Origin of the sequence: Pseudomonas schmalbachii (assembly GCF_017589465.1) — a bacterium.
Classification (GTDB): Bacteria; Pseudomonadota; Gammaproteobacteria; order Pseudomonadales; family Pseudomonadaceae; genus Pseudomonas; species Pseudomonas schmalbachii.
Genome location: NZ_JAELYA010000008.1, coordinates 229148 through 286818, shown reverse-complemented (window position 1 = coordinate 286818; position 57671 = coordinate 229148). Strand labels below are relative to the sequence as shown.

At 65.8% G+C, this 57671-nt stretch carries 48 protein-coding genes and 1 tRNA gene (2 of these 49 running past the window's edge); 26 read left to right on the top strand and 23 right to left on the bottom strand.

Going from position 1 to position 57671, the window contains the following annotated elements; genetic code table 11:
* Window positions 1-437, top strand: the 3' portion of a protein-coding gene (gene plsY, locus JFY56_RS20215; RefSeq protein WP_208315835.1) for a glycerol-3-phosphate 1-O-acyltransferase PlsY. It extends 133 nt beyond the left edge of the window; only the last 437 of its 570 coding nucleotides appear in the window; the start codon falls outside the window, past its left edge; its stop codon occupies window positions 435-437.
* A gap of 20 nt (window positions 438-457) precedes the next feature.
* Here the strand turns inward: plsY and tsaD are convergent, their stop codons facing one another.
* Window positions 458-1492, bottom strand: coding sequence for a tRNA (adenosine(37)-N6)-threonylcarbamoyltransferase complex transferase subunit TsaD (gene tsaD, locus JFY56_RS20210; protein WP_208315834.1), 1035 nt, complete (start codon window positions 1490-1492; stop codon window positions 458-460).
* Between the two features lie 202 nt (window positions 1493-1694).
* Here tsaD and rpsU point away from each other — a divergent pair, with 202 nt between their 5' ends.
* The 5 genes from rpsU (at window position 1695) to JFY56_RS20185 (ending at window position 7017) form a co-directional block, all read left to right on the top strand.
* Window positions 1695-1910: a 30S ribosomal protein S21 gene (gene rpsU, locus JFY56_RS20205; protein ID WP_003085057.1), complete on the top strand. Its 216-nt coding sequence runs from the start codon at window positions 1695-1697 to the stop codon at window positions 1908-1910.
* A gap of 190 nt (window positions 1911-2100) precedes the next feature.
* The gene (gene dnaG / locus JFY56_RS20200; protein WP_208315833.1) at window positions 2101-4086 is read left to right on the top strand and encodes a DNA primase; all 1986 of its coding nucleotides are present in this window, start codon (window positions 2101-2103) and stop codon (window positions 4084-4086) included.
* A 66-nt stretch (window positions 4087-4152) separates the two neighbouring features.
* On the top strand, window positions 4153-6000 hold the full coding sequence (gene rpoD, locus JFY56_RS20195; protein WP_208315832.1) for an RNA polymerase sigma factor RpoD: 1848 nt from the start codon (window positions 4153-4155) through the stop codon (window positions 5998-6000).
* Window positions 6001-6118: 118 nt separating this feature from the next.
* Window positions 6119-6195, top strand: a tRNA-Ile gene (locus JFY56_RS20190).
* A 294-nt stretch (window positions 6196-6489) separates the two neighbouring features.
* Window positions 6490-7017, top strand: coding sequence for a DUF3016 domain-containing protein (locus JFY56_RS20185; RefSeq protein ID WP_208315831.1), 528 nt, complete (start codon window positions 6490-6492; stop codon window positions 7015-7017).
* Between the two features lie 51 nt (window positions 7018-7068).
* On the opposite strand, the gene JFY56_RS20180 is transcribed toward JFY56_RS20185, so the two are convergent.
* The gene (locus JFY56_RS20180) at window positions 7069-7452 is read right to left on the bottom strand and encodes a hypothetical protein (protein ID WP_328824941.1); all 384 of its coding nucleotides are present in this window, start codon (window positions 7450-7452) and stop codon (window positions 7069-7071) included.
* A 103-nt stretch (window positions 7453-7555) separates the two neighbouring features.
* On the opposite strand from JFY56_RS20180, the gene JFY56_RS20175 reads away from it, so the two are divergent.
* Window positions 7556-8989, top strand: coding sequence for an amidase (locus tag JFY56_RS20175; protein WP_208315829.1), 1434 nt, complete (start codon window positions 7556-7558; stop codon window positions 8987-8989).
* 121 nt (window positions 8990-9110) lie between these two features.
* On the top strand, window positions 9111-9443 hold the full coding sequence (locus tag JFY56_RS20170; protein WP_208315828.1) for a DUF2388 domain-containing protein: 333 nt from the start codon (window positions 9111-9113) through the stop codon (window positions 9441-9443).
* Window positions 9444-9770: 327 nt separating this feature from the next.
* On the opposite strand, the gene gcvP is transcribed toward JFY56_RS20170, so the two are convergent.
* The 5 genes from gcvP to JFY56_RS20145 all read right to left on the bottom strand — a co-directional run bounded on the left by gcvP (window position 9771) and on the right by JFY56_RS20145 (window position 17259).
* Complete coding sequence (gcvP, locus tag JFY56_RS20165; protein WP_208315827.1) at window positions 9771-12647, bottom strand: aminomethyl-transferring glycine dehydrogenase; 2877 nt, start codon at window positions 12645-12647, stop codon at window positions 9771-9773.
* Window positions 12648-12755: 108 nt separating this feature from the next.
* Window positions 12756-13145, bottom strand: a complete 390-nt coding sequence (gene gcvH / locus JFY56_RS20160; protein WP_208315826.1) for a glycine cleavage system protein GcvH — start codon at window positions 13143-13145, stop codon at window positions 12756-12758.
* A gap of 50 nt (window positions 13146-13195) precedes the next feature.
* Window positions 13196-14278, bottom strand: coding sequence for a glycine cleavage system aminomethyltransferase GcvT (gene gcvT / locus JFY56_RS20155; protein ID WP_208315825.1), 1083 nt, complete (start codon window positions 14276-14278; stop codon window positions 13196-13198).
* 188 nt (window positions 14279-14466) lie between these two features.
* Window positions 14467-16086: an ABC transporter permease gene (locus tag JFY56_RS20150; RefSeq protein WP_208315824.1), complete on the bottom strand. Its 1620-nt coding sequence runs from the start codon at window positions 16084-16086 to the stop codon at window positions 14467-14469.
* Window positions 16087-16290: 204 nt separating this feature from the next.
* Window positions 16291-17259 (bottom strand): extracellular solute-binding protein, encoded by a 969-nt coding sequence (locus JFY56_RS20145; protein WP_208315941.1) that lies wholly within the window; start codon window positions 17257-17259, stop codon window positions 16291-16293.
* Window positions 17260-17677: 418 nt separating this feature from the next.
* Here JFY56_RS20145 and JFY56_RS20140 point away from each other — a divergent pair, with 418 nt between their 5' ends.
* The 5 genes from JFY56_RS20140 (at window position 17678) to JFY56_RS20120 (ending at window position 22645) form a co-directional block, all read left to right on the top strand.
* Window positions 17678-18727: an ABC transporter ATP-binding protein gene (locus JFY56_RS20140; protein WP_208315823.1), complete on the top strand. Its 1050-nt coding sequence runs from the start codon at window positions 17678-17680 to the stop codon at window positions 18725-18727.
* Complete coding sequence (locus JFY56_RS20135) at window positions 18724-19644, top strand: ABC transporter permease (RefSeq protein WP_208315822.1); 921 nt, start codon at window positions 18724-18726, stop codon at window positions 19642-19644. The genes JFY56_RS20140 and JFY56_RS20135 overlap by 4 nt, the downstream gene beginning before the upstream one ends.
* Complete coding sequence (locus JFY56_RS20130) at window positions 19641-20429, top strand: ABC transporter permease (RefSeq protein WP_208315821.1); 789 nt, start codon at window positions 19641-19643, stop codon at window positions 20427-20429. Before JFY56_RS20135 ends, JFY56_RS20130 begins: the two co-directional genes overlap by 4 nt.
* Window positions 20430-20465: 36 nt before the next feature.
* On the top strand, window positions 20466-21512 hold the full coding sequence (locus JFY56_RS20125; RefSeq protein WP_208315820.1) for an ABC transporter substrate-binding protein: 1047 nt from the start codon (window positions 20466-20468) through the stop codon (window positions 21510-21512).
* A 101-nt stretch (window positions 21513-21613) separates the two neighbouring features.
* Window positions 21614-22645 (top strand): histone deacetylase family protein, encoded by a 1032-nt coding sequence (locus JFY56_RS20120; protein ID WP_208315819.1) that lies wholly within the window; start codon window positions 21614-21616, stop codon window positions 22643-22645.
* Between the two features lie 233 nt (window positions 22646-22878).
* Here the strand turns inward: JFY56_RS20120 and JFY56_RS20115 are convergent, their stop codons facing one another.
* The 5 genes from JFY56_RS20115 to JFY56_RS20095 all read right to left on the bottom strand — a co-directional run bounded on the left by JFY56_RS20115 (window position 22879) and on the right by JFY56_RS20095 (window position 27147).
* Complete coding sequence (locus tag JFY56_RS20115; RefSeq protein ID WP_208315818.1) at window positions 22879-23226, bottom strand: NirD/YgiW/YdeI family stress tolerance protein; 348 nt, start codon at window positions 23224-23226, stop codon at window positions 22879-22881.
* A 163-nt stretch (window positions 23227-23389) separates the two neighbouring features.
* Window positions 23390-23767 carry a NirD/YgiW/YdeI family stress tolerance protein gene (locus JFY56_RS20110; RefSeq protein ID WP_208315817.1) on the bottom strand — a complete coding sequence of 126 codons (378 nt, stop codon included), beginning with the start codon at window positions 23765-23767 and terminating at the stop codon, window positions 23390-23392.
* A 3-nt stretch (window positions 23768-23770) separates the two neighbouring features.
* A complete protein-coding gene (locus JFY56_RS20105; protein WP_408004443.1) occupies window positions 23771-24775 on the bottom strand; it encodes an SdiA-regulated domain-containing protein in 1005 nt (334 codons plus the stop codon).
* A gap of 142 nt (window positions 24776-24917) precedes the next feature.
* Window positions 24918-25583, bottom strand: coding sequence for a fumarylacetoacetate hydrolase family protein (locus JFY56_RS20100; protein WP_208315815.1), 666 nt, complete (start codon window positions 25581-25583; stop codon window positions 24918-24920).
* A 169-nt stretch (window positions 25584-25752) separates the two neighbouring features.
* On the bottom strand, window positions 25753-27147 hold the full coding sequence (locus JFY56_RS20095) for an FAD-binding oxidoreductase (RefSeq protein WP_208315814.1): 1395 nt from the start codon (window positions 27145-27147) through the stop codon (window positions 25753-25755).
* A 193-nt stretch (window positions 27148-27340) separates the two neighbouring features.
* Between JFY56_RS20095 and serA the strand changes: the two genes are divergently transcribed.
* Both serA and JFY56_RS20085 read left to right on the top strand, forming a co-directional pair.
* A complete protein-coding gene (gene serA / locus JFY56_RS20090; protein ID WP_208315813.1) occupies window positions 27341-28570 on the top strand; it encodes a phosphoglycerate dehydrogenase in 1230 nt (409 codons plus the stop codon).
* A gap of 61 nt (window positions 28571-28631) precedes the next feature.
* Complete coding sequence (locus JFY56_RS20085) at window positions 28632-29099, top strand: metallophosphoesterase family protein (RefSeq protein WP_208315812.1); 468 nt, start codon at window positions 28632-28634, stop codon at window positions 29097-29099.
* Between the two features lie 189 nt (window positions 29100-29288).
* Here the strand turns inward: JFY56_RS20085 and JFY56_RS20080 are convergent, their stop codons facing one another.
* Window positions 29289-30662 carry a GTPase/DUF3482 domain-containing protein gene (locus tag JFY56_RS20080; RefSeq protein WP_208315811.1) on the bottom strand — a complete coding sequence of 458 codons (1374 nt, stop codon included), beginning with the start codon at window positions 30660-30662 and terminating at the stop codon, window positions 29289-29291.
* On the bottom strand, window positions 30655-32052 hold the full coding sequence (locus tag JFY56_RS20075; RefSeq protein ID WP_408004438.1) for a DUF2868 domain-containing protein: 1398 nt from the start codon (window positions 32050-32052) through the stop codon (window positions 30655-30657). Before JFY56_RS20075 ends, JFY56_RS20080 begins: the two co-directional genes overlap by 8 nt.
* 89 nt (window positions 32053-32141) lie before the next feature.
* Between JFY56_RS20075 and JFY56_RS20070 the strand changes: the two genes are divergently transcribed.
* Complete coding sequence (locus JFY56_RS20070) at window positions 32142-32651, top strand: dihydrofolate reductase (protein WP_208315810.1); 510 nt, start codon at window positions 32142-32144, stop codon at window positions 32649-32651.
* A 75-nt stretch (window positions 32652-32726) separates the two neighbouring features.
* Here JFY56_RS20070 and JFY56_RS20065 read toward each other — a convergent pair whose 3' ends face one another.
* The 4 genes from JFY56_RS20065 to hslO form a co-directional block, all read right to left on the bottom strand.
* Window positions 32727-34655, bottom strand: a complete 1929-nt coding sequence (locus JFY56_RS20065; RefSeq protein ID WP_208315809.1) for a RecQ family ATP-dependent DNA helicase — start codon at window positions 34653-34655, stop codon at window positions 32727-32729.
* Between the two features lie 454 nt (window positions 34656-35109).
* Window positions 35110-35712, bottom strand: a complete 603-nt coding sequence (locus JFY56_RS20060) for a nitroreductase family protein (protein WP_208315808.1) — start codon at window positions 35710-35712, stop codon at window positions 35110-35112.
* 148 nt (window positions 35713-35860) lie between these two features.
* Window positions 35861-37402, bottom strand: a complete 1542-nt coding sequence (locus tag JFY56_RS20055; RefSeq protein WP_208315807.1) for a phosphoenolpyruvate carboxykinase — start codon at window positions 37400-37402, stop codon at window positions 35861-35863.
* A gap of 169 nt (window positions 37403-37571) precedes the next feature.
* A complete protein-coding gene (gene hslO, locus JFY56_RS20050) occupies window positions 37572-38465 on the bottom strand; it encodes an Hsp33 family molecular chaperone HslO (RefSeq protein ID WP_208315806.1) in 894 nt (297 codons plus the stop codon).
* A 106-nt stretch (window positions 38466-38571) separates the two neighbouring features.
* On the opposite strand from hslO, the gene JFY56_RS20045 reads away from it, so the two are divergent.
* Window positions 38572-39384 carry a phosphatase PAP2 family protein gene (locus tag JFY56_RS20045; protein ID WP_208315805.1) on the top strand — a complete coding sequence of 271 codons (813 nt, stop codon included), beginning with the start codon at window positions 38572-38574 and terminating at the stop codon, window positions 39382-39384.
* A 75-nt stretch (window positions 39385-39459) separates the two neighbouring features.
* Here JFY56_RS20045 and hslR read toward each other — a convergent pair whose 3' ends face one another.
* Window positions 39460-39852, bottom strand: coding sequence for a ribosome-associated heat shock protein Hsp15 (gene hslR, locus JFY56_RS20040; RefSeq protein WP_208315804.1), 393 nt, complete (start codon window positions 39850-39852; stop codon window positions 39460-39462).
* 115 nt (window positions 39853-39967) lie between these two features.
* Here hslR and rimB point away from each other — a divergent pair, with 115 nt between their 5' ends.
* The 3 genes from rimB (at window position 39968) to JFY56_RS20025 (ending at window position 42515) form a co-directional block, all read left to right on the top strand.
* Entirely contained in the window at window positions 39968-40444 is a 477-nt protein-coding gene (rimB, locus tag JFY56_RS20035) for a retropepsin-like aspartic endopeptidase RimB (protein WP_268968884.1), read from the top strand.
* Window positions 40441-41346, top strand: a complete 906-nt coding sequence (gene rimK, locus JFY56_RS20030; protein WP_208315802.1) for a 30S ribosomal protein S6--L-glutamate ligase — start codon at window positions 40441-40443, stop codon at window positions 41344-41346. The genes rimB and rimK overlap by 4 nt, the downstream gene beginning before the upstream one ends.
* 248 nt (window positions 41347-41594) lie before the next feature.
* The gene (locus tag JFY56_RS20025) at window positions 41595-42515 is read left to right on the top strand and encodes a S66 peptidase family protein (protein WP_208315801.1); all 921 of its coding nucleotides are present in this window, start codon (window positions 41595-41597) and stop codon (window positions 42513-42515) included.
* 120 nt (window positions 42516-42635) lie between these two features.
* On the opposite strand, the gene JFY56_RS20020 is transcribed toward JFY56_RS20025, so the two are convergent.
* Window positions 42636-43955 carry an ATP-binding protein gene (locus tag JFY56_RS20020; RefSeq protein ID WP_208315800.1) on the bottom strand — a complete coding sequence of 440 codons (1320 nt, stop codon included), beginning with the start codon at window positions 43953-43955 and terminating at the stop codon, window positions 42636-42638.
* A 99-nt stretch (window positions 43956-44054) separates the two neighbouring features.
* Window positions 44055-44795: an osmolarity response regulator transcription factor OmpR gene (gene ompR, locus JFY56_RS20015; RefSeq protein ID WP_208315799.1), complete on the bottom strand. Its 741-nt coding sequence runs from the start codon at window positions 44793-44795 to the stop codon at window positions 44055-44057.
* Window positions 44796-44982: 187 nt separating this feature from the next.
* Here ompR and JFY56_RS20010 point away from each other — a divergent pair, with 187 nt between their 5' ends.
* The 3 genes from JFY56_RS20010 to gshA all read left to right on the top strand — a co-directional run bounded on the left by JFY56_RS20010 (window position 44983) and on the right by gshA (window position 49503).
* On the top strand, window positions 44983-47310 hold the full coding sequence (locus JFY56_RS20010) for a Tex family protein (protein WP_208315798.1): 2328 nt from the start codon (window positions 44983-44985) through the stop codon (window positions 47308-47310).
* 3 nt (window positions 47311-47313) lie between these two features.
* Complete coding sequence (locus JFY56_RS20005) at window positions 47314-47700, top strand: PaaI family thioesterase (RefSeq protein WP_208315797.1); 387 nt, start codon at window positions 47314-47316, stop codon at window positions 47698-47700.
* A 216-nt stretch (window positions 47701-47916) separates the two neighbouring features.
* Window positions 47917-49503, top strand: coding sequence for a glutamate--cysteine ligase (gene gshA / locus JFY56_RS20000; RefSeq protein WP_208315796.1), 1587 nt, complete (start codon window positions 47917-47919; stop codon window positions 49501-49503).
* A gap of 229 nt (window positions 49504-49732) precedes the next feature.
* Here gshA and argA read toward each other — a convergent pair whose 3' ends face one another.
* Both argA and argE read right to left on the bottom strand, forming a co-directional pair.
* Window positions 49733-51031: an amino-acid N-acetyltransferase gene (argA, locus tag JFY56_RS19995; RefSeq protein WP_208315795.1), complete on the bottom strand. Its 1299-nt coding sequence runs from the start codon at window positions 51029-51031 to the stop codon at window positions 49733-49735.
* Between the two features lie 116 nt (window positions 51032-51147).
* Entirely contained in the window at window positions 51148-52287 is a 1140-nt protein-coding gene (argE, locus tag JFY56_RS19990) for an acetylornithine deacetylase (RefSeq protein WP_208315794.1), read from the bottom strand.
* Between the two features lie 675 nt (window positions 52288-52962).
* On the opposite strand from argE, the gene JFY56_RS19985 reads away from it, so the two are divergent.
* From JFY56_RS19985 to JFY56_RS19975, 3 genes are all read left to right on the top strand, one after another.
* Window positions 52963-55779 carry a multicopper oxidase domain-containing protein gene (locus JFY56_RS19985; protein WP_408004442.1) on the top strand — a complete coding sequence of 939 codons (2817 nt, stop codon included), beginning with the start codon at window positions 52963-52965 and terminating at the stop codon, window positions 55777-55779.
* Between the two features lie 78 nt (window positions 55780-55857).
* Window positions 55858-56889: an SCO family protein gene (locus tag JFY56_RS19980; RefSeq protein WP_236032899.1), complete on the top strand. Its 1032-nt coding sequence runs from the start codon at window positions 55858-55860 to the stop codon at window positions 56887-56889.
* 714 nt (window positions 56890-57603) lie between these two features.
* Window positions 57604-57671: the beginning of a multicopper oxidase domain-containing protein gene (locus JFY56_RS19975; RefSeq protein ID WP_408004441.1), read on the top strand. It continues 2776 nt past the right edge of the window; only the first 68 of its 2844 coding nucleotides appear in the window; it begins with the start codon at window positions 57604-57606; its stop codon lies off the right edge, out of view.

Genomic DNA, 57671 nt, shown 5'->3' with positions numbered 1-57671 from the left:
GCCTGGCGGGCAAGAAGCTCGCCATCCTCACCCTTGCCGGCGATCTTGCCAAGGGCCTGCTGCCGGTCCTCATTGCCCGCCTGCTCGGTCTCGATACGATGCAGGCCGCCTGGGTCGGGCTGGCGGCGGTGCTCGGCCATCTCTACCCGCTGTACTTCAATTTCCGCGGCGGCAAGGGCGTGGCCACTTCCGCCGGCATGCTGCTCGCCCTGTATCCTCCGGCAGCGCTACTGGCGGTGGCAGCCTGGGCGGTTACCTTCCGGCTCTCGCGCACCAGCTCGCTCGCCTCGCTGGTCGCCACGCCGCTGACTCTGCCGCTGCTCGCCTGGCAGCAACCGGCAGCCCTGCTGCCGATGACCATCCTCACCGGCCTGATCGTCTGGCGCCACCGCGGCAACCTGCGCGACCTGCTCGCCGGCCGCGAACGGCACTTCTAGAAGCGCCGCAACAGGCCGTTTCAGCCGCCGGCAACCGGCGTCAGCTTCTCCATCGGCCAACGCGCCTGCACGGTGATCGCCGGGCCGTCCTGTTGCCCCGCCAGCAGGCGCTGGCAACCAGCGTAGGCGATCATCGCGCCGTTGTCGGTGCAGAAACGCGGGCGGGCATAGAACACCTGGCCTTTCATGTCGCCCAGCATCTTTTCCAGGTGCTCGCGCAGCGACTGGTTGGCGCTGACACCGCCGGCGATCACCAGGCTCTTCAGATGCGTCTGCTTGAGGGCGCGGCGGCACTTGATGGTGAGAGTCTCGACTACCGCCTGCTGGAAGGCCAGAGCGATGTCGCAACGGGTTTGCTCACTGTCGTCCCCAGCCTCGCGGCAGCGTTGCCAGGTGTTCAGGGCGAAGGTCTTGAGGCCGCTGAAGCTGAAGTCCAGCCCCGGGCGATCGGTCATCGGCCGCGGGAAGACGAAACGCCCCGGCGTGCCTCGCAGGGCCATGCGGGCGATCTCCGGGCCGCCCGGATAGCCGAGGCCGAGCAGCTTGGCAGTCTTGTCGAAAGCCTCGCCGGCCGCGTCGTCCAGCGACTCGCCGAGCAACTGGTACTGGCCGATGCCATCCACCCGCACCAGTTGGGTATGCCCCCCGGAAACCAGCAAGGCGACGAACGGAAACTGCGGCGGCTGCTCTTCCAGCATCGGCGCCAGCAGGTGGCCTTCCATATGGTGCACGCCGACGGCCGGCACGCCCCAGGCGAACGCCATGGCCTGGGCGCAGGAGGCGCCGACCAGCAGCGCTCCGACCAGGCCGGGACCGGCGGTGTAGGCGATCGCATCGATATCGCTCGGCGCGCAGCCGGCCTCATCCAGCACCTGGCGGATCAGCGGCAGCATGCGCTTGACGTGGTCGCGCGAGGCAAGCTCGGGCACGACGCCGCCGTAGACGCGATGCAGGTCGATCTGGCTGAACAGCGCGTCGGCCAGCAGGCCGCGTTCGCTGTCGTAGAGGGCGACGCCGGTTTCGTCGCAGGAGGTTTCCAACCCCAGAACACGCATGGGTTCGAGCCTTCAGTCTGGGCAAATTCGAAGCCGCGCATCATAATCGCCACCCCGGGTGCCGACCAGTGTTTTTCGATCGGAGGCTTTGCATTCCTCCGCCCAAAACGTTAATATCCGCAACCCTTAAAAACCGCCGTCTCCAGAGGCACCTGCCAGGAGCGCGACAAAGCCACCGGTAATCATTGAAGGTACGACCTGGATGCCCGCCGTCAAAGTTAAAGAGAACGAACCCTTCGACGTAGCCCTGCGTCGTTTCAAGCGCTCCTGCGAAAAAGCTGGTGTACTGGCTGAAGTCCGTAGCCGCGAGTTCTACGAAAAGCCCACCGCTGAGCGCAAGCGCAAGGCTGCTGCCGCTGTCAAGCGTCACGCCAAGAAAGTGCAGCGCGAGCAGCGCCGTCGCGAGCGCCTGTACTGAGTTCGAAGACTCAGCTACGCGCTCCCGCATCGCCCGGCCCACTCGCCGGGCGAGTGCTTGAAAAAGCACACCCAACTCCGATTCGCCAGCGCGAAGGTCGGAGTTTTTCTTTTCATGCCCCCATGCAAGGCAGCACTCGCCGGCACCGCCGGAGAGTATGCTTGGGTCCATTCTGCGCCCCGAACAGTCTATGGCCGGCCTGATACCGCAATCCTTCATCGATGACCTGCTGAACCGCACCGATATCCTCGATGTGGTGAGTTCGCGCATCCAGCTGAAGAAGACCGGCAAGAACTACAGCGCCTGCTGCCCGTTCCACAAGGAAAAGACCCCCTCCTTCACCGTCAGCCCGGACAAGCAGTTCTACTACTGCTTCGGCTGCGGCGCCGGCGGCAACGCCCTTGGCTTCATCATGGACCACGACAACCTGGAGTTTCCCCAGGCGGTCGAGGAACTGGCCAAGCGCGCCGGCATGGACATCCCGCGCGAGGAAGGCCGCCGCGGCAGCAGACCGCGCCAACCGACCGACTCGCCGCTCTACCCGCTGCTCACGGCAGCCGCCGAGTTCTACCGCCAGGCGCTGAAAAGCCATCCGGCACGCAAGGCCGCGGTCGAGTACCTGAAGGGTCGCGGCCTGACCGGCGAAATCGCCCGCGACTTCGGCCTCGGCTTCGCCCCGCCCGGCTGGGACAACCTGCTCAAGCACCTGGGCGGCGACAACCTGCAGATCAAGGCCATGCTCGACGCCGGCCTGCTGGTGGAAAACCCCGACAGCGGCAAGCGCTACGACCGCTTCCGCGACCGCGTGATCTTCCCCATCCGCGATAGCCGTGGCCGCGTCATCGCCTTCGGCGGCCGGGTGCTCGGCGACGACAAGCCCAAGTACCTGAACTCCCCGGAAACCCCGGTTTTCCACAAGGGCCAGGAACTCTACGGGCTGTTCGAGGCACGCAAGAACAACCGCGACCTCGACGAGATCATGGTCGTGGAAGGCTACATGGACGTGATCGCCCTGGCCCAGCAAGGCATCCGCAACGCCGTGGCAACCCTCGGCACCGCCACCAGCGAAGAGCACATCAAGCGCCTGTTCCGTCTGGTGCCGAACATCCTGTTCTGCTTCGACGGCGACCAGGCCGGCCGCAACGCCGCGTGGCGCGCCCTGGAATCGGCCCTGCCGAACCTGCAGGACGGGCGCAAGGTGCGCTTCCTGTTCCTGCCCGAAGGCGAAGATCCGGATACCCTGGTCCGCGCCGAAGGCCCGGACGCCTTCCGCGCCCGCCTGGTGCAGCAGGCCCTGCCGCTGGCCGAATATTTCTTCCAGCAGCTCAAGCAGGAAGCCGACCCGAGCACGCTGGAGGGCAAGGCGCACCTTGCCACCCTGGCCGGCCCGCTGCTGGAGAAGATTCCCGGCAACAACCTGCGCCTGCTGATGCGCCAGCGACTCGGCGAAATCACCGGCCTGAGCAGCGAGATGCTCGGCCAATTGAGCGCACCGCACCCGACCGCCGCCTCGCACAGCCAGAATAACGACGAACATTTTGCCGACTACTCCGGCTACGACACCGGCCATCCCGGATACGAGGGCGACAGCGGTCACTATCGGGACGCCGGCGCCTATTTCGACACTTCGTCCGATTTCGGCAACCAGAAAAAGGAAAAGAAGCCCTGGAACGGCGGCAAGAAATGGGACAAGAAAGGCGGTCGCGGCGATTTCGCCCCCCGCCAACCACGCACCGCCGTCAGCGTGGAACCCCCGACCCTGAGCGCTCTGCGCACTCTCCTGCATCATCCGCAGCTCGCACAGAAGGTCGACAATGCCGGCAAGTTCGCCGACGAAGAACACACCTACGCCCAGTTGCTGGTCGCCCTGCTCGACGCTCTGCAAAAGAGCCCGAACCAGAGTTCGATGCAACTGATCGCCCGCTGGCACGGCACCGAACAGGGCCGTCTGCTGCGCGCGCTGGCGGAAAAGGAGTGGCTGATCTCGGCGGACAACCTTGAACAACAGTTTTTCGACACTATAACTAGGTTAGCGACAAGCCAACGCGAACGTAGCCTCGAACAACTGCTGCGCAAGGCACGTCAAAGCGAACTCAGCGCGGAGGAGAAAGAACGTCTGCGCGATCTTCTCAGTCGCCCCGTCTCCCCCGTCGCCCCGACCTCATCTGGCGCTTGAGGTCATCTTTCAGCTATAATGGTCAGCTTGTTTTTGCCCGCCAAGACCGTCAGTGGATAGGGTGTTATGTCCGGAAAAGCGCAACAGCAATCTCGTCTCAAAGAGTTGATCAGCCGTGGTCGTGAGCAGGGTTACCTGACTTACGCGGAGGTCAACGACCACCTGCCGGAGGATATATCCGATCCGGAACAGGTAGAAGACATCATCCGCATGATCAACGACATGGGGATCAACGTATTCGAGACAGCCCCGGATGCGGATGCCCTGTTGCTGGCCGAAACGGATACCGACGAAGCCGCCGCAGAAGAGGCCGCCGCTGCCCTGGCCGCGGTGGAGAGCGATGTCGGCCGGACTACCGATCCGGTGCGCATGTACATGCGCGAAATGGGCACCGTGGAACTGCTGACCCGCGAAGGCGAGATCGAAATCGCCAAGCGCATCGAGGAAGGCATCCGCGAAGTCATGAGCGCCATCGCCCAGTTCCCCGGCGCGGTGGACAGCATCCTCGACGACTACAATCGCGTGGTCGCCGAAGGCGGCCGCCTGTCCGACATCCTCAGCGGCTACATCGACCCGGACGACGGTTCGGTGCCGGCCGAGGAAGTCGAGCTCGACCTCAAGGAGGCAGGCTCCGACGCCAAGGACAAGGATGAAGAGGAAGAGGAAGAGGAAAGCGACGACAGCGACGACGAAGGCGACGGCGGTCCGGACCCGGAAGTAGCCCGCCAGCGTTTCGGCGCTGTGGCCGAACAGCTGGAAAAGACCAAGAAGGCCCTGAAGAAGCACGGCCGCGGCAGCAAGGCAGCCAACGCCGAGATGGTCGCGCTGGCCGAGCTGTTCATGCCGATCAAGCTGGTGCCGAAGCAGTACGACGCCCTGGTCGCCCGCGTGCGCGACGCCCTGGACCGCGTGCGCGGCCAGGAACGCGCCATCATGCAGCTGTGCGTCCGTGACGCCCGCATGCCGCGTGCCGACTTCCTGCGCCAGTTCCCCGGCAACGAGACCAATGAGTCCTGGATCGACGGCGTACTCAAGGGCAAGCCGAAATACGCCGAGGCGCTCGAGCGCCTGAAAGGCGACATTCAGCGCAACCAGCAGAAAATGGCTGCCCTGGAAAGCGAAGTCGACCTGAAGGTCGCCGAGATCAAGGACGTCAACCGCTCCATGTCGATCGGCGAGGCCAAGGCCCGCCGCGCGAAGAAAGAGATGGTCGAGGCGAACCTGCGTCTGGTGATCTCCATCGCCAAGAAGTACACCAACCGCGGCCTGCAGTTCCTCGACCTGATCCAGGAAGGCAACATCGGCCTGATGAAGGCGGTGGACAAGTTCGAATACCGCCGCGGCTACAAGTTCTCGACCTACGCCACCTGGTGGATTCGCCAGGCGATCACCCGTTCGATCGCCGACCAGGCCCGCACCATCCGTATTCCGGTGCACATGATCGAGACGATCAACAAGCTCAACCGTATCTCCCGCCAGATGCTGCAGGAGATGGGCCGCGAACCGACCCCGGAAGAGCTGGGCGAACGCATGGACATGCCGGAAGACAAGATCCGCAAGGTCCTGAAGATCGCCAAGGAACCGATCTCCATGGAAACGCCGATCGGTGACGACGAAGATTCGCACCTGGGCGACTTCATCGAGGACTCCACCATGCAGTCGCCGATCGACGTGGCGACCAGCGAGAGCCTCAAGGAAGCCACCCGCGAAGTCCTCGCCGGCCTCACCGCCCGCGAAGCCAAGGTCCTGCGCATGCGCTTCGGCATCGACATGAACACCGACCACACCCTCGAGGAAGTCGGCAAGCAGTTCGATGTAACCCGCGAGCGTATCCGCCAGATCGAAGCCAAGGCCCTGCGCAAGCTCCGCCACCCGTCCCGAAGCGAGCACCTGCGCTCCTTCCTCGACGAGTGATGAACAACCCCCGGCCCAGCCGGGGGTTTTTCTTTGTGCCGCACGCAGATATATGCCGCAATCCCCCATCCAGTTGGCGCATCCCCAACCGCATCGGTATAATCCGCCGACCTTCTGGGGGCCTATAGCTCAGTCGGTTAGAGCAGAGGACTCATAATCCTTTGGTCCACGGTTCGAGTCCGTGTGGGCCCACCACCTTCAAAGCCGCGCATTGCGCGGCTTTGTGCTTTCTGTGGGAGTGGCACCCGGATCAGTCCTTTGATCCCTAGGTACGAAAACGCTACAGCGCTGGCACGCCAGCCTGCCTTTGGAGTACTTCTCGGATGGCCACGACCGTTCAAACACCCGCCTGTACTACGGCAGCAACCTCCAGGCGGCCGGCTGAACGCTGCGCGAGCCCAACCGCTGGTCGGCACGCCGCTCGCTTTCCACCAGCGGCGTAGACTGGATTCAGGCGCGACCGGCCCATGCCGCGCCGGGAGGTGCCCGATGCGTCTTGCCCCCACCCTTGCCGCACTCACCGTGGCCGCCGTGCTGGCCGGCCTGTCGCTGGAACTCGCCGGGCAGCCCGCCGTCGAGGTCGACTTCGTGCATCCGGAGCGCTACCGCGACGCCAGTCTGCGCAACCCCGGCTACGGACGCGGCGCCGACGACTTCGTGCTGAAGGAGTTCCGCGCGACCTTCGAGAAACTCGCCGCACGCTACCTGCCGCCGGGCCATAGCCTGCACATCGAGGTACGCGACATCGACCTGGCCGGCCGCTACGAGCCCTGGCATCCCAATGTCTACGATGTGCGCTTCATGCGCGACATCACCTGGCCGAGCGTGCAACTGCACTACCAGTTGCTGCAGGACGGCAAGCCCGTGGCCAGCGGCGACCAGCGGGTCAGCGACATGTTCTACCTGCAGCGCCCCGGCCGCACGGCGCACAGCAGCGACCGCCTGTACGCCGAGAAGGCGATGCTCGACGACTGGTTCCGCCGGCAGTTCGGCGACCAGAAGGTCGGAACGCGCTGACAGGTACGCCAGCGCGCGACGCCCGGCCTTAGCGGCGCCTGGCGGGTCGGATCACTTCTTGAACGCCTTCATCACCTTGTCCGCCAGGGCCACCGTCCGGTCGCCCTGGGTGTCGAGCAGCAGGTAGTCGTATTCGGACCTGGCGACCGGCGCGATGCGGTACAGCAGCGGGCCTTCCACCTTGTTCGGGCCGATGGTGGCGCTCAGCGTGGCGACGCACTGGAGCACGCCGGTATCGGCGTCCTTCTCGAGGATGGCGACATCCTTGAGTTCGCTCTGCTTGAGCAGCGAGGCGTGGCCAGCCAGCGGGCCGTCGGTGAACACCTTGACCAGTTGCGCCTGCACATCGGAGCCGGCGCACACGTCCGCCTCCTTTCCGCAGGCGCTGAGCAGGAGTGCGGTGGCAATCACCGCGAGCTTGTGAGTCTTCATCATCCACCCATGGCATGAAACGACCAGCTTGGAGCCAATCGGCCAGCAGGAGTTCCGGGGCAGGCAATACTTGCTGCATTCGCGAACGAGCCACGGCGGGGAATGCATGAACGACGATTTCGCCAATCTGGACGCCACCGCCCAGGCGCAACTGGTCGCCAGCGGGCAGGTGACGCCGCTGGAGCTGGTGGATGCCGCCATCGCCCGCATCGAACGCTTCGATAGGCGCATCAACGCCGTGGTCGAGCGGCAGTTCGAGCAGGCCCGGGAACGGGCGCGCGGGAAATTGCCCGACGGCCCCTTTCGCGGTGTGCCCTTCCTGCTCAAGGACCTGGCCAACGGCGCGGAGAAAGGCTCGCGGCACACCTACGGCTCGCGACTGCTGGCGCAGCACATCGCGCACTACGACAGCGAGCTGGTGCGGCGCTTCCGAGCGGCCGGGCTGATCTTCGTCGGCCGCACGAACACCCCCGAATTCGGCATTCCGCCGACCACCGAGCCGGCGCTGTTTGGGCCCTGCCGCAATCCGTGGAATCTCAAGCATTCCACCGGCGGCTCCAGCGGCGGTGCGGCTGCGGCGGTGGCGGCGCGGCTGGTGCCGTTCGCCCACGGCAGCGATGCCGGCGGTTCGATCCGTATTCCGGCCTCATGCTGCGGGGTGTTCGGCTTCAAGCCAACGCGCGGACGCAACCCGGTGGGCCCCAAGCTCGGCGAAAGCGTCGCCGGGCTGGCCACCGACCATTGCTGCTCAATCTCGGTACGCGACAGTGCGGCGCTGCTGGATGCCACCAGCGGCCCCGACGTCGGCGCGCCATACGCGGCGCCGCACCACTCCCGACCGTTCGCCCGGGAAATCGACGCGCCGCACCGCAAGCTGCGGATCGGCGTGATGCACATGCCGCTCAACGGCGCGCCGGTGCATGAAGACTGCCTGGCCGCCGTCGACTCAGCCGCCGCGCTGTGCCGCGAGCTGGGACACCAGGTCAGCAACGCGCACCCGACGCTGGTCGATGCGGCCGGATTTCTCGATGCGTTCGGCAAGGTGTATGCGGTGATGGCCGCGCTCAATGTCGAGCACGCGGAATCGCTGCTCGGCCGCGTCGCCAAACCGCGCGAACTGGAACCGATCACCCGCCGGCTGGCGGCGAAGGGCCGGGCGCTATCGGCCACCCACTTCGTCCAGGCGACGCGAGTGCTGCATGCAGCCTCCCGCGAGATCGCGCACTTCTTCGTCGACCACGACGTGCTGCTAAGCCCGACCCTGGCGCAGCCGCCGGTGGCCATCGGCGAGTTGCGCTATCCGGCGCGCGACCCGCTGCCCGGCTTCATCCGCGCCGCGCATTACGCCGCCTTCACCCCGCTGTTCAACGCCACCGGGCAACCGGCGATGAGCGTGCCGCTGTACTGGTCGGCGACGGGATTGCCGATCGGCGTGCAGTTCGCCGGGCGCTTCGGCGACGACGCGGCGCTGTTTCGCCTGGCGGCGGAACTGGAGCGGGCGCGGCCGTGGGCGGGGTGCATACCGCCATTGATTGGCTGATCCTGGCGGGTTGCACCCGCCCTACCCGCCTGACGGGCAACCAGCCACCCAGCGGTTTTTCTGAACCCTGACGCGCCGGCGGACATCCCAATTCATACATGGGACTTCCCAGGAGTAGCCGATGCGTATCCTCAGAATCGCCACTACCCTCACCCTGCTCGCCCTCCCCGTCGGCGCCGCAATGGCCGACAGCTTCTGGCGCGACATCATCTCCTCGGGCGCCACCACCGCGTCTACCTACCTGACCTTCAAGCACGAGAAGGATGACAAGCTGATCGTCGCCGCCCAGGACGATGCCGCCGGCTTCATTGCCAGCGACGGCGCTATCCGTGGGCCGTACCTGGAAGCGGCGCTGCAGAAGCTGCGTGCGGACAATCCGGACCTGCGTAACAGCAGCGACATGCAACTGGCCAATGCCATCCTGACCGCAGATGGCTCCGACGATGAACGCTGAACCCCGCCGGCGCTGCCCGTGGCGCCTGCTGCGGGCGGCCGCCGGGCAGCAGGCGCATGCGTTGCTGGAGCTACAGGTGTTGCTGCGCAGTGTTTCGGGGCAAGGTGTGGAGCGGCACTGAGCACTACTCGCTCAAAGCTCCCTCACCCCTGCCCTCTCCCAGAGGGAGAGGGGGTGGTTCGGCGTTGCGGGTTAACACGGAGTTTCACCTGACACTGCACAGTCCCCTCTCCCTTTGGGAGAGGGTTAGGGTGAGGGCGTGTGTCCAGCACAGAGTTGTCCATGAAAAAGGCCGCCCAAAGGCGGCCTCGTTCACAGCTCACGCACTCACTCGCGGTAGTCGTCCACCGGTACGCAGGCGCAGAACAGGTTGCGGTCGCCGTAGACGTTGTCCACGCGGTTCACCGCCGGCCAGTACTTGAAGGCGCGGGTGTGTTCGGTCGGGGTGACGGCCTCGGCGATCTCGTACGGGCGCTGCCACAGGCCGGTGACGTCGGCCAGGGTGTGCGGCGCGCGCTTGAGCGGGTTGTCCTCGGCCGGCCACACGCCTTCCTCCACCTTGGCGATCTCCGCGCGGATGGCCAGCATCGCTTCGATGAAGCGGTCCAGCTCGTGCTTCGACTCGCTCTCGGTGGGTTCCACCATCAGCGTGCCGGGCACCGGGAAGGACATGGTCGGCGCGTGGAAGCCGTAGTCCATCAGGCGCTTGGCCACGTCTTCCTCGCTGATCCCGGTCTGCGCCTTGAGCGGGCGCAGGTCGAGGATGCACTCGTGGGCGACGCGGTCGTTGCGGCCGCGATAGAGCACCGGGAAGGCGCCGTCGAGCTTGGCCGCCACGTAGTTGGCGTTGAGGATCGCCACTTCGGTGGCGTCGGCCAGCTGCGGGCCCATCATGGCGATGTACATCCAGCTGATCGGCAGGATGCTCGCGCTACCCCAGGGCGCCGCGCTCACCGCGCCGTTCAGCGGGTTCGGGCCTTCGATGCGCACCACCGGGTGGTTGGCAACGAAGGGTGCCAGGTGCGCCTTCACGCCGATCGGGCCCATGCCCGGGCCGCCGCCGCCGTGCGGGATGCAGAAGGTCTTGTGCAGGTTCATGTGCGACACGTCGGCGCCGATATCGGCCGGACGCGCCAGGCCGACCTGGGCGTTGAGGTTGGCGCCGTCCATGTAGACCTGGCCGCCGTGGCTGTGGATGACCTCGCAGATCTCGCGGATGCCTTCCTCGTACACGCCGTGGGTCGACGGGTAGGTGATCATCAGGCAGGACAGCTGCTCGCCAGCCTCCTCGGCCTTGCGCTTGAGGTCTTCGAGGTCGACGTTGCCCTGCTTGTCGCACTCGACGATGACCACGCGCATGCTTGCCATGATCGCCGAGGCCGGGTTGGTGCCGTGCGCCGAGGCCGGGATCAGGCAGATGTTGCGGTGCGCGTCGCCGCGGCTCTCGTGGTACTTGCGGATCGCCAGCAGGCCGGCGTATTCGCCCTGGGCGCCGGAGTTCGGCTGCATGCAGATGGCGTCGAAGCCGGTGATCGCGCACAGCCAGCTTTCCAGCTCGTTGATCATCAGCCGGTAGCCTTCAGCCTGCTCGCGCGGCACGAAGGGATGCAGGTTGGCGAACTCCGGCCAGGTGATCGGGATCATCTCGCTGGTGGCGTTCAGCTTCATGGTGCAGGAGCCGAGCGGGATCATCGCCTGGTTCAGCGCCAGGTCCTTGCCTTCGAGCTGGCGCAGGTAGCGCAGCATCTCGGTTTCGCTGTGGTGGCGGTTGAACACCGGGTGAGTCAGGTAACCCGAGGCACGCTGCAGTTCGGCCGGAATGCCGTCGGCCACCGCGTTGGCGTCCAGGTTCTCGACTTCCAGGCCATGGCCTGCGCCGAGCACGATGTCGAACAGGCTGGCGACGGTTGCGGCGCTGCTGGTTTCGTCCAGGCTGATGCCGAGGCGGTCTTCACCGACGATGCGCAGGTTGTAGCGGGCGGCGCGGGCGCGTTCGAGGATCGCCGCCTGCTGGGCGCCGACGTCGAGGGTCAGGGTGTCGAAGAAGTGTTTGTTGACTCGCTTGATGCCCTTGGAGTCCAGGCCGGCGGCGAGGATGGCGGTCAGGCGCTGCACGCGCTGGGCGATGCGCTTGAGGCCCTGCGGGCCGTGGTAGACGGCGTACAGGCTGGCGATGTTGGCCAGCAGCACCTGCGAGGTGCAGACGTTGGAGTTGGCCTTCTCGCGGCGGATGTGCTGTTCGCGGGTCTGCAGGGCCATGCGTAGCGCGGTGTTGCCGCGGGCATCGCGGGATACGCCGATGATGCGGCCCGGCATGGCGCGCTTGAATTCGTCGCGGCAGGCGAAGAACGCCGCGTGCGGGCCGCCGTAGCCCATCGGCACGCCGAAGCGCTGGGCGCTGCCGAGCACCACGTCGGCGCCGAGCTCGCCCGGCGGGGTGAGCAGCAGCAGGCTGAGCAGGTCGGCGGCGACGCAGGCGATGGCCTGCCTGGCATGCAGGTCGGCGATCAGGCCGCGCAGGTCGCGGATTTCGCCGCGGGTATCCGGGTACTGCAGCAACGCGCCGAACACGTCGTAGCTGCCTAGGTTTTCCACTTCGTCGACCGCCACTTCGAAGCCGAAGGCATCGGCGCGGGTCTGCACCACGGAAATGGTCTGCGGATGGCAGTTGGCATCGACGAAGAACACATTGCTCTTGGCCTTCGCCACGCGCTTGGCCAGGGCCATCGCTTCGGCGGCGGCAGTGGCTTCATCGAGCAGCGAGGCGCTGGCCAGGTCGAGGCCGGTGAGGTCGATGGTCAGCTGCTGGAAGTTCAGCAGCGACTCCAGGCGGCCCTGGGCGATTTCCGGCTGGTACGGGGTGTAGGCGGTGTACCAGCCCGGGTTTTCCAGCACGTTGCGCAGGATCACCGTGGGGGTGATGGTGCCGTGGTAGCCGGTGCCGATCAGGCTGGTCCAGATCTGGTTCTGCTGTGCGTAGCCCTTCAGCTTGGCCAGCGCGGCCTGTTCGTCGAGGGCGGCGGGCAGATCCAGCGGACGGTTCAGCAGGATCGCCGGCGGCACGGTCTGGACTACCAGCTCATCGAGGCTGGGGACGCCGAGGGTTTCCAGCATCGCCTGTTGTTCGGCCTGATCGGGGCCGAGATGGCGGCTGAGGAAGGCGTCTGGCTGGTGCAGCTGGGAAAGCGAAGGGCTTTTCGACATGGTGTCGGTCTCGAACTGTGCAGTCTTCCGGATTGGCCTGGCGGTCTGCCGGAATGATTAAAAAACGAGGCCCCGACGAATCGAGGCCTCGTTAAGGATAGCGGACGATCAGGCTTCGGCGTCGCAGGCCGCGCGATAGCCGTCGGCGTCGAGCAGCTTGTCCAGCTCGGCGGCGTCGGCCGGCTTCAGCTTGAAGAACCAGGAGCCGTACGGATCGCTGTTGACGTTCTCCGGGGTGTCGGCCAGCGCTTCGTTGACGGCGATCACTTCACCGGCGACCGGAGCGTAGATGTCCGAGGCGGCCTTCACCGACTCGACCACACCGGCTTCCTGACCGGCAGCCAGGCTCTTGCCGACTTCCGGCAGTTCGACGAAGACCACGTCGCCCAGGGCTTCCTGGGCATGGTCGGAGATGCCCACGGTAACGCTACCGTCGGCTTCCAGGCGCGCCCACTCGTGGCTGGCGGCATAACGCAGATCTGCGGGGATATTGCTCATGTTGTTTTCCTCGAGGACTGGGCGACGGCGACACGGGCCGCCTATGCAATTTAGATCAGGGCTTTGCCGTGACGCACGAAATTCGCTCGAACCACGCGAACCGGATACCACTTGCCGCGGATTTCCACTTCGGCGCGGTCACCGGTGGCCTTCGGTACGCGGGCCAGGGCGATGGACTTGCCGAGGGTCGGCGAGAAGCTGCCGCTGGTGATTTCGCCGTCGCCGATGCCGGCGACCCGCACCACCTGGTGAGCGCGCAGCACGCCGCGCTCTTCCAGCACCAGGCCGACCAGTTTCGGCTGGTCGCCGGCGGCTTTCTGCGCTTCCAGCGCCTTGCGGCCGACGAAGTCGCGCTCGGCGGGTTCCCAGGCGATGGTCCAGCCCATGTTGGCGGCCAGCGGCGAGACGGTTTCGTCCATGTCCTGACCGTAGAGATTCATCCCGGCTTCCAGGCGCAGGGTGTCGCGCGCGCCGAGGCCGGCGGGAGAGATTCCGGCGCCGACCAGTTCGTTGAGGAAGCCCGGCGCCTCTTCGGCCGGCAGCATGATTTCCAGGCCGTCTTCACCGGTGTAGCCGGTACGGGCGATGAACCAGTCGCCATCGGCGACGCCCTGGAAGACTTCCAGCGTATTGATCAGCGCGGCGCGGCTGGGAGTGACCAGCTCGGCGGTCTTCTGCCGCGCGTTCGGGCCCTGGATGGCGAGCATCGCCAGGTCGGCGCGCTCGTTGAGGGATACTTCGAAACCTTCGGTATGCGCCTGCATCCAGGCCATGTCCTTGTCGCGGGTGGCGGCGTTGACCACCACGCGGTAGCCGTAGATGCCCAGGTAGACGATCAGGTCGTCGACCACCCCGCCGTTATCGTTGAGCATGCCGCTGTAGAGGGCCTTGCCGGGTTCCTTCAGGCGCTCGACGTCGTTGGCCAGCAGGCGCTGCAGGTATTCCTTGGCCTGCGGACCGGTGACGTCGACCACGGTCATGTGGGAAACGTCGAACACGCCGCAATCGCGACGTATCTGGTGGTGCTCTTCGACTTGCGATCCATAGTGCAGAGGCATGTCCCAACCGCCGAAATCGACGATCTTCGCGCCAAGTGCTACATGCAGGTCGTAGAGCGGGGTGCGCTGTCCCATGGGTGATCTCCTTCCGGGCGTGGCGGGTGCGGAGCGCAAGGTTGGCCCGCACGAAACGCGCGCATTGTAGCCGCAAGCAGGGACTCCGGACACCTTGTCCGACAGTCGAATCCCGGAACCTGCCTACGATCTTCTGCGCGTCGGCCATGTCGCGTTGGGATCAGGCTCGCAAGATCGTAAACAGATTCTCAGCGTTCGTGCGGATGGGCGGAGCGACGGATCAGACCGATCACCGGGAAAAGTCCGACCAGCACCAGACTCAGCGCCGGGAGTGCCGCGCGTGCCCACTCGCCTTCGCTGGTCATCTCGAATACCCGCACGGCCAGGGTGTCCCAGCCGAATGGCCGCATCAGCAGGGTCGCCGGCATTTCCTTGAGCACGTCGACGAACACCAGCAGCGCCGCACTCAGCGCGCCGGGCACCAGCAGCGGCAGATAGACACTGAAGAATAGCCGCACTCCGCCGACTCCGAGGCTGCGCGAGGCCTCCGCCAGCGACGGCCGGATGCGCTCCAGCCCGCCTTCCAGCGGACCGTAGGCCACCGCCATGAAGCGGATCAGGTAGGCCAGCAGCAGCGCCAGCAGGCTGCCCAGCAGCAGCGGCTTGCCGGCGCCGCCGAGGGCGGTGGAAAGGGGGATCACCCAGTGATTGTCCAGCCAACTGAAGGCCAGCATGATCGACACCGCCAGCACCGAGCCGGGCAGCGCGTAGCCGAGGTTGGCCAGGCCGACCGCCGAACGCACCGGACGGTTCGGCGCCACCCGCCGGGCGAAGGCCAGCAGCAGTGCCAGCGCCACCGTCACCAGCGCAGCCAGCGCGCCGAGGTAGAGGCTGTGCAGGATCAGCCCGACATAGCGCTCGTCGAGGTCGAAGCGGCCGCGCTGCCAGCACCAGGCCACCAGTTGCAGAACCGGCACGACGAAGGCGCAGAGGAACACCAGGCCGCACCAGGCACTGGCGGCCAGCGCCTTGCCCCCGCGCAGGTGATACAGCGCCGCACCGCGCGGCCGCTCGCTGGGCGCGGCGGCACGGCTGCGCGTGTAGCGCTCGCCGAGCAGCACTAGGATCACCCCGAGCAGCAGCAGGCTGGCCAGTTGGGTGGCGCTGGAAAGGCTGTAGAAGCCGTACCAGGTCTTGTAGATGGCGGTGGTGAAGGTGTCGAAGTTGAATACCGAGACCGCGCCGAAATCCGCCAGGGTCTCCATCAGCGCCAGCGCCACGCCGGCGCCGATGGCCGGCCGCGCCATCGGCAGGGCGACCCGCCAGAACGCCGCCCACGGCGACAGCCCGAGCACTCGCGCGGCCTCCATCAGGCCCTTGCCCTGGGCGACGAAGGCGGTGCGCGCGAGCAGGTAGACGTAGGGGTAGAACACCAGCACCAGAACCAGGATCACCCCGCCGGTGGAACGCACCCGCGGCATCCGGAAGCCGCTGCCGAACCACTCGCGCAGCAGCGTCTGCAGCGGCCCGGCGAAGTCCAGCAGGCCGACGAAGACGAACGCCAGCACATAGGCCGGAATGGCGAACGGCAGCATCAGCGCCCAGTCCAGCCAGCGCCGGCCGGGAAATTCGCAGAGGCTGGTGAGCCAGGCCAGGCTGACGCCGAGCACGGTCACACCGACGCCCACCCCGAGCACCAGCACCGCCGTATTGCCGAGCAGGCGCGGCATCTGCGTGTCCCACAGGTGCTGCCAGATCTCCCCGTCGATCTCCGCCCAGCTCAGCGCCAGCACGCTGAGCGGCAGCACCACCAGGGCGGCGATGGCGAAGACGATGGGATACCAGCAACGGGGAGCGGGATGGGCCACGAAAACCTCAGTATCGGAAAACACGAAGCCCCGGCTTGGGCCGGGGCGCGTGGATGAATCAATCGTTCCCACGCTCCCGCGTGGGAATGCATCCCCGGACGCTCCCGCGTCCCGAGGCAGGCTCCGGCTCGACGCAGGAGCGTCGAAGGCGGCGTTCCCACGCAGGAGCGTGGGAACGATGTCATCGACGCAACCGCAAGAGCGTCAGTTCCAGCCGGCGCGGTCCATCAGCTTGATCGCCTCGGCCTGGCGCTTGCCGGCGACTTCCACCGGGATGCTGTCGGCCTTGAACGCTCCCCAGGCGGCGACCTCTTCGGACGGCGCGACTTTCGGGTTGGCCGGGAACTCCTGGTTGAGACTGGCGAACAGCCCCTGGGCGTCGCTGCTGGTCATCCATTCGACCAGCTTCTTCGCCGCATCCGGGTGCGGAGCATACTTGGTCAGGCCGATGCCCGACAGGTTGACGTGTACGCCGCGGTCCGCCTGGTTCGGCCAGAACAGCTTGACCTTCAGGCCCGGGTTCTCCTTGTGCAGGCGACCGTAGTAGTAGGTGTTGACCAGGCCGACGTCGCACTGGCCGGCCTGGATCGCCTGGAGCAGCGCGGTGTCGTCGGAGAACACGTCGGTGGCCAGGTTGCTCACCCAGCCCTTGATGATCTGCTCGGTCTTCTCGGCGCCGTGGGTCTCGATCAGGGTGGCGGTCAGCGACTGGTTGTAGACCTTCTTCGACGTGCGCAGGCACAGACGGCCTTCCCAGTTCTTGTCGGCCAGCGCTTCGTAAGTGGTCAGTTCCTCCGGCTTCACCCGCTCGGTGGAGTAGGCGATGGTCCGCGCACGCAGCGACAGGCCGGTCCAGCTGTCGGTGCTGGAGCGGTACTGCGGCGGGATGTTGGCGTCGAGGACCGGCGAGTCGAACGGCTGCAGGATGCCCATCTGCTCGGCCTGCCAGAGGTTGCCGGCGTCCACCGTGAGCAGCAGGTCGGCCGGCGTGTTGGCGCCCTCGGCCTTGATCCGCGCCATCAGCGGGGCTTCCTTGTCGGTGATGAACTTCACCTTGACGCCGGTCTTGGCGGTGTAGGCATCGAACACCGGCTTGATCAACTCGTCGATACGCGAGGAGTAGACCACCACCTCGTCGGCCGCCTGCGCTGTACCGGCCAATGTGGCGAGCATGAGAGTGGCGAACAATCCATGACGAACCTGCATGTTGCATCCCCTGAACTGATGAAAGACAGGAAATGATAAGAAATATCATTTGCCACCGAGCCGCGCAGTTGTGTCGAGGTGTTTCATCAGGCTTGCTTTCGGCTGCGACATGAAGCCGCGAACGCCACGTAGGTTGGGCTGAGCGCAGCGAAGCCCAACATCTGCTCGTCGTGGCACTGTTGGGCTTCGCAAGCTCAGCGCCAACCTACGGGAACCCATCCACGAAAGCCGTACTACCAACTTGGCCTGATTTATCCCTTATTGGCCTGATCTATCGTTCTGCCGCTCCAAGACCGCGTTCATTATCGATCCGCAGCCAGGTGAAGCGCTCCTACAGAGAGCGAAAACCTCAACAATAACAATAGCTTGCCTGCAGGTATCGAGCATGACCAGTGCGATCGCCATCGAGCGGATAGGCATGGAATTCGGTACGCCCGGCCAGGGGCTGAAGGCCCTGGACGATGTGTCGCTGGATATCCGTTCCAACGAATTCTTCACCCTCCTCGGCCCCTCCGGCTGTGGCAAGACCACCCTGCTGCGCCTCATCGCCGGATTCGAACAACCCACCTCCGGCAGCATCCGCCTCTACGGCGACCCCATGGAAGGCCTCCCGCCCTTCCGCCGCCCGGTCAACACCGTGTTCCAGAGCTACGCGCTGTTCCCGCACATGACGGTGGCGGAGAACATCGCCTTCGGCCTGGAGATGCAGGGCAAGCCACGCGACGAGATCGAAAAGACCGTCACCGCCATGCTCGAACTGGTGCGCCTGCCGGACGTCGGCAAGCGCCGCGCCGACCAGCTTTCCGGCGGCCAGCAGCAGCGCATCGCCCTCGCCCGCGCGCTGGCCAGCCGGCCCAAGGTGCTGCTGCTCGACGAATCGCTGTCGGCGCTGGACCTCAAGCTGCGCAAGGAAATGCAGATCGAACTCAAGCGCCTGCAGCACGAGACCGGCATCACCTTCATCTTCGTCACCCACGACCAGGAAGAAGCCCTGACCATGTCCGACCGCATTGCGGTGATGAGCCGCGGCAAGGTCATGCAGGTCGGCACGCCCACGGAGATCTACGAGGCGCCGGTGAACCGCCTGGTCGCCGACTTCATCGGCGAGACCAACTTCCTCGAAGGCGAGGCCCAGGCCGATGGCGTACGCCTGGCCGACGGCCAGCTCATCCCCGCCGCCACCACGCTGCCCGGCAAGGTCACCCTGGCGATCCGTCCGGAGCGCACCGAACTCGCCCACGACGGCCAGCTCGCCGGAATCGTGGAGAACATCGTCTACGTCGGCACCGACACCGTGTACCACCTGCGCGTCGCCGGCCAGGGCGGCTTCCGCGTGCGCCAGCAGAACCGCGAAGGCGCCGGCTCCCTGCATGCGCCCGGCGCCGAAGTACGGGTGCGGGTACCCGCCAACGCCATACGGGTACTCGCCGAATGAGCGCGCTGACCCTCCGCATGCAGGCCGAACGCAGGAGCCTGCGCCAGCGCCTGGCATTGACCAGCCCGGCGATGCTCATGCTGCTGGTGTTCCTGGTGGTTCCGCTGGGCATCATGTTCGCCGTCTCGGTCCAGGCGCCCGGTGATTACGGTGGCGTGAAGTGGGGCCAGCACAGCGTCGAGGCCTACATCAACTTCCTCTGGGAACGCGACCTCGACGACAGCCTGACTTTCAACGTCGACTACCTGGGCATCTTCCAGCGCTCGTTCTGGCTGTCGATCCTCACCACCGCCGGCTGCCTGCTGATCGGCTTCCCCACCGCGCTCTACCTCGCCCTGCAGGATGAGCGGCGGCGCAACCTGCTGCTGTTCCTCGTGACCGTACCGTTCTGGACCAACCTGCTGGTGCGCGTCTACGCGTGGATCCTGCTGCTACGCAACGGCGGCTTGGTGGATGCCGGCCTGCATGGCCTGGGTCTTTCCGACAAGGCGCTGGGCATCCTCTACACCGACACGGCAGTGGTGATCGGGCTGCTCTACACCTTCCTGCCGTTCATGGTGCTGCCGGTCTACACCAGCCTGGAGAAGATGGACTGGCGCCTGGTGGAAGCCGCCTTCGACCTCGGCGCCAACCGCTGGCAGGCGCTCAAGCGGATCATCATCCCGCTGGCCATGCCGGGGGTCGTCGCCGGCTGCATCCTGGTGTTCATCCCGTCGCTGGGCAGCTACATCATTCCCGAGCTGCTCGGTGGCGGTAAGTCGCTGATGATCGGCAACCTGATCCAGCTGCAGTTCGGCAGCGCGCACAACTGGCCGTTCGGCGCCGCGCTGTCCTTCGCCCTGCTCGCCTTCGTCCTGCTGGCGATGCTGATCTACAGCCTGCGCTTCAAGCCGGGCGCTGCCGGAGGTCACCCATGAACTCGCTGAATCCGCTCTGGCGCTTCACCGGCGTGCGCCCGGTGGCCTGGCTGTTCTTTGCCTTCCTCTACGTGCCGATCGTGGTGCTGGTGGTGCTGAGCTTCAACAGTGGCCAGTCGGCGACCATGTGGGAAAGCTTCAGCCTGCGCTGGTATTCGGTGGTGGCGGACGATCCGGAGATCATCCGCGCGGCGAAGAACTCGCTGATCGTCGCCAGCCTCGCCACGCTGATTTCCACCAGCCTGGCGACCCTCGCCGCGCTGGGCATGCGCGGCCGCAGCTTCCGCGGCCAGGGCCTGATGAATGGCGTGCTCGGCCTGCCGCTGCTGGTGCCGGAAATCGTCACGGCGGTGGCGACGCTGATGTTCTTCGCCTTCATCGGCCTGAAGCTGTCGCTGTTCACCATCCTCATCGCCCACGTGGTGTTCTGCATTCCCTTCGCCTACCTGCCGATCCGCGCCCGTCTCGAAGGCATGGACCCGCGCCTGGCGGAGGCCGCCGCCGATCTCTACGCCTCGCCGTGGCGGGCGTTCTGGCGGGTGACCTTCCCGCTGCTGATGCCGGGCATCCTGTCCGGGGCGATGCTCGCCTTCATCATCTCGATGGACGACTTCGTCATCACCTACTTCGTCGCCGGCGCCGGTGCCACGACGCTGCCGGTGTACATCTTCAGCGCCATAAGAATGGGGATATCGCCGAAGATAAATGCCATTTCGTCGATCATCCTTCTGATATCCATAGCGTTCGTAGCGCTGTCGTATTACGTCGGCCAACGCCGTCGCTGACTGCCTCCCATAACAACAGGACAAGGAGCTTCACCGATGAAATTCCGCCGCACCCCGCTCGCGCTTTCCCTCCTCGCCGGCCTCGCGCTGGCCGGACAGGCGCAGGCCGAAGGCACCCTGCACTTCGCCAACTGGTCGGACTACTACCCGCCGGAGCTGCTGAAGAAGTTCGAGAAGGACACCGGCATCCACGCCACCCTGGATGCCTACGACAGCAACGAAACCCTGCTGGCCAAGCTCAAGGCCGGCGGCGGTTCCTACGACGTGGTGGTGCCGTCGGACAGCTTCATCGAAATCTTCGTGAAGGAAGGCCTGCTGCAGAAGCTCGACAAGTCGCAGTTGCCGAACGCGGCGAACCTGAAGGAGAAGTTCAGGACCCTCAGCTACGACCCCGGCCACGACTACACCATGCCCTACCTGTGGGGCACCACGGGCTACAGCTACGACAGCGCCCAGGTGCCGGGCGGCAGGCTGGAGGAAAGCTGGAAGCCGTTCTTCGAGCCGCCGGCGGACCTGAAGGGCAAGGTCGTCGCGCTCAACTCGATGGACGACCTGTGGCCGCCGGCGACCTACCTCGCCGGGGTCGACGAGTGCACCGAGGATCCCAAGCAGGCCGAGAAGGTCCTCGACCTGCTGCTCAAGCAGAAGCCGATGCTGGCCATGTACAACAGCGACGGCACCATCGAGCGCATGGCCGCCGGCGAAGTGAGCATGCACCAGCAGTGGAACGGCGCCTTCCACCGCGCCCACGCCCAGCGCGCCAGCCTGGTCTACGTCTATCCGAAGGAAGGCATCCGCCTGTTCATCGACAACTTCGCGATTCCCAAGGACGCCGCCAACGTCAAGGAAGCCCACGCCTTCATCAACTGGATGCTGCTGCCGGAAAACATCGCCGCGGCCTCCAACTTCGCCAAGTACAACAACGCCATCGAAGGCTCCGAGAAGTTCATGGAGAAGGAGCTGTTCGACGACCCGGCGATCAACACGCCGGCGGACAAGCTCGACCGCCTGAAGGCCTTCCAGCTCTGCTCGCCGAAGTCCATGGCCCTGCGCGCCAAGGTCTGGACCAAGCTGAAGAAATAACCCACTCCGCAACCCGGCCCACGCCTGACCGCCCCCTCTCCCCCCGGAGAGGGCTGGGGTGAGGGCTGCCGCATGTTCCAACGCGCCCGAGGAAATCCCCGATGTTGACCATCTACAGCGACGACCATCGCCTGCACCACGGCCAGCACGAACTGATCGACGGCCAGTTCACCCCCTGCTACGAAAAACCCAGCCGCGCCGACATGGTCCTCGACCGCGTCAAGGCGGTGAATCTCGGCGCAATCCAGGCGCCCCGCGACTTCGGCCTCGATCCGATCCTGCGGGTGCACAGCGAAGGCTTCGTGCGCTTCCTCCAGCATGCCTGGCGCGACTGGGTGGCCACCGGGCGCACCCACGACATGCTGCCGATCGCCTGGCCGAACCGGCGCCTGCAGCAGCGGGAGCCGGACAGCATCGACGGCCGCCTCGGTTACTACTCCTTCGACGCCGGCGCGCCGATCACCGCCGGCACCTGGCAGGCCATCACCAGCTCGGTGAACGTCGCCATGACCGGCCAGGCGGAACTGGCCAAGGGCGCCCGCTCGGTGTTCTCCCTGTGCCGTCCGCCGGGCCACCACGCCTCGGCCGACTACATGGGCGGCTACTGCTTCTTCAACAACGCCGCCATCGCCGCCCAGGCGGTGCTCGACCAGGGCGCCAGCCGCGTGGCGATCCTCGACGTCGACTATCACCACGGCAACGGCACCCAGGACATCTTCTACGACCGCGCCGACGTGCTGTTCACCTCGATCCACGGCGATCCGCGCTTCGAGTACCCGTACTTCCTCGGCTATGCCGACGAGAAGGGCCGGGGCGTCGGCGAGGGCTACAACTTCAACTATCCGCTGGCGTCGGGCAGCGACTGGTCGGTGTGGAGCCTGGCGCTGCAGGCCGCCATCCGCCAGATCGCCGCCTACGGCCCGGACGTGCTGATCGTTTCCCTCGGTGTGGATACCTTCAAGGAGGACCCGATCTCGCAGTTCAAGCTGGACAGTCCGGACTACCTGCGCATGGGCGAGCAGATCGGCAAGCTCGGCCTGCCGACGCTGTTCGTGATGGAGGGGGGTTATGCAGTGGAGGAGATCGGCATCAACGCGGTGAACGTGCTGCAGGGCTACGAAACCAACGGCTGACGAGTGAAAAAAGGTTCATCGCGGATTATCGGGGACGGCAGAAGCGACGAGTTTCGCTCGGCCTGCCCGAAGTGTAGGAGCGGGCCATGCCCGCGATTCGCGCCCATGGGGCGCTCCTACAGACGCTTCCTCAGCCGAAGCGCGCCAGTCGTATAGCGGGGAACGCGAAGAACCAAAAAAAAGACCGCGCCGGCTGTCTCGGTAGCTCGGCGCGGTTCAGCACAAACCGTTTCTTACTGGATCAGTTCCACCCGCTCTACGTCGATTTCGCGGCCGATCAGGTCGCGGTCCACTTCACCGAACAGCTTCACGCGGGTGATGTGGTTGATGTCCGCCGCCGGCCAGTCCTCGTCATCGATCTCGACCTTCATGCTGCCGGTGGCATCCTGGAACTCGTAGATATCGCCCTTGATGCGCTTGGTGATCTTGCCCTCCAGGACCACCGGCGTGTCGTCGGAAGCGTCCATGGCGGCCTTGACCGTGGTCACCGCCGCGGCACCCGGACCGGTATAGCCGGCAGCCAGGGTAAGGGTGGAGAACAGGCCTGCGGCGATGAGCAGGGAGAGTTGCTGGAGTTTCATGGCGGTGGCCTCTTCTGTGGTTTCGTTGAAGCCAGATTACGCAACCGTGCTGAAACCAGACTTAACCGGGCCTTAAGCCAGGCTTAAGAACCTCCAGGGTGCGGAAACGAAAAGAGCGCGCCCGGCGTTGGCCGGGCGCGCTCTTCGATGAGACGGGGTCGGATTACTGGACCAGCTCCACCCGGTCCACGTCGATGTCGGTCGCCTTCTGCCTGTGGTGGTCGACCTCACCGGTCAAACGCACCTTGGTGTTCTCGGAAACCCCGGCGCCGGCCGGCCAGTCATCGTCATCGATCTCAACCTGGATGGTGCCGGTGGCATCCTTGAACTCATAGTGCTCCCCGCCGAGACGCTTGGTGATGATGCCCTCCAGAACGGCCGGAGTGTCATCGGCGGCGGACTGCGCCTGCTTGACGGTGGTGACCTGGGCAGGGGCGGCCGGCGCGGCGGCGTCGCTGCCCGGACCGGTGTAGCCGGCGGCGATGGTGGCAGCGGAGAACAGGGTAGTAGCGGCAAGCAGGGAAAGATGGCGAAGTTTCATGAATTAGCCTCCGGGCTGGTTTCGATGAGTCCAGCTTAGATCGGACTGCTGAAACGAGTCTGAAATCGCGCTTAAGCCAACCTTAAGCTCCGCCTGGTTGGCCGCGGCGCTTATTTCCCCCTCTGCCGGTTCGCGGCGGAAGACGTAGAACAGGTCGGGTTCGCTGACCATGTAGATGGTGCCGTTTTCGTCGATGGCCACGCCCTCGGCGCGCGGAATCCTGTTATTCAGACCATTCAGCCCGGCAAGCAGGCTGATGAAGCTGACCGGCTCGCCGTTCTCGTCCAGCTCCAGCAGCAGGTGCGATTCCGCCGACAGCACCAGGGCGTGCCCGGTACGCGGATCGACGCTGAGCGCCGAGACGTTGCGCATGTACAGCTGCTCGCTGGGCAGCGGCTGCATGCTGCCGGCCAGGCTCGGGCTGCCGTCGCTGGACCAACTGAACAGGCTCTTCGGATCACGCTCGCGGCCGAGCAGCAGGCGCTGCTGGCGGGGGTCCCAGGCGATGCCCTCGAAGCCCTTGTTCTTCCTGATGACAATGCCCAGGTCGAACTCGGTGAGGCGCTCGGTGCGCAACTCGCGGCTCTGCGGATCGATACGGAAGATCGTCAGGGTGTTCCTCCGCTCGTCGGTGACAGCCACGTTGCCGTTTTCCAGCACGGCGACGCCCTCCGGATTGGACATGCCGAGCAACGGCACCACCCGCAGCACTTCGCCATCGAGCGACAGCTCGGCGAGCATCGGATTGGTACCAGTGACGGTGAACAGCGTGCGGGTCAGCGGGTTATAGGCCAGATCGGAAGGTTCCTCGCCCTCCAGGCCACCCTTGAGCTGCTTGCCCTGGATCACCGCGCGATAGCCCGGCAGCCAGATGCTCTCGTCGCGCACCTGCTGGCTGGTGCCCTGCTCCTGCAGCCAGAGTTCGGCGCGGTCGTCCCAGTGGAAGTAGCGGGCCAGGATGCCGAATACGATCAATGCGGCGAAGAATGCCAGCCATAGCCGGCGCATGCGGGAAGGAGAGAAGGCCTTGTTCATTGACGGCTCTTGTAGTCGGGTATGCCAGGTGACGGACAGAGGAAGCCGTCAGATGCTCTGCGCGCGGGAAAGGTTCCCGCTGGAGGCAGGACACTGCCCGCCTCCGCCAAAGGAATCAGAATACCCGGCTTTCGAAACGGCTGGTACCCGGAAGCTCCAGCACCAGTTCGCTGCCGCGCTGCAGCGGACCGACGCCCGCCGGCGTACCGGTGGAAACCACGTCGCCGGGCTGCAGCGAGAAGTGTCCGCAGATGTACTGGATCAGCGGCACGATGGGATTGAGCATGTCGCGGCTGTTGCCGTCCTGGCGCACCTCGCCGTCAATGCTCAGGCGGATGCCGATATCGGTCGGGTCGGGGAACTGGTCGGCGTTGACGAACGGCGCCAGCACGAAGGCGCCGTCGAAAGACTTGGCCAGTTCCCAGGGCAGGCCCTTTTCCTTCAGCTTCGCCTGCACGTCGCGCAGGGTCAGGTCCAGGGCCGGGGCGTAGCCGGAAATGGCATCCAGCACTTCCTCGCGATTCGGGTGACGCGACAGCGGCTTGCCGATCAGCACGGCGATTTCCGCCTCGTAGTGCACCGAGCCGCGATCCTCGGGAATGCTGAAACCGCCTTCGCTGGGCACCACGCAGGAGCCCGGCTTGATGAACAGCAGCGGCTCGGTCGGGATCGGGTTGTTCAGCTCTTTCGCATGCTCGGCGTAGTTGCGGCCGACGCAGACCACCTTGCCCAGCGGGAAGTGGATGAGAGTGCCGTCGCTGTAATGGTGCTGGTAGCTCATGAATGACTCCTGTAGGGCGGGTGGAACCCGCCATCGCGGTGGCGGGTTCCACCCGCCCTACGGGTTCTACGCACCTGGCCGATACGTAGGTTGGCGCTGAGCAACGCGAAGCCCAACATCGCCATCGTTGGGCTTCACTGCGTTCAGCGCCAACCTACGCGAGATGCGGTCAGACCGGGAAAATCTTGCCCGGGTTCATGATCCCGTTCGGATCGAACACCGCCTTCAGCGCCTTCATGTAGCCGATCTCGGCTTCCGAACGGCTGTAGCCCAGGTAATCGCGCTTGGTCATGCCCACGCCGTGCTCGGCGGAGATCGAGCCGTTGTACTTCTGCACGGTTTCGAACACCCACTTGTTCACGGTAGCGCACTTGGCGAAGAACTCGTCCTTGGACAGGTTTTCCGGTTTGAGGATGTTCAGGTGCAGGTTGCCGTCGCCGATGTGGCCGAACCAGACCACTTCGAAGTCCGGGTAATTGGCTTCGACGATGGTGTCGATGTCCTTGAGGAAGGCCGGCACCTTGGCCACGGTGACCGAGATGTCGTTCTTGTACGGCGTCCAGTGCGAGATGGTCTCGGAGATGTACTCGCGCAGCTTCCACAGGTTCTGCAGTTGCTGCTCGCTCTGGCTCATCACACCGTCCAGCACCCAGCCCTGCTCGACGCAGTGCTCGAAGGTGGCCAGCGCCTCGTTGGCGACTTCCTCGGTGGTGGCTTCGAACTCCAGCAGCGCGTAGAACGGGCAGTCGGTCTCGAAGGCCGGCGGCACGTCGCCGCGCGCCAGCACCTTGGCCAGCGCCTTGTCGGAGAAGAATTCGAAGGCAGTCAGGTCGAGCTTACTCTGGAAGGCGTGCAGCACCGGCATGATCGAGTCGAAGTCGGGGGTGCCGAGGACCATCGCGGTGAGGTTCTTCGGCGTGCGCTCCAGGCGCATGGTGGCCTCGACCACGAAGCCCAGGGTGCCTTCGGCGCCGATGAACAGTTGGCGCATGTCGTAGCCGGTGGCGTTCTTGATCAGGTCCTTGTTCAGTTCCAGCAGGTCGCCCTTGCCGGTGACGACCTTCATGCCGGCCACCCAGTTGCGGGTCATGCCGTAGCGAATCACCTTGATCCCGCCGGCATTGGTGCCGATGTTGCCGCCAATCTGACTGGAACCCGACGAAGCGAAGTCCACCGGATAGTACAGGCCGTTTTCCTCGGCGAAAGTCTGCAGCTGCTTGGTGACCACGCCCGGCTGGCACACCACGGTGCGGTCGAAGGCGTTGAAGTCGAGAATCCTGTTCATGTAGTCGAAGGACACGACTACCTCGCCGTTGGCCGCGACGGCGGCGGCGGACAGGCCGGTACGGCCGCCCGAGGGCACCAGGCCGATCTTGTGCTCGTTGGCCCAGCGGACGACGGCCTGCACCTGCTCGATGGTCTTCGGGAAGACGATGGCCAGCGGCGCCGGGGCGAAATGCTTGGTCCAGTCCTTGCCGTAGGCATCGAGGGAATCGGCGTCGGTGAGCAGCTTGCCGGGCTCTACCAGGGGCTTCAGCGATTCGATCAGGGCTTCGCGGGTCATTCGGGAACTCTCATTTGGCTCATGGTCGTCCTGAGAACCGCTCAGGTCGTAACCGGGCAAGGAAAAGGGAGAACATGCTAGCATACGCACCCCACGCAGAGTGCCACCTGGCGCCGAGCTGCCAGGTGCCGGCCGGTTCCATCCGCGCTGTTCAGTTCAAGTCAATTTCCCACGGGACAACAGGTTTACGCAGATGAGCAAGACCTCTCTCGACAAGAGCAAGATCAAATTCCTCCTCCTCGAAGGCGTTCACCAGAATGCCGTGGACACCCTGAAGGCCGCCGGCTACACCAACATCGAGTACCTCAAGGGCGCCCTCTCCGATAACGAACTGAAGGAAAAGATCGCCGACGCACACTTCATCGGCATCCGCTCCCGCACCCAGTTGACCGAAGAGGTCTTCGACGCCGCCAAGAAACTGATCGCTGTCGGCTGCTTCTGCATCGGCACCAACCAGGTCAACCTGAACGCCGCCCGCGAGCGCGGCATCGCGGTGTTCAACGCGCCCTACTCCAACACCCGCTCGGTTGCCGAACTGGTCCTGGCCCAGGCCATCCTGCTGCTGCGCGGCATCCCGGAGAAGAACGCATCCTGCCATCGCGGCGGCTGGATCAAGTCGGCGGCCAACTCCTTCGAGATCCGCGGCAAGAAGCTCGGCATCGTCGGCTACGGCTCGATCGGCACCCAGCTCTCGGTCCTGGCCGAAGCCCTGGGCATGCAGGTCTACTTCTATGACGTGGTGACCAAGCTGCCGCTGGGCAACGCCACTCAGGTCGGCAGCCTGCACGAACTGCTCGGCATGTCCGACATCGTCTCGCTGCACGTGCCGGAGCTGCCGTCCACCCAGTGGATGATCGGCGAGAAGGAAATCCGCGCCATCAAGAAGGGCGGCATCCTGATCAACGCCGCGCGCGGCACCGTGGTCGAGCTGGACCACCTGGCCAATGCGATCAAGGACGAACACCTGATCGGCGCCGCCATCGACGTGTTCCCGGTCGAGCCGAAGTCCAACGACGAGGAGTTCGAGAGCCCGCTGCGTGGCCTGGATCGCGTGATCCTGACTCCGCACATCGGCGGCTCCACCGCCGAAGCACAGGCCAACATCGGCCTGGAAGTCGCCGAGAAGCTGGTCAAGTACAGCGACAACGGTACTTCGGTTTCCTCGGTCAACTTCCCGGAAGTGGCCCTGCCGTCGCACCCGGGCAAACACCGCCTGCTGCACATCCACGCCAACATCCCGGGCGTGATGAGCGAGATCAACAAGGTGTTCGCCGACAACGGCATCAACATCTCCGGCCAGTACCTGCAGACCAACGACAAGGTCGGCTACGTGGTGATCGACGTCGACGCCGAGTACTCCGACCTGGCGCTGGAGAAGCTGCAGCACGTCAACGGCACCATCCGCAGCCGCGTACTCTTCTGAGTCGAGCCGTGCCGTTAACGCGACGCCACCTTCGGGTGGCGTCGTCGTTTATGCTGCCCGGATGAGCGACTCCATCCGCATCGGCGTGATCGCCGACACCCACGGCCTGCTGCGGCCGCAAGCCATCGAAGCGCTGCGCGGCTGCGAGCGGCTGCTGCATCTCGGCGACATCGGCAAGCCGGACATTCTCGCTGCCCTGGGCGAACTGGCGCCGCTCGACGTGGTGCGCGGCAACAACGACACCGACGCCTGGGCCGACGGGATTCCGGAAACCCTGCAACTGGACGTCGGCGGCGTGCGCCTGTACCTGATCCACGACCGCAAGCAACTCGCCCTCGACCCGCGCGCCGAGGGCATCGACGTGGTCATCGCCGGGCATTCGCACAAGCCGCTGAACGAAATCCGCGACGGCGTGCTCCACCTCAACCCCGGCAGCGCCGGACCACGGCGCTTCAAGCTGCCGATCACCCTGGCGATCCTGCATATCCACCACGGCCGCGCGGAAGTGGAGTTGATCGACCTCGCTTGAACAACCCGCCATTTATGGCAATCGTGCCGGGTTTGGCGGGTTGCACCCGCCCTACGTTGCTGGCCGCCCTCACGTTGGCGTTGAGATTTTGTGTAGGAGCGAGCTCTGCTCGCGAAGATCGGCCCCGCAGAAGCTTCGCGAGCAGAGCTCGCTCCTACAGATGTGCGTCGTGCCGTAGAAATCGTCCGCTCACGGCTCCAACAACTGCCCCGCCAGCCGCGCCACCTGCTCCTGCCGCTCGCTGCGCTCGACCCGCGCGTTGCCGTTCAGGGTCGACCACTCCGGATGCGCGCGTGCCCGGCGCAGGGCGTCGGGCAGCTTGCCTTCGCGCCACTGGCGGTCCTCCGGCGAGTCCACGCGGATCGCCTCCACCGCCGCATGGCCGCGCGCCTGCAGTGCCGTCAGCAACTGGCGCTGGCGCAGGGCGAGCAGGCGCAGCACGCTGTCGTCCACGCTGAGCTCGCGGCTGCCCTTGAGCTTGCCGAGCAGGCGCCCGCCGTAATGCCCGACCGTCTGCCAGGCGCCGCCGGCCAGCGCGCCGAGCGCGGCGGCAGCGCCGAGGGTGATGCCGCCGACCAGCAGGTCGATCCCCGCTCCCGCCGCCGCCCCGGCCGCCACGCCGCTGCCCAGGCGGATGCCGAGCTGGCGCAGGGTTTCCGGGTTGAACAGGTCGTCGCCCCAGCGGCCGTCCAGCAGCGGCAGGTCGGCGGCGCGGGCGTCGTCCTTGCGGAAGGCGTACAGGCTGAGCAGCGCCTTGACGCAGGCGTCCTCGCGCTTGCGCACCTTCGCGCGCATCGCCTCGGTGGCGGCGAGCACCGCGGCGTCGCCCGATTCGACCAGGCTGCGGCAGGCGGCGACATCGATAAGCAGCTCGGCGATCAGCCGCGCCCCCGCCTCGCGGCGCGCCATGGCCTGCGCCTCGTGGTCGGCGACCAGCCGATCCAGTTGCGGACGGGCACGCTCCAGCAGCAGCGCCAGGCTTTCATACAGGCGCCGCTCGCCGTCCAACGGCGGCGCCACGCTGTCGAAACGCACCAGCGCATGCAGGCCGAGGCGGGACAGCGCCTCGCGCCACTGCTCCTCGCGATGGCCGGGACTGGCAACAAAGTTCAGCACCGGCAACAGCGGCCGCGCGCAGCCGGCCAGCACCGCCAGCTCGTCGCGATACTTGGCCAGCACCGGCTCGCGGGCATCGATCACATACAGCCCAGCATCGGACGCCAGCAACTGGCGCAGCACCTTGGCCTCCTGTTCGAAGCGCCCGCGCGCCTCGTTGCCGTCGAGGAAGCGCCGCAACCGCTCCGGGCCATCGAGGCGCTCGCCGGGGCGCTCCAGGGTTTCCAGATAGTCGCGCAGGGCGATGGCATCCTCCAGGCCCGGCGTGTCGTACAGCTCCAGCAGCGCCTCGCCGTCCACCGACAGGCGCGCGCCCTCGACATGCCGCGTGGTGCTCGGCCGATGCGAAACCTCGCCGAAGCCCACGTCACGGGTCAGGGTGCGCAGCAGCGAAGTCTTGCCGACGTTGGTATGGCCGACCACGGCGAGTTTCAGCGGATCAGTCATGACCGGCCTCCAGCCAGCCGACGGGGGAAGCCGACGAGTGCGGCAGTTGCAGGCGCTCGATGGCGGCATGCCAGTCGCCCAGGCGATCGGCGTCCAGCACCTCGCCAGACGGCGGCTGCAGCAGCCAGACGCGGGTAGCGGCGGCGCAGCGCGACAGCTCGGCGATCAGCGCCAGGGTGCCGCGATCCGGCGAGCGCCGCGGGTCGCAGGCGATGGCCAGGCGCGCCGGCGGATAACGGGTGAGCTGTTCGAGCAGGCGGCGGCGCTGGGCGCCATCGTCGAGGTTACCGGCGTCCGCCACGCCATGCGGCAGATGGGGCGGCCATGGCGTCCGGTCGTCCAGTTCGACGGCCACCAGCACGGCGCCGTCGGCACTGCTGGCGGGCGACTGCGCCTGCGGCTCGACCAGCACATCCGGGGCGGCATCGCTGACGCCGAGGCGCTCGCTGGCCGGCATCAGGCGCTCGCGCAGCAGGCTGTAGCCGGGCCGCGAGAGATCCAGGTCGAGCCGCGCGCGGCCGCGCAGCCAGCGCCACAGGCAGAACAACCAGAGACCGAAACGCAGCAGCACGCCGTACACCAGCAGGATGCCCACCAGCCAGCCGGCCCAGGCATGCCGGGCGGCCTCGCTGGTCAGCGCGGCATCGCCGCTGGCGCGGATCAGCTCGCTGTCCGGCAGCGGGAAGCCAAGCAGCGCCGGCAACGCACCGAGCGCCTGGGTGAGCAGGACGAAGGTATCGCCGCCGAGGATGGTGGTTTCCCAGACGAAGCCGTAGCGCCGCGTCGCCAGCAGGGCCAGCAGCACGCCGAACGCGGCCAGCAGGACGACCGTCCACAGACCGTGGACCAGCAGGCCGAGCGCCCAGCGCGTCAGCCCCTGGCGGCCGAGCAGCACCAGCAGCGCCGGCGCCAGTTGCGCGGCGCGGGCATCGCGGGACAGCTTGCCGCTCAGCCACAGCCACAGGCGCCCGAGCGCACCGGCCGCCTCGCCACCGGCGAAGAAGCCCACCGCCCAGCCGAACAGCATCAGCAGGTTGAGCCCGAGCAGGCTGGCCAGCGCCCAGAACACATTGACCGGCCGCTGCCCGTCGCCGAGCGCGGCCAGCGCCAGTCCGCCGCCGCTGACCAGGGCCAGCGCCAGCATGAGCCAGAGCGCCAGGTGCGCACCCTGGCGCCAGGCCGTCTGCGCCGCATCGACGCCATCGCGGCGAGCGAGGTTGGCGGCGCGAGTGAGAATCCGCCGGGTCAGCGAGCCGCCCTGGACGATCGCCTGACGGCAAGCCTCGCTGTCCTCCAGCGGCCCGGCATGTTCCTCGCGCAGGCGCAGGGCCTCGGCCAGCCAGAGGCCCTGCAGGTCGGAATGATGTTCGGCAGAAGATGTGGCGGTCACGCGCTGTCTCGTCGGCAGTTCCAGCGCGAAGCATAACCGCTGGGCGCCGTACTTGCCGCGCGGGCACGGCACTGACTATCCTCGCGCCCATGAATCAGACCCCGCTCCCCCTCGCCATGATCGCCGCCCTCGCGGAAAACCGCGTGATCGGCATCGACAACCGCATGCCCTGGCACCTGCCGGCGGACCTCAAGCACTTCAAGGCCATGACCCTCGGCAAACCGATCATCATGGGCCGCAAGACCTGGGACTCGCTGGGCCGCCCGCTGCCCGGCCGGCTCAACCTGGTGGTCAGCCGCCAGCCCGGTCTCGCCCTCGAAGGCGCCGAGGTGTTCACCTCGCTGCAGGCCGCCATGCAACGCGCCGACGCCTGGGCGCGGGAAAAGGGTGTGGACGAGCTGATGCTGATCGGCGGCGCGCAGCTGTATGCCGAGGCTCAGCCGATTGCGCAGCGCCTCTACCTGACCCGCGTGGCCCTGAAACCGGAAGGCGATGCCTGGTTCCCCGAACTGGACGCTGGCTGGCAGCTGGCATCCAGCGATGCCCACACGGCCACGGCAGATACGCCGGCGCATACCTTCGAGGTGTGGGAAAGGTAGGTTGGTGCTGAGCTTGCGAAGCCCAACGGGGCCACTGTTCGGCAGATGTTGGGCTTCGCTGCGCTCAGCGCCAACCTACGCCGGCATCCGCTCTACCCACTGGCGCACGGTGGCGTAGGGGTAGTCCTCCAGCACGGCGAAGCCTTCGATATTGCGCGCCCGCATGCGGGTGAACAGCGGCGAGCCGATGCCGCAGAGGAAGCGCGTCAGACACTCGGCCCCCGGTGGAATGCCGCGCGACTCGGCATGGCGCGCAATGAATGTCGCGCTGTAGCCCTGCATCCTTTCCACGGAAAGCTCCGGCAGGGCCGGCGCCTCCGGCAAGCGGGCGACCCGACCGCTGCACACCGAGCAATGCCCGCAACGCTGCGGCGCCTGCTGATCGCCGAAATAGACCGCCAGGCGCCGACTCAGGCATTCCTCGCTGGCGAACAGCGCGAGCATGGCGTCGATCCGCGCGATCTCGCTCGCTTCGTGGCGCCTGAAATAGGCGTGCAGTTCATCGGCGAGGACATCGACGTCGAAGTCGCTGCGCAGGCGCGCATAGACCTCGGTCATCTGCTTGCTCTCCAGCTCGATCCAGCCCTTCTCCTGGAAGTAGTCCAGCGCCTTGACCACCCGCGCGCGCTCGGCGCGGTGCTGCTGGTACAGGTTGTCGAAATCCACCGTGCACCAGGTGCGCGCACGCTTCGAGCTGGCGACGATGGCTTCGACGAACTGCCGCCGCTCGCCGTCGAACTTCGCCAGCAGCGTCTCGGGTTCGAGCAGGTACTTGAAGCGATATTCGGCGAAGTAGGCATAACGCGGAGCGATGATGCCGCGCAGCTCCAGTTGCACCAGCAGGGTCTTCAGCGGCAACGGGCGGATGTTGCTCTGCTCGGAGAGCGCGTTGAGCGTCAGCTCCCACTCGCCGCCCGGTGCAGCGGCCATTTCGTCGAGCACGCAGCGGATGCCCGCGCGCTCCGGAGTGTCGCCGTAGACGAAATTCTGCAGCACGTTGAGGCTGTCGCGATTGGCCAGCACCAGGCAGTCCGAGGGCTTGCCGTCGCGCCCGGCGCGGCCGATCTCCTGGCTGTAGTTCTCGACGGATTTCGGCAGGTCGAAGTGCACGACGTTGCGGATATCGCTCTTGTCGATACCCATGCCGAAGGCGATGGTGGCGACGATGCAGTTCAGCCGCCCATCCATGAACTGCCGCTGGATCGACTCGCGCTGCTCATGAGCCATGCCGGCGTGATAGGCGCAGGCTGGAATGCCCCGCTGCGCCAGTTGCCCGGCGACCTCCTCGGCGGTCTTCTGCTGGGTGACGTAGACGATGCTCGGCTGCCCCGCCCGCGCGCCCAGCCAGTCCACCAGCCGACGCAGCTTGGCGCCACCCTGCACCGGCTCCACCAGCAGGTTCAGGTTGGGCCGGTAGAAACCGGTGGTGATCACATCCTCCGTGGCGATGGCGAACTTCGCCTGCATGTCGGCAATCACCGCCGGCGTGGCGGTCGCGGTGAGCAGCAGCACCTGGGGAATGCCGAACTGCCGCTGGTAGTCGGGCAGCTTGAGATAGTCCGGGCGGAAGTTATGGCCCCACTCGGAAATGCAGTGCGCCTCGTCCACCACCAGCAGGGAAATCGGCACCTGGGCGATGAAGTGGCGGAAACGCTCGTTCTTCAGGCGCTCCACCGAGATCATCAGCACCTTCAGCTCTCCGGAGCGGGCTCGCCGCATCACCTCGGCGGTCTGCTCGCGACTCTGCGCCGAATCGATGCTGGCGGCGGGAATGTCGTGCCGGGCGAGGAAGGCCAACTGGTCCTGCATCAGCGCCAATAGGGGCGAGACCACCAGGGTCAGGTGAGGCAGATGCAATGCCGGCAACTGGTAGCACAGCGACTTGCCGGAGCCGGTGGGAAAGATTGCCGCCGCCGAACGTCCGGCCAGTACGGCACGGATCGCCGCCTCCTGGCCGGGGCGGAACTGGCGGTAACCGAAGACGCGTTCGAGGGTGTCGTGCATGGGAGTCACTCCGTTGACCTGACTATGGACCAGATTGATCGCTGCAACGATCCTACGGGCGCTCGGAGCATGGCGACAGCCGCGGTGCGGAAGTGGGCAGCGGTTGGCATCCGGACACCCTGGAGTGCGATTCGCGGGCATGGCCCGCTTCTACGAAGATGCTGTCGCGTTGCTGGCTCCCTCACCCCAACCCTCTCCCGGAGGGAGAGGGGGCACAACTGCGTCGGGAGATATGCCGTGCCATCCGGCAACGCCGGGCAGTCCCCTCTCCCTTGAGGGAGAGGGTTAGGGTGAGGGGGCGGCCCCACGGCGAAGCATAGACAGTTGCTCCTACAGCCTGGGCTGTGCGTAGGGTGGATCACGCTCCATCGATCCACCATCCTGCCAATGCGGTGCTTGCATGGTGGATGGAAAAGCGCCATCCACCCTACACCCGGAGGAATCCCGGTACGCCTCAGAAACGGTCGCGGATGACCACTTCGTCGATCGACAGCTTGCCCACGCGCGGCTTGGCTTCGGCGGTCTGCTTGCCGACGGCGACCATCAGGCCGATCACGTGGTTTTCCGGCAGGTTGATCAGCTTGCCCACCGCGTCGAAGTCGAAGCCGATCATCGGGCAGGAGTCCAGGCCCTTGCCGCGGGCGGCGAGCATCAGGGTCTGGGCGGTCAGGCCGCAGCTGCGCAGCGCTTCGTCGCGCTGGGTCTGCGGCTTGCCGCGGTAGTAGGCGTCGATGGCGCCGTCCATGTAGTCGCGTACCGGTTGCGGCGCGCCTTCCCAGACGCGCTTGGCGTCCTTTTCCCAGCTGTCGGTCCGCGCGCAGACCACCACCAGCATCGAGGCATCGGTGATCTGTGCCTGGTTGCTGGCGACTTCGCGGATGTGCGCACGCAGTTGCGGGTCGCTGACTTCGACCAGGCGTACCGGCTGCAGGTTGTAGGCCGACGGCGCGAGCATCGCCAGTTGCAGCAGCTCGTCCTTCTCCTCGCGGCTCAGGGCGAAGGCCGGATCGTAGAGCTTGACGGCGCGGCGGCTGCGGATGGCGTCATCGATATGCATGGGAACATTCCTTCTTCGGTCGCAAAAGGCGCCTATGCTACGCGCGCGCCCAGGCTTCATCATTCGAATCTCTCGATTGGAATGATCGAAATGCTTCCGGCGGAAATGAAAAAGCCGCCCGAAGGCGGCTTTCTCGACGGCGGCTCGCTTACAGCTGCGGGCCGGCGCTCTGGATGGCGTCGCTCACGTCGAACTTCTTGAAGTTCTCGATGAACTTGGCGGCCAGGCCACGGGCTGCCTCGTCGTAGGCGTCCTTGTCAGCCCAGGTGTTGCGCGGGTTGAGCAGGTTGGTCTCGACGCCCGGAACGGCCTTCGGCACGTCCAGGTTGATGATGCCCAGGTGCTCGGTCTCGGCGCCGATCAGCGCGCCGCTCTGGATGGCAGCGATCACGCCACGGGTGGTCGGGATGTTGAAGCGCTTGCCGACGCCGTAACCGCCGCCGGTCCAGCCGGTGTTGACCAGGTAGACCTTGGAGCCGAAGGACTTGATGCGCTTGATCAGCAGTTCCGCGTAGACACCAGCCGGACGCGGGAAGAACGGGGCGCCGAAGCAGGTGGAGAAGGTCGACTTGATGCCGCCGCCGGAGCCCATTTCGGTCGAGCCGACCAGCGCGGTGTAGCCGGACAGGAAGTGGTAGGCCGCCTGCTCGTTGTTCAGGATCGACACCGGCGGCAGAACGCCGGTCAGGTCGCAGGTCAGGAAGATCACGGCGTTCGGCTCGCCGCCGAGGTTCTTCTCGGAACGCTTCTCGACGTGCTCCAGCGGGTAGGCGGCGCGGCTGTTCTGGGTCAGGCTGTCGTCGGCGTAGTCCGGGGTACGGTTCTCGTCGAGGACGACGTTTTCCAGCACGGCGCCGAACTGGATGGCTTTCCAGATCACCGGCTCGTTCTTCTCGGACAGGTCGATGCACTTGGCGTAGCAGCCGCCTTCGATGTTGAACACCACGCCTTCGCCCCAGCCGTGCTCGTCGTCGCCGATCAGGTAGCGGCTTTCGTCGGCGGACAGGGTGGTCTTGCCGGTGCCGGACAGGCCGAAGAACAGGGTCACGTCGCCTTCTTCGCCGATGTTGGCGGCGCAGTGCATCGGCAGCACGTCTTTTTCCGGCAGCAGGTAGTTCTGCACGGAGAACATGGCTTTCTTCATTTCACCGGCGTAGCGCATGCCGGCGATCAGCACCTTCTTCTGGGCGAAGTTGAGGATGACGCAGCCATCGGAGTTGGTGCCGTCACGCTCGGGCACGCACTCGAAGTTGGCGACGTTGAGGACCTGCCACTCGTCGCGGCCGGCCTGGTTGTACTGCTCGGGATTGATGAACAGCTGACGGCCGAACAGGTTCTGCCAGGCGGTGCCGGTGGTCATCTTGACCGGCAGGTAGTGCTCCTCGGCGGAACCTACATGCACGTGGGAAACGAAGTGGTCCTGGGCGTTGTTGAAGGCCTCGACGCGATCCCACAGGGCATCGAACTTGTCGGCCGGGAACGGACGGTTGATCGCGCCCCAGGCGATGTTGTCCTTGCTGCCCGCCTCTTCGACGATGAAACGGTCGGCAGGCGAGCGGCCGGTGCGGTGGCCGGTACGTACGACCAGCGAGCCGTTGTCGGCCAGTTCGCCTTCCCCGCGGCGGATGGCTTCTTCGACCAGTTGGGCAACGCTGATATTGGTGTACACGGCTTTGTTGGCTTGCGTCATGTGGGTCCCCGTCGGCCAGAGGCCGAGTCCTCCAAACATTGCGTAGTGACTTCTGATTCCCACTACAGCGGAAAAAAGTCGCGGGATTATGCCAGAAAAGCACAGTCCCCGTGCAGCCTCTGATCCGGTGACGGCGTCGACTGTTCGACTATCGCCCCGATAGAGGCGGTTAATGCCGCGTCTGCGACGGCGCCTGGCTGCCGCCGCCGGCGAACAGTTGAGTGACGTCGCTGCTGTCGAAACGGTAGCGCTGGTTGCAGAACTGGCAGTCGACGATCACCGCGCCGCCCTGCTCGTCGAGCAGGCGCTCGGCATCCGCATGACCGAGGCTGACCAGCGCGTTGGCCGAGCGCTCCCGCGAGCAGCTGCAGCGGAACATCAGCGGATTCGGCTCGAACAGGCGCAGGTCGTCCTCGTGATAGAGGCGGTGCAGCAGGGTCTGGTTGTCCAGCGCCAGCAGTTCCTCGGCGGTCAGGGTGTCGCCGAGGGTGGTCACATGCTGCCAGCTGGCGGCGCGCGCCTCGGCGTCCTTCAGGCGATCCGCCGGCAGTTGCTGCAACAGCAGGCCGCGGGCGCGACGGGTGTCGGCGTTGAGCCAGAAGCGGGTGGGCAACTGCTCGGAGGTGGCGAAATAGGCGGACAGGCAATCGGCCAGGGTTGCGCCTTCGAGCGGCACGATGCCCTGGTAGCGCTTGCCGTTGCGCGGATCGACGGTCAGGGTCAGCACGCCATCCGGCATCAGTTCGTGCAGGCCGACGCCCGCGTCGATCTGTTCCTCTTCATAGCGTGCCAGGCCGCGCACCTCGCGCTCGCTGGAGCACTCGACCATCAGCAGCGGCACGGCGCCGCTGGAGCGCGCCTGCAGTATCAGCAGGCCATCGAACTTCAGGGTGCCGCAGAGCAGCGCGGCGGCCGCCAGCATCTCGCCGAGCAGTTGCGCGACCGGCTGCGGATAGGGGTGCTTGGCCAGCACCTCGGCGTAGCTGCGGTCGAGCTCCACCATTTCACCGCGGACATCGGTGTTGTCGAAGAGGAATCGCTGGGTCTGGTCGATCTGGGACATGCTTGGCACAACGCTGGGAAGGGAATGACAAGCCGGCGGCAAAGGCCTATAAAGCGCGCTTCGCGGCGTCCGGCTGAATTCTGGGCAGGAGAAGAGGACAGATTTTATGGGCAAAGCCTCACCGTTCCAAGCCACTTGGTCGTGGCGGCCATTCGTCGCCTGTCACCTGCTGGCGCTGGTGCTGCTGGCGCTCTGGCTCTGGGAGCCCAGCCGGGCGCTGATGGACCACTTCGATTTCAGCCTGCACCACAGCCTCAATGCTCCTCTGGCGGAGCATTCGGTGTGGCGCGGCATCTGGGCGGTGGCCAGCACCCGGCCGTTCGATGCGCTGACCGGCCTGATCATGCTGTCCCTGCTGATTCGCGGCGACTGGGTGTTCAAGGCCGTCCAGACCCGCGCCGCGATTTTTGGTTTCCTGGCCAGTCTGCTGCTCCTGCTGGCAATCCGCTTCCTCTATAGCTCGCTCTGCAGCCATCTGGGCTGGCAGCACGACAGCATCTCGATCTACGCCGCGGATGACGTGCACCTCAGCCAGCTGTTCCCCTCCTGGGACGACACGCCGTTCGCCATCAAGGACGAGTCGGCGCGCAGCTTTCCCGGCGACCACGCGTCGGTGCTGCTGCTCTGGGCGCTGTTCCTCTGCCTGTTCGCCCGCTCGGCACTGCAATGGCTGGCGATCTGGGGCCTGGCACTGCTCTTTATGCTGCCGCGCCTGGTCACCGGCGCCCACTGGGGGCAGGACGACTACATCGGCGGCATGCAGGTGGCGCTGCTGAGCCTGGCCTGGAGCTGCTTCACACCCTTCGCCGCCTGGAGCAGCGACCGGCTGGTGCGCCTGACCCGGCCGCTGTTCGAGCTGCTGGCGAAGATTCCGCTGCTCAACCGGTTGAGTGTGATCTCGACCCGTAGGTTGGGCTGAAGTACGAAGCCCAACGGTGCCATGGCTCGGCAGATGTTGGGCTTCGCTGCGCTCAGCGCCAACCTACAGAATGCCCTACCCCTGGTCGCGGAAGTTGAACAGCTGCCGGCGCTGCTTCTTGCTCGGCCGGCCGTCGGTCTGCAAGCCCAGCGCGCCGGCCTTGCGCAGGGCGGCGGCTTCCTCGCGGCGGCGGATGCTCTCGGCGGTTTCCTCGTAGAGCAACTGCGCTTCCGGCGCTCCACGGCGCACCGCCGACAGCGCCTTGACCACCACCGTGCGCTCGTCGAAGCCGGTACGCAGCACATACTCCTCGCCTATCTTCGGCTCCTTGCCAGGCTTGCAGCGCTCGCCCCGGCAATGCACCTTGCCGCCCTCGATCGCTTCCTTGGCCAGGGCGCGGGTCTTGTAGAAGCGCGCCGCCCACAACCACTTGTCCAGGCGCACCTTGTCGTCGTCTTTTTCGTTCACGCTGAAAAGTCCTGTTTCACGAAGGTTCCAGTTTACTCCCACGCGCCGCCCGGGAGCCCGCTGGCGGGCATCGATGGCCCTGCTAGAATGCGGCAAACCTCCGGAATTACCGACCTTGAAGACCTTCGACCACCTTTCCGTGATCGGCCTGCGCGAGTGGATCGCCCTTCCCGAACTGGGCATGGTCGGCCTTCGCGCGAAGATCGATACCGGAGCCAGTACCTCCTGCCTGCACGCCAGCGAAATCGTGCCGTTCCAGCGCGACGGCCACCCCTGGGTGCGTTTCACCGCCCACCTCGGCACCCGCGTGCAACGCCGCCATCGCTGCGAGGCGCCGCTGGTGACCATGAAGACCATCAAGAGCTCCAACGGCCAGAGCCAGACCCGCTACGTGATCCGCACCAGCCTGGCGCTCGGCGACCGGATCTGGCCGGTGGAATTCACCCTGGCCTGCCGCAAGACCATGCGCTATCGCATCCTGCTCGGTTCCAAGGCGCTGGTGCAGGGGCAACTGGTGGTCAACCCGGGCCTCGCCTACGTGCAGGAAAAACCCCTAATCATCGTTCCCGCCAGCCCTTCAGGTGCTCAATGAAAATCGCCGTGCTTTCGCGCAATCCGCGTCTGTATTCCACCCATCGACTGGTGGAGGCCGGCCGTGCGCGCGGCCATGAGATGGTGGTGATCGACACCCTGCGCGCCTACATGAACATCACCAGCCACAAACCGCAGATCCATTATCGCGGCCAGCCGCTGGAAGGTTTCGACGCGGTGATCCCGCGTATCGGCGCATCGGTGACCTTCTATGGCTGCGCGGTGCTGCGCCAGTTCGAGATGATGGGCGTGTTCCCGCTCAACGAATCGGTCGCCATCGCCCGCTCGCGGGACAAGCTGCGCTCGCTGCAACTGCTGTCGCGCAAGGGCATCGGCCTGCCGATCACCGGCTTCGCCCATTCGCCGGACGACGTGCCGGACCTGATCGAGATGGTCGGCGGCGCGCCGCTGGTGATCAAGCTGCTGGAAGGCACCCAGGGCGTCGGCGTGGTCCTCGCGGAGACCGAGAAGGCCGCCGAATCGGTGCTCGAAGCCTTCATGGGGCTGAAGCACAACATCATGGTGCAGGAATACATCAAGGAAGCCGGCGGCGCCGATATCCGCTGCTTCGTGGTCGGCGACAAGGTGATCGCGGCGATGAAGCGCCAGGCCAAGGCCGGCGAGTTCCGCTCCAACCTGCACCGTGGCGGCAGCGCCAGCCTGATCAAGATCACCCCCGAGGAACGCATGACCGCCATCCGCGCCGCCCGGGTGATGGGCCTGAACGTCGCCGGGGTGGACATCCTGCGCTCGCACCACGGTCCGCTGGTGATGGAAGTGAACTCCTCGCCCGGCCTGGAAGGCATCGAAACCACCACCGGCAAGGACATCGCCCAGGTGATCATCGAATACCTGGAAAAGAACGGCGGGCCGCATCTGGCGCGGACGAAGGGAAAGGGGTGAGGCGGAAAAGGCAACGCATGCGTTGCCCCGCCGAACGACAGGCCATGGATGGCCTGGCCGGGGCCTCCTACTTGCACAGAGCAACGACAGGGACGTCTACACCTACCTTTTCATAGTGCACCGCGTTGCGCCAGCGAACGCCCGGCCAGGGACGGCCGGGCCGGGGTTTCCTACTGGCACGATGTGCCGACAGGGATGTCTACGCCGACGCCTCATAAAGCAGCAGCCACAAGCAGCCAACCCACGCCATGCCCACCAAATCCCCCCACACCTGGTCCGCCATCCCCGGCCGCATCGCCCTGGTCGCCCCCGCCTCCGCCATCGCCGACGAAGTGCTGGAAGCCACCCTCTGCCAGTTGGAAGTGCTCGGCATCGACTACCACCTCGGCCGCCACGCCGGCGCCCGTCATCGCTACCTGGCCGGCACCCTCGAACAGCGCCTGGAGGATTTCCATGAAGCCTTCGAGCTGCCGGACATCGCCGCCGTCTGGTGCCTGCGCGGCGGCTACGGCTGCGCCCAGCTGGTCCCGCATCTGGACTGGAAACGCCTGCAGTCAACCTCGCCGCGGCCGCTGATCGGTTTCTCGGATATTTCCGTGCTGCTCAGCGCATTCCATCGCCACGGCCTGCCGGCAATCCACGGCTCCGTCGCCACCTCGCTGGGGCTGCAACCCTTGCGCGCGCCGAGCGAACAGCAGGAGCGCCTGGCCTCGCTGGCGTCGGTCAGCCATGTGCTGGCCGGGGACTGCCACAGCCTGCCGCTGCGCCATCTGGGCGGGCCGAAGCGGCGCGTCGAAGGCCCGCTGATCGGCGGCAATCTCACCGCCCTGGCTTCTACGGCGGGAACCGTTGCGGAGCTTTATGTGCCGGATGGAGCGATCCTGGTGCTGGAAGACGTCGGCGAGCCCTACTACCGGATCGAGCGCAGCCTCTGGCAGTTGCTGCAGAACATCGACAGCCGGAAGCTCGGCGCGGTGTGCCTCGGCGGTTTCACCGATTGCCCGCGCAAGGAAGTGGCACACAGCCTGGAGGAAATCTTCAGTGAGTACCTGGAGCCGCTGGGCATCCCGCTCTACCACCAGCTACCCAGCGGCCACGGCGCGCACAATCGGGCGTGGCCCTATGGACGCAACGCCGTGCTGGAAGGACAACGCGTAGGTTGGCGCTGAACGCAGTGAAGCCCAACATCTGCCGAGCCGTGGCACCGTTGGGCTTCGCAGGCTCAGCACCAACCTACGTGTAGGAGCGCGCCATGCGCGCGATTCGCGGGCATGGCCCGCTCCTACAGTTCATGCCGCGCCGCGCGGCAGCATCAGGCCGAGCGGCAGGCAGACCCGGGCTTCCAGCCCGCCACCATCGCGATTACGCAGTTCGACGCTGCCGCCGTGCTGGGCGGCGATGCGCTTGACGATGGCCAGGCCGAGGCCGGTGCCCTTGCCGCCGCGCGCCTTGTCGCCGCGGATGAAGGGGTTGAAGATCGCTTCCATTTCCTGCGGGTCGATGCCGGCGCCGCGGTCGAGCACGCTCAGCACCACGTAGGGCGCGCCGCCGTCGCCCGCCACATGCGCGGCCACCTCGACCCGCGAGCCGCCGTGGTTGAGGGCGTTCTCGATCAGGTTGCCGAGCAGGCGCTTCATTGACACCCGGCGCAGCGGGAACGGCGGTAGCGGCTCCAGGTTGAGATGCACGCGGTCATCGCCCTGGTTGAACGGCGCCGCCACCTCGCGCACCAGTTCGGTGAGGTCGCCCAGTTCGACCGGCTCGTCGCGGCCATCGCGGATGAAGGCGAGGAACTGGTCGAGGATCGCATCCATGTCCTCGATGTCGCGGACCATGTCGTCGACCATTTCGCGCTCGCTTTCCGGCATCAGCTCCAGCGACAGGCGCATGCGCGTCAACGGGGTGCGCAGGTCATGGGACACCCCGGCGAGCATCAGCTCGCGCTCGCGCCCGGCCTGTTCGACGTCCTCGGCCATCTGGTTGAACGCGCGGTACACCTCGGCCATCTCGCTGGGCGTCTCCGGCCCCAGGCGCAGGCGCACGCTGCGCCCCTTGCCGAACTCGCGGGAGGCGACCACCAGGCGCTTGAGCGGCTGGCTGAGCAGGCGCACGAAGATCCACGCCGCCGCGGTGGACAGCAGGCCGATGCCGAGGAACCAGCCGAGCACGCTCCAGATCTGCTGGCCGCGCAGCGGGTGCGGGTAGAGCGGCACGCCGATCCAGCCTTCGCCGAGGTTCGGCGCGTGCACCCAGAGCATCGACGGATGGTGGATGCGCAGGCGGGTTTCGGTGTCCGGGCCCAATTCCATGCGCATCTGCCGCTGGAAGATTCCCGTATACGGCCAGTGGTGCTCTTCCGGCTGGCCCTCCTCCCGCGGCGCCCATTTCAGGCCCGCCGCCTTGGCAATCCTGGCCCGCGAGGTTTCCTCGGCCGCCCAGTAGGCACGAATGGTCAGCGCCGCGCCGTGGCTGTACTGGCGGTCGACCACCATGTCCTCGTTCATCAGCAGGTACACGAGCGTCAGCGCCTTGGAGAACAGCACGACGATCAGCACCAGCCAGAGGGTGCGGGCGAAGAAGCTTTGCGGGAACCAGAGTGGAGTCTTCAAGCGCGGAATCCGGGGGGATGACTGTAGGAGCGAGCTCTGCTCGCGAATGTCACGACACAGCGCCTTCGCGAGTAGGACTCGCTCCTACAGGAACATTGGTTACTTGCGGGTGGCGCCATCCGGAACGAACACATAGCCGACGCCCCACACCGTCTGGATATAGCGCGGCTTCGACGGATCGGGTTCGATCATCCGCCGCAGGCGCGAGATCTGCACGTCGATGGAGCGCTCCAGGGCGTCCCACTCGCGGCCGCGGGCCAGGTTCATCAGCTTGTCGCGGGTCAGCGGCTCGCGGGCGTGCTGCACCAGCGCCTTGAGCACGGCGAATTCGCCGGTGGTGAGCATATGCACCTCTTCGCCCTTCTTCAGCTCGCGGGTCGCCAGGTGCAGTGCGTAGTCGCCGAAGGTCACCACTTCATCCTCGCCGGCCGGCGCGCCCGGCACCAGCGGCGCCTGGCGGCGCAGCACGGCCTTGATCCGCGCCAGCAGTTCGCGCGGGTTGAACGGCTTGGCCAGATAGTCGTCGGCGCCCAGTTCCAGACCCTGGATGCGGCTGCTCTCGTCGCCCTTGGCGGTGAGCATGATGATCGGGATCTGGTTGCCCTGCTCGCGCAGGCGGCGACAGGCGGACAGGCCGTCCTCGCCGGGCATCATCAGATCGAGCACCACCAGCTGGAACAGTTCGCGGGCCAGCAGACGGTCCATCTGCTCGGTGTTCTCCACCGCGCGCACGCGGTAGCCCTGCTCGTCGAGGAAACGCTCCAGCAGGCGACGCAGGCGTGCGTCGTCATCGACCACAAGGATCTTTTCGCCTTCGGACAAGGGGGCAGAATTCGACATGGACACTCCGGGAATCAGATCAGTCGGGCATTATCGCCCACAGTCCCGTGGGCAAACCCTCACCATTGTTAGCAGATTTTTCCCCGACCGAGCGGGCACTGCGGCAAAACATGCCGGGTATAATGCCGAGCTTTGCGCCGGGACGTTGTCTATACGGCCCTTTTTGTCTGTTTTGTCAGGTGTATTCATGGACAGCATCAACACCCGTATTGCCGAAGAGCTTTCCGCACTGCCCTCCGGTCGCGTTCTCCCGCAGCAGGTCGCCGCTGCCGTCGCCCTGCTCGACGAAGGTTCCACCGTTCCCTTCATCGCCCGTTACCGCAAAGAGGTCACCGGCAGCCTCGACGATACCCAGCTGCGCATGCTGGAAGAGCGCCTGCGCTACCTGCGCGAGCTGGACGAACGCCGCAGCGCGATCCTCGCCAGCATCGAGGAACAGGGCAAGCTGACCCCGGAACTGGCCCGCGAGATCAATCTGGCCGACACCAAGACGCGCCTCGAAGACCTCTACCTGCCGTATAAACAGAAGCGCCGCACCAAGGGCCAGATCGCCCTGGAAGCCGGCCTCGGCGAACTGGCCGACGCGCTGTTCAACGATCCGACGCTCACCCCGGAAGCCGAAGCCGCGCGCTTCGTCGACGCCGAGAAGGGCTTCGCCGACATCAAGGCCGTGCTGGAAGGCGCCAAGTACATCCTCATGGAGCGCTTCGCCGAGGACGCCACCCTGCTCGACCGCCTGCGCGTGTTCATGAAGGACAACGCCACCCTCACCGCCCGCCTGATTCCCGGCAAGGAGCAGGAAGGCGCCAAGTTCAGCGACTACTTCGAGCACGACGAGCCGCTGAAGAGCGCGCCGTCGCACCGCGCCCTGGCGATCTTCCGTGGCCGCAACGAAGGCATCCTCAGCGCCGCGCTGAAGGTCGGCGAGGAACTGCCGGGCACCATCCACCCGTGCGAAGTGATGATCGCCGAGCGCTTCGGCGTGAGTAACCAGGGACGCGCCGCCGACAAGTGGCTGGGCGAAGTGGTGCGCTGGACCTGGAAGGTCAAGCTCTACACCCATCTGGAAACCGATCTGCTCGGCGAGCTGCGCGATGGCGCCGAGAGCGAGGCGATCAGCGTGTTCGCCCGCAACCTGCATGACCTGCTGCTCGCCGCACCGGCCGGCCCGCGCGCCACCCTCGGCCTCGACCCGGGCCTGCGCACCGGGGTGAAGGTCGCGGTGGTCGATGCCACCGGCAAGCTGCTGGATACCGCCACCGTCTACCCGCACGCGCCGAAGAACCAGTGGGACCAGACCATCGCCGTGCTCGCCGCGCTGTGCGCCAAGCACAACGTCGAGCTGATCGCCATCGGCAACGGCACTGCCAGCCGCGAGACCGACAAGCTGGCCGCCGAGCTGATCAAGAAGTACCCGGCGCTGAAGTGCACCAAGATCATGGTCAGCGAGGCCGGCGCCTCGGTGTATTCCGCCTCCGAACTGGCGGCGAAGGAGTTCCCCGAGCTGGACGTTTCCCTGCGCGGCGCCGTCTCCATCGCCCGCCGCCTGCAGGACCCGCTGGCCGAGCTGGTGAAGATCGAGCCGAAGTCCATCGGCGTCGGCCAGTACCAGCACGATGTGTCCCAGCTGAAGCTGGCGCGCAGCCTGGACGCGGTGGTCGAGGACTGCGTGAACGCCGTCGGCGTGGATGTGAACACCGCCTCCGTGGCCCTGCTGGCGCGGATTTCCGGCCTGAACAGCACGCTGGCGCAGAATATCGTCAGCCATCGCGATGCCAACGGCGCGTTCCGCACCCGCGACGAGCTGAAGAAGGTCAGCCGCCTCGGCGAGAAGACCTTCGAGCAGGCCGCCGGCTTCCTCCGCGTGATGAATGGCGACAACCCGCTGGACGCCTCCGCCGTGCACCCGGAAACCTATCCGCTGGTGCAGCGCATCGCCGCCGACACCGACCGCGACATCCGCTCGCTGATCGGCGACTCGACCTTCCTCAAGCGCCTCGATCCGAAGAAGTTCACCGACGAGCATTTCGGCCTGCCGACCGTCACCGACATCCTCAAGGAACTCGACAAGCCCGGCCGCGACCCGCGTCCGGAGTTCAAGACCGCCGAGTTCCAGGAGGGCGTGGAAAGCCTGAAGGACCTCAAGCCGGGCATGGTGCTGGAAGGCGTGGTGACCAACGTCACCAACTTCGGCGCCTTCGTCGACATCGGCGTGCACCAGGACGGCCTGGTGCACATCTCCGCGCTGTCGGAGAAGTTCGTCAAAGACCCGTACGAGGTGGTCAAGGCCGGCGATATCGTCAAGGTGAAGGTCATGGAAGTGGACATCCCGCGCAACCGCGTCGGCCTGTCCATGCGCATGGGCGACACCCCCGGCGAGAAGATCGAAGGCCAGCGCGGCGGCCGCCCGGGCGGTAGTGCACGCCAGGAACGCAGCGCCCCGCGCCAGGAGAAGGCACCGGCGAACAACGCCATGGCCTCACTGTTCGCCAACGCCAAGCAACTGAGGAAGTAACCGATGAGCGAAGTGCTCGACGTCAGCGGCGGCAGCGCCTTCAGCCGCCTGCTCGGCCTGGAGGTCATCCAGGCCACCGAGGGCAAGGCCGAAGTGCATATGAAGATGCACGACGGCCTGCGCAATGTGCATGGCAAGCTGCACGGCGGCGCGCTGTTCTCGCTGATCGATACCGCCATGGGCCAGGCCTGTCACAGCCTGTCCGGCACCGTGCCGGGCAGCGTGACGCTGGAAAGCAAGATCAACTACATCCGCCCGGTCAGCGACGGCGATGTGGTGTGCCGCGCCTGGGTGCTGAACGCCGGCAAGCGCACGCTGGTGGTCGAGGCCGATACCTGGCAGGGCGAGAAACTCGTCGCCAAGGCGCAAGCCACGTTCATCCGCACCTGATATAAAAGGGGTGCCACTCGGCCCCCCTCCGGCAATACGTCGCGCGCATGCCTGCCATCGCCGCGCGACGCGCCAGCGGCTTTCGCAGCGCCCCGCGCGCGGCTAGGCTAACGGCAATTCTCCCTTTGCCCAGGCGACCACGCCGGCATGCGTTCCCCTTGTAGACCGGCCAGTCCACCCCCATAGTGAGGCGACTGCCGCGTGAAGGACATCAACTTGAGCGAACAATTCTCCCGCCGCCTGGCCCTGCTTGGCGACGCAGACAACCTCCCCCTGCTCACTCACTGCCTGCACGGGATCGAGCGCGAATGCCTGCGTGTCGACGGCGACGGACACCTGGCCCTGACCCCGCATCCGCGCATCCTCGGCTCGGCGCTGACCCACCCGCAGATCACCACCGACTATTCCGAAGGGCTGCTGGAGTTCATCACTCCCACCGCCACCAGCGTCGAACAGACCCTGGACAATCTCGAGGACATCCACCGCTTCGCCAGCACCCGGCTGGACGGCGAATACCTGTGGAGTCCGTCGATGCCCTGCGAACTGCCGGACGAGGAAACCATCCCGATCGCCCGCTACGGCAGCTCGCACATCGGCCGCCTGAAGTACGTCTACCGCAAGGGCCTGGCGCTGCGTTACGGCAAGACCATGCAGTGCATCGCCGGCATCCACTACAACTTCTCGCTGCCCGAGGCGCTGTGGAAAGTGCTGCAGCAGCATGAGGACGGCGGCGTCAGCCCGCGCGACTTCCAGTCCGCCCACTACATCGCGCTGATCCGCAACTTCCGCCGCTACAGCTGGCTGCTGATGTACCTGTTCGGCGCCTCGCCGGCGCTGGATGCCGGCTTCCTGCGCGGTCGGCCGCACCAGCTGGAGCGTTTCGACGAGCACACCCTGTACCTGCCCTACGCCACCAGCCTGCGGATGAGCGACCTGGGCTACCAGAACAACGCCCAGGCCGGCCTGACACCCTGCTACAACGATCTCGACAGCTACATCGAGAGCCTGCGCCGGGCGGTCAGCACGCCCTATCCGCCGTACGAGAAGATCGGCACCAAGCAGAACGGCGAGTGGCTGCAGCTCAATACCAACGTCCTGCAGATCGAGAACGAGTACTACTCGAACATCCGTCCGAAGCGCGTCACCTACACCGGCGAGCGGCCGATCCAGGCGCTGACCTCGCGCGGCGTGCAGTACGTCGAGGCGCGCTGCCTGGACATCAACCCGTTCCTGCCGCTGGGCATCGACGCCAGCGAGGCGCGTTTCCTCGACGCCTTCCTGATTTATTGCGCCCTGCAGGACAGCCCGCTGCTGGAAGGCGGCGAATGCCGCAGCTGCACCGAGAATTTCCTCAAGGTGGTCAAGGAAGGCCGTCGCCCGGGCCTGCACCTGCAGAATGGCAAGCAGTCCGTCCTGCTGAAGGACTGGGCCGGCGAGCTACTCGAACGCATCGCCCCGATCGCCGAACTGCTCGACCGCGCCCACGGCGGCGACGCCCACCGGCAGAGCCTGGAGCAACAGCGGGAGAAAGTCGCCAACCCGGACACCACCCCGTCGGCACAAGTCCTCGCAGAAATGCGCGCCCGTGGCGAAAGCTTCAGCGCCTTCGCCCTGCGCCAGAGCCGCGAACATGCCGAGCAGTTCCGTGCGCAGTCGCTGTCGGCTGAAAAGACCGCGCACTTCGAAACCCTGGCAGCCAACTCGCTGGCCGAACAGGCGGCGCTGGAACGCCATCCGGAGGGGGATTTCGATACCTTCGTGGCGGCGTACCAGGCGAGCATTCTGGGGTTGATCGGGGTTTAAGCCGGAGGCGGGTTGCACCCGCCCTACGGATCACGGGCATGGCCCGCTCCTACAAAACATTTCCCCGCACCGACCGCAGGGGGCCTTGCGCCGGAGCTACCGTAGGAGCGGGCCATGCCCGCGAAGCTCTTGCGGGGCCGATGTTCGCGAGCAAGCTCGCTCCTACAAAAGTTCGTAGGATGGGTTGAGCGCAGCGATACCCATCGCCGGAGCACGTTGGCCCCGGCAATCAAAGTGCCTTCTCGAACACCTGCGAATTGCGCTGGTAGTTGTACAGCGACGCCCTTGCCGCCGGCAGGCGCTCGACGCTGCTTGGCTGGAAGCCGCGTTCACGGAACCAGTGGGCGGTGCGGGTGGTGAGGACGAACAGCGTCTTCAGCCCCTGCTCGCGGGCGCGCTCTTCGATGCGCTCCAGCAGTTCGTCGCCGCGGCCGCCCTGGCGGTATTCCGGATTCACCGCCAGGCACGCCAGCTCGCCGGAATCCGAATCGGCGATCTGGTAGAGCGCCGCGCAGGCGATGATCAGGCCATCGCGCTCGACGATGCTGAACTGGGTGATCTCCCGCTCCAGCACCTCGCGGGAGCGGCGCACCAGGATGCCCTGCTCTTCCAGCGGACGGATCAGTTCGATCAGGCCGCCGACATCCTCGATGGTCGCCTCGCGCAGTTGCTCGAACTGTTCCTGGGTCACCAGGGTGCCGCCGCCGTCGCGGGTGAACAGCTCGGTGAGCAACGAACCGTCTTCCACGTAGCTGACCATGTGGCTGCGCCGCACGCCGGCGCGGCAGGCCTGGGCGGCGGCGTCGAGCAGTTCGGCCTGGTAGTTGTTGCCGAGCCGCTGCAGATGCGGCGCCACCTGCTGCGGGCGCAGCTCGCGGACCAGCTTGCCCTGGGCGTCCAGCAGGCCGCGCTCGGCGCCGTAGAGGATCAGCTTTTCGGCGTCCAGGTCGATGGCCGCGCGCATCGCCACGTCCTCGCAGGCGAGGTTGAAGATTTCCCCGGTGGGCGAATAGCCAAGCGGCGACAGCAGCACGATGCTGCGCTCGTCGAGCAGGCGGTTGATGCCCTTGCGGTCGATGCGGCGGACTTCACCGGTGTGGTGGTAGTCGACGCCTTCGAGCACGCCGATCGGCCGCGCGGTGACCAGGTTGCCGGCGGCCACGCGCAGGCGCGCGCCCTGCATCGGCGAGGCGGCCATGTCCATCGACAGGCGCGCCTCGATGCCGATGCGCAGGCTGCCGACGGCATCGATCACGCATTCCAGGGTCGGCGTGTCGGTGACCCGCAGGCCACGGTGGAAGTGCGGAGTCAGCCCGCGCGAAGCCAGGCGCGCCTCGATCTGCGGGCGCGAACCGTGGACCAGCACCAGGCGCACGCCGAGGCTGTGCAGCAGCACCAGGTCGTGGACGATATTGCCGAAATTCGGGTGATCGACGCCCTCGCCGGGCAGCATCACCACGAAGGTGCAGTCCCGGTGGGAGTTGATGTAGGGGGACGCGTGACGTAACCAGTTGACGTAGTCGTGCATTACGCAAGAAGCCTGTGATCGGTGGACGTAAGACTGTCGTGGGGCCGCAGGGCGGCAGGCGGCGCGGTTATCGTCGTCGCATGTACATCGACAGGCTTCTCCTTTCGTAGTGCGGGTTACAGGCAGTAATGCTGGATCAACTTCCGCAACAGTTCCACGGTCGGCGGGATGCGCGCAAGTTCGAGGTGCTCGTCCGGCTGGTGGGCGCAGGCGATGTCGCCGGGGCCGAGCACCAGGGTCTCGCAGCCAAGTTGCTGAAGATACGGCGCTTCGGTGCCAAAGGCTACCGCTTCCGCCGAATGTCCGCTGAGGCGCTCGGCGAGCCTCACCAGCTCGGCATCCGCCGCCTGCTCGAACGGTGGCACGGCGGGGAACAGCGGCTGGTAGTCCAGCGCCACTTCGAAGCGCTCGGCGACCGGCAGCAGGCGCTCGCGGATCATCTGCCGCAGGGCCTCCGGCTGCATGCCCGGCAGCGGCCGCAGGTCGAACTCCAGGCTGCACTGGCCGCAGATGCGGTTGGGGTTGTCGCCGCCGTGGATGCAGCCGAGGTTGAGCGTCGGCTGCGGCACGCTGAACTGCGGATTGCGGTACTTCACCTGCCATTCCCCACGCAGGATGAGCAATTCCCCAATCGCGGCGTGCATGGCCTCCAGGGCGCTACGCCCCAAAGATGGGTCAGAGGAGTGGCCGCTTTTCCCCACTATTTCGATGCGCTCCATCATCACGCCCTTGTGCAGGCGGATCGGCCGCAGGTTGGTCGGCTCGCCGATCACCGCCGCGCGGCCCAGCGGCCGCCCCGCTTCGGCAAGGGCCCGCGCCCCGGCCATGGAGCTCTCCTCGTCGCAGGTGGCGAGGATCATCAGCGGTTGGCACAGCTGATGCAGAGGCATGCCTTGCAGAGCCTCGATCACCAGCGCGAAGAAGCCTTTCATGTCGCAGGTGCCGAGGCCGAACCAGCGGCCGTCGCGCTCGTCCAGACGCAGCGGATCGCTTTTCCACAGCGCCTCGTCATAAGGGACCGTATCCGTATGACCCGCCAGTACCAGGCCACCCGGGCCGGAGCCCAGGCTGGCGAGCAGATTGAACTTGCCCGGGGCGACTTCCTGAAGTTCGCAGCGGAAGCCCAGGTCGCCCAGCCAGCCGGCCAGCAGTTCGACCACCGGCCGGTTGGACTGGTCGAGCGCTGCCTGGGTACAGCTCACGGACGGGCTGGCAACCAGTGCGGCGAATCGTTCTTTCAGGGACGGCAATGGCATGGGCTTCTCCGGATTGCAGAGGCCCCATGATCACTCATTGATCCACGGCAAGAAACCGCGTCGCAGAAACGAGGGCGCGCCCCCAGCAAATAGCCACTTGCATTTGCCTGTCAATTATTTGTCGTAAACCTGCAATTTCGACAAATTCCATTCGGCAGCGCCGTGTTTTGTGCACCGCCCGTCGCCAATGCCCGTCTTAACGCCCAAATTGATAGCAATCGGCTATCAATTCCCGCCAAAGAATAGACAAATATTTGACTAATCCTGATTGCAAAATGCAACAAGATGCTTAAGAGTCAAATGGCAGTCACGAAAAATTACTTCGAAAGATTACAGAGGCATCGCCCTGGAACAGAGCTCCACAGAAATCAGTGCCTGGTGGTCGTGATGGGTCGCATGTGCCAGGTCGCCGAAACGTTGTGAACGTCAGGCGGCAGGGACCGGCGAAGTCGCATGGGAGTCGGCGCAGGAGCAGCAGATTCAAGGCAGTCCAGGGTTTCTTCCGGATCAGGAAGGTTTCCGCGGCATGGGGAATAACAATGGAGATGTCAGATGAACATGCGAAGAACCGGCAACGGTGAGGCTAGGGCAGACTTACCCGATTCATCCGCAAACGCAGTTGCCAGCAAACGCTCCAGAAGCCTGTTCAGGAAAGCCAATGCGGTGCCCGGCACCCTGCTGTTGCTGGGGCTGTCGGTGGCGGCGGCCGCCGCCTCGCTGGACTATTTCGGCGTCCCGCCGTCCTATGACCCGTCGCACTACAACGATCCGCCCAGCGATCCCCTCGCCTATCTGCTGACCGGCGTGGAGGAAGGCAACCACGGCTCGTTCGAGGAACCCGAGGGAACCGAGGGCGACCGCAAGACTCCGCTGAAGGAAAACGTCATCCCGGCCTCGGCACAGACTTCCTTCAAGATCCCCACCAACGGCCGGCCGAGCCCGCTGTTCGGCGCCAAGCCGTTCAGCCAGTCGATGCTGCTGTTCGAGGAGTTCGGACCGGAGCCCTTCGAGCACAACCCGGAACCCTATCCGGGCGGCTTCCCGCTGCCGGAGCCAGGCCCCGCGCCCGAGCAGGACTCGATAGTTTCCCGTAGCGGCCCGGATGGCAGCAAGCTGGACGCCTTCCTCAGCCACCCCGGGCTGTATCCGGTGCCCACCGAGTTCGCCAACGACACCGATCCCAACCCGTGGAGCGCGCCGGTCAGCGCCTTCCTCAAGCGCACCGTCGCCTCTCCCGCCGAAGGACGTCCGCCGGGACAGGGCTGGGCGCACCAGCGCTACAACGAGTTCTTCCCGCAGGGCGAGTTCAAGACCGTGCAGGCCGGCGCCCGGGTCAACAACGGCCCGCGCGACAGCTATCAGCTGCACGGCTACAAGCAACCCATCTCCGGCTACAGCGAGTTCGGCCCCGGCGGGCTGTACTACGCCACCTACTCCTTCGAGGGCGACAGCAAGGTCCCGGCATTCAAGGTCCAGGGCACGACCAGGGGCATCGGCGTGCGCTTCCACCCGGACATGCCGATCCAGGACCACAAGTCGGTGTGGACCTTCGACGGCACCATGCCGCCGAAACTGCTGATGGCCCGCTACGGCCAGCCGATCGTCATGCGCCACTACAACGCCCTGCCGATCGACCCGGCCGCCAACATGGGCTTCGGCCTGCACACCATCACCACCCACGAACACAACGGGCACAACCCGGCCGAGAGCGACGGTTTCGCCAACGCCTTCTTCTTCCCGGGGCAGTACTACGACTACCGCTGGCCACTGCAACTGGCCGGCTACGACAGCATCAACACCGACGCCTCGGACGACCATGCGGCCTTCCCCTGCGAGCCGGGCGAGACGCTGTACGTGAACGACAAGAACCCCGGCCTGAAGCAGTGCGAGAACGGCCGGATCAAGATCCGCGGCGACTGGCGCGAAACCATGAGCACCCACTGGTACCACGACCACATGCTCGATTTCACCGCGCAGAACGTCTACAAGGGCAACGCCGCGATGATGAACTACTACAGCGCCATCGACCGCGGCTACGAGGGGCCGCCGGCGCCGGGCGACGACAAGGACCCCAACCTGCGACTCCCCAGCGGCACGGCGCGCGCCTGGGGCAACCGCGACTACGACGTCAACCTGCTGATCGCGGACAAGGCCTGGGACAGGAACGGCCAACTGTGGTTCAACCCGTTCAATACCGACGGCTTCCTCGGCGACCAGATCCTCACCAACTGGACCTGGAAGCCGTACATGGATGTGCGCGCACGCAGCTATCGCTTCCGCATCCTCAACGGTTCGGTGTCGCGCTACATCAAGCTGGCGGTGGTGCGCGAAATCCAGGGCAAGGGCGGCGAGTTCAAGGGGCCGAACTCGAAAGTCACCTACGATCGCGTGCCGTTCCACATGATCGCCAACGACGGCAACATCATGGAACACGCCGTGCCGTTCGACGGCAGCATGGACCTCAATGGCGACGGCGACCTGAAGGACAACTTCGGCATCCTGCCGGTACAGGGCATCGCCGAACGCTACGACATCATCATCGACTTCTCGAAGAACGGCATCAAACCGGGCGACAAGATCTACTTCGTCAACCTCGAGGAGCATGACACCGGCAAGGGCACCAAGGAGGCCATCCCGCTGGATGAAGTGCTGTCCGAGGACTACAAAGCGGTCCTCAAGGACACCGACAAGCCGGACAAGACCAAGTGGGACAAGGGCGATCCGGGCGTCGGCATCTTCCTGCAACTCCGCGTGCAAGCCTACAGCGGCCAGGACCTGGCGATGAACCCGGCGGACTACGAGCCGGCCAAACCGGCCACCAAGGGCAAGGCCGCCAAGCCGGAAGGCAAGGTGATGATCCCGCTGAAGCTGAACCGCGACAACGCAGCCGACAAGGCACGTCTCGCCCAGGCCCGCCACCGCACCTTCATATTCGGTCGTTCCGATGGCACCGATGCGCAGCCGTGGACCATCAAGACCGACGGCGGCCTCGGCTTCGCCATGGACCCGCGGCGCATCTCGGCCGCAGCGCAACTGGCCAGCGGTCCGACCTCGGCGAACGATCCGACGACTCCCGGCACCCTGGAGATCTGGAAGATCGTCAACGGCGGCAACGGATGGGAACACCCGGTCCACGTGCACTTCGAGGAGGGCATCATCCTTACCCGGGGCGGCAAGAAGCCTCCGGTGTGGGAACAGGGCGCGCGCAAGGATGTGTATCGGGTAGGCGGCGGCGATCCCGACAGCGGCGACAACGTCGAGATGGCGATCAACTTCCGCGAGTTCGCCGGCACCTATGTCGAGCACTGCCACAACACCCAGCACGAGGACAACTCCATGCTGCTGCGCTGGGATATCGAGCATCCGGGGCAGTTCCAGCTGATGCCGACCCCGCTGCCGACCTGGGATGGCGTGACCTACGCGGCGTCCGCCGCCCTGCCGACCTACCACAGCGGCGACGGCAAGGGGCCGCAGGTACAGGCGAAGAACTGATCCATAGCTGAAGCAAGGGCACCGGGCCGTCCCCGCGAGGGGTACGGCCCGCGCGCCATAGGACAGGGAGCGCTAGCCATGCGAAACGGCACCCGGATGCTATATGCCTCGCTCGGCCTCGTACTGCTGCTGGCAGCCACGCTCGGCGGCTGGCGCTACTGGCGGAGCATCGACGCCGACAACACCAGCGCAGCGGCCGGCGCCTGGGATGGCGAGTATTTCCCCAACGTGCCACTGGTCGACCAGGACGGCCGGAAGGTCCGCTTCTTCGACGACCTGATCGAGGGCAAGGTGGTACTGGTCAACTTCATCTTCACCGGCTGCGGCGACTCCTGCCCACTGGAGACGGCACGCCTGCGCCAGGTACAGAAGCTGCTCGGCGAGCGCGTCGGCCAGGAGGTGTTCTTCTATTCGATCAGCATCGACCCGATCAACGACACGCCGGAAACCCTCAAGCACTACATGCAGAAATTCAACGTGGCGCCGGGCTGGCGGTTCCTCACCGGCAGCATCGACGACGTCAACCTACTGCGCGAGCGACTCGGCCTGATCGCCGCCAACGAAGACCCGGGCAAGCTGAGCGCCCACGCCCTGAGCGTGGTCATCGGCAACCAGAACACCAACCAGTGGATGAAGGTCTCGCCGTTCGAGAACCCCTACATCCTCGCCGACAAGCTGGGCAACAACCTGCAGAACTGGAAGAACGTCAACACCAGCGGCAACGACTACGCCAGCGCCCCGCAGATCCGCCCGCCATCCCCCGGCGAACAGCTGTTCCGCACGCGCTGCAACTCCTGCCACACCCTGGGCCCGGCCGAAGGCGGCCTGGCCGACATGCGCAACCTGGGCCCGGACCTGCTTGGCGTGACCCGCACCCGCGACCGCGCCTGGCTGAAGCGCTGGATCAGGGAGCCGGACCGCATGCTCGCCGAGAAGGACCCGCTGGCCATGCAGCTGTACGCCCGGTACGACAAGGTGGCTATGCCCAACCTGCTGCTGGGCGACGGCGATATCGAGGCGCTGCTGACCTACATGGAAGAGGAAACCCTGCGCCTGCAGCCGCAGGCCAGCCTTGCACCCAGAGCGGAGAAGGTCGGCACGGCCAATTGACCTCGCCCTGGCAGCGGGCCTCCCCGGCAATGGAGCGGCCCGCAAACCGCTCTGCCGCGCCCTTTCGGGCGCGAATGGAGCCGTGCAATTCGCTCAGACCGTTTCGTTCCGAGGGCCTTTTCGCCCCGCTGCGGCAAGGCATAGAAAACGCAGAAACGTCACATTGTTGACGGCATAAAGTGAGCGGCCATTTGCAGCGCCCCTTCCCAGCCGGCGAGCTAGAGCAATTCCCCGCATGCAAACCGCAATTCCATGACATTTTGATAGCACGATGCTATCAAAATGCATTCTTCAATTAACAGAATTTTGACTATGTCAGGTTGCAAAATGCACTGCGCAGATCGAAAGTCAAATCTCTGACACTCGGTAATTATGCCGGCATACCCATGAACACTGCACTTCCTTATAAGAACTACATATATCAATGCCTTGCATGCAGTAACAACGTTCGTCTGCACAAGCCGCCAATGCGCCGGCCCCAGCGGAGGGCTGGGGAATTCGGCGTGGGCGGGTACTGAAGGAGAGGAACCGGATCGAGGCAAACCAGCGTTATTCCAAAAGAAAGGAGGTGTTACGCGGGGGGAATAACAATGGAGATCTCCCATGAAAACGAATCGAGCCGGAAACGGCGGAGCCAGGGCAGACACAGCGAACACATCGACAAGCCATCCAAAAGACCGGAATTCATGGTCGAAGTACCGCAGACCGGGCGCGCTGCTCCTGCTGGGCGTGGCGGCAACCGTCGCGGCGATTCCCGGGGACTACTACGGGCCGCCGCCTCC

Excerpts from the sequence above, each read along its gene's own strand:
- JFY56_RS20175 (WP_208315829.1), top strand. The coding sequence starts at position 7,556 with ATGAACGACGATTTCGCCAATCTGGACGCCACCGCCCAGGCGCAACTG.
- dnaG (WP_208315833.1), top strand. The coding sequence starts at position 2,101 with ATGGCCGGCCTGATACCGCAATCCTTCATCGATGACCTGCTGAACCGC.
- gcvT (WP_208315825.1), bottom strand. The coding sequence starts at position 14,278 with ATGGGACAGCGCACCCCGCTCTACGACCTGCATGTAGCACTTGGCGCG.
- JFY56_RS20070 (WP_208315810.1), top strand. The coding sequence starts at position 32,142 with ATGAATCAGACCCCGCTCCCCCTCGCCATGATCGCCGCCCTCGCGGAA.
- JFY56_RS20110 (WP_208315817.1), bottom strand. The coding sequence starts at position 23,767 with ATGAAACTTCGCCATCTTTCCCTGCTTGCCGCTACTACCCTGTTCTCC.
- JFY56_RS20055 (WP_208315807.1), bottom strand. The coding sequence starts at position 37,402 with ATGACGCAAGCCAACAAAGCCGTGTACACCAATATCAGCGTTGCCCAA.
- JFY56_RS20005 (WP_208315797.1), top strand. The coding sequence starts at position 47,314 with ATGAGCGAAGTGCTCGACGTCAGCGGCGGCAGCGCCTTCAGCCGCCTG.
- JFY56_RS20105 (WP_408004443.1), bottom strand. The coding sequence starts at position 24,775 with ATGCGCCGGCTATGGCTGGCATTCTTCGCCGCATTGATCGTATTCGGC.
- JFY56_RS20145 (WP_208315941.1), bottom strand. The coding sequence starts at position 17,259 with ATGCTCGCCACATTGGCCGGTACAGCGCAGGCGGCCGACGAGGTGGTG.
- JFY56_RS20025 (WP_208315801.1), top strand. The coding sequence starts at position 41,595 with ATGCCCACCAAATCCCCCCACACCTGGTCCGCCATCCCCGGCCGCATC.
- JFY56_RS20115 (WP_208315818.1), bottom strand. The coding sequence starts at position 23,226 with ATGAAACTCCAGCAACTCTCCCTGCTCATCGCCGCAGGCCTGTTCTCC.
- argE (WP_208315794.1), bottom strand. The coding sequence starts at position 52,287 with ATGCCATTGCCGTCCCTGAAAGAACGATTCGCCGCACTGGTTGCCAGC.
- gcvH (WP_208315826.1), bottom strand. The coding sequence starts at position 13,145 with ATGAGCAATATCCCCGCAGATCTGCGTTATGCCGCCAGCCACGAGTGG.
- JFY56_RS20095 (WP_208315814.1), bottom strand. The coding sequence starts at position 27,147 with ATGACCCGCGAAGCCCTGATCGAATCGCTGAAGCCCCTGGTAGAGCCC.
- JFY56_RS20085 (WP_208315812.1), top strand. The coding sequence starts at position 28,632 with ATGAGCGACTCCATCCGCATCGGCGTGATCGCCGACACCCACGGCCTG.
- JFY56_RS20140 (WP_208315823.1), top strand. The coding sequence starts at position 17,678 with ATGACCAGTGCGATCGCCATCGAGCGGATAGGCATGGAATTCGGTACG.
- hslO (WP_208315806.1), bottom strand. The coding sequence starts at position 38,465 with ATGTCCCAGATCGACCAGACCCAGCGATTCCTCTTCGACAACACCGAT.
- JFY56_RS20045 (WP_208315805.1), top strand. The coding sequence starts at position 38,572 with ATGGGCAAAGCCTCACCGTTCCAAGCCACTTGGTCGTGGCGGCCATTC.
- JFY56_RS20185 (WP_208315831.1), top strand. The coding sequence starts at position 6,490 with ATGCGTCTTGCCCCCACCCTTGCCGCACTCACCGTGGCCGCCGTGCTG.
- JFY56_RS20135 (WP_208315822.1), top strand. The coding sequence starts at position 18,724 with ATGAGCGCGCTGACCCTCCGCATGCAGGCCGAACGCAGGAGCCTGCGC.
- JFY56_RS19980 (WP_236032899.1), top strand. The coding sequence starts at position 55,858 with ATGCGAAACGGCACCCGGATGCTATATGCCTCGCTCGGCCTCGTACTG.
- tsaD (WP_208315834.1), bottom strand. The coding sequence starts at position 1,492 with ATGCGTGTTCTGGGGTTGGAAACCTCCTGCGACGAAACCGGCGTCGCC.
- serA (WP_208315813.1), top strand. The coding sequence starts at position 27,341 with ATGAGCAAGACCTCTCTCGACAAGAGCAAGATCAAATTCCTCCTCCTC.
- JFY56_RS20010 (WP_208315798.1), top strand. The coding sequence starts at position 44,983 with ATGGACAGCATCAACACCCGTATTGCCGAAGAGCTTTCCGCACTGCCC.
- JFY56_RS20130 (WP_208315821.1), top strand. The coding sequence starts at position 19,641 with ATGAACTCGCTGAATCCGCTCTGGCGCTTCACCGGCGTGCGCCCGGTG.
- JFY56_RS20065 (WP_208315809.1), bottom strand. The coding sequence starts at position 34,655 with ATGCACGACACCCTCGAACGCGTCTTCGGTTACCGCCAGTTCCGCCCC.
- gcvP (WP_208315827.1), bottom strand. The coding sequence starts at position 12,647 with ATGTCGAAAAGCCCTTCGCTTTCCCAGCTGCACCAGCCAGACGCCTTC.
- rpsU (WP_003085057.1), top strand. The coding sequence starts at position 1,695 with ATGCCCGCCGTCAAAGTTAAAGAGAACGAACCCTTCGACGTAGCCCTG.
- JFY56_RS20170 (WP_208315828.1), top strand. The coding sequence starts at position 9,111 with ATGCGTATCCTCAGAATCGCCACTACCCTCACCCTGCTCGCCCTCCCC.
- JFY56_RS20080 (WP_208315811.1), bottom strand. The coding sequence starts at position 30,662 with ATGACTGATCCGCTGAAACTCGCCGTGGTCGGCCATACCAACGTCGGC.
- ompR (WP_208315799.1), bottom strand. The coding sequence starts at position 44,795 with ATGTCGAATTCTGCCCCCTTGTCCGAAGGCGAAAAGATCCTTGTGGTC.
- JFY56_RS20060 (WP_208315808.1), bottom strand. The coding sequence starts at position 35,712 with ATGCATATCGATGACGCCATCCGCAGCCGCCGCGCCGTCAAGCTCTAC.
- JFY56_RS20120 (WP_208315819.1), top strand. The coding sequence starts at position 21,614 with ATGTTGACCATCTACAGCGACGACCATCGCCTGCACCACGGCCAGCAC.
- rpoD (WP_208315832.1), top strand. The coding sequence starts at position 4,153 with ATGTCCGGAAAAGCGCAACAGCAATCTCGTCTCAAAGAGTTGATCAGC.
- JFY56_RS20100 (WP_208315815.1), bottom strand. The coding sequence starts at position 25,583 with ATGAGCTACCAGCACCATTACAGCGACGGCACTCTCATCCACTTCCCG.
- JFY56_RS20125 (WP_208315820.1), top strand. The coding sequence starts at position 20,466 with ATGAAATTCCGCCGCACCCCGCTCGCGCTTTCCCTCCTCGCCGGCCTC.
- argA (WP_208315795.1), bottom strand. The coding sequence starts at position 51,031 with ATGCACGACTACGTCAACTGGTTACGTCACGCGTCCCCCTACATCAAC.
- rimK (WP_208315802.1), top strand. The coding sequence starts at position 40,441 with ATGAAAATCGCCGTGCTTTCGCGCAATCCGCGTCTGTATTCCACCCAT.
- JFY56_RS20180 (WP_328824941.1), bottom strand. The coding sequence starts at position 7,452 with ATGATGAAGACTCACAAGCTCGCGGTGATTGCCACCGCACTCCTGCTC.